43 protein-coding genes (1 of these 43 only partly in view) are annotated in these 41189 nt (G+C 63.3%); 19 read left to right on the top strand and 24 right to left on the bottom strand.

Going from position 1 to position 41189, the window contains the following annotated elements:
* Positions 1 to 100: 100 nt before the first annotated feature.
* Positions 101 to 1519 (bottom strand): aminotransferase, encoded by a 1419-nt coding sequence (locus tag LB564_RS12055; RefSeq protein WP_224537784.1) that lies wholly within the window; start codon positions 1517 to 1519, stop codon positions 101 to 103.
* Positions 1520 to 1790: 271 nt separating this feature from the next.
* Between LB564_RS12055 and LB564_RS12050 the strand changes: the two genes are divergently transcribed.
* The 3 genes from LB564_RS12050 to LB564_RS12040 are packed head-to-tail and all read left to right on the top strand — an operon-like array spanning position 1791 to position 4619.
* Positions 1791 to 2708, top strand: a complete 918-nt coding sequence (locus LB564_RS12050) for an ABC transporter permease (RefSeq protein WP_140708119.1) — start codon at positions 1791 to 1793, stop codon at positions 2706 to 2708.
* Positions 2705 to 3529, top strand: coding sequence for an ABC transporter permease (locus LB564_RS12045; RefSeq protein ID WP_140708117.1), 825 nt, complete (start codon positions 2705 to 2707; stop codon positions 3527 to 3529). Before LB564_RS12050 ends, LB564_RS12045 begins: the two co-directional genes overlap by 4 nt.
* A 16-nt stretch (positions 3530 to 3545) precedes the next feature.
* Entirely contained in the window at positions 3546 to 4619 is a 1074-nt protein-coding gene (locus LB564_RS12040; protein WP_224537830.1) for an ABC transporter ATP-binding protein, read from the top strand.
* Here LB564_RS12040 and LB564_RS12035 read toward each other — a convergent pair.
* The 5 genes from LB564_RS12035 to LB564_RS12015 form a co-directional block, all read right to left on the bottom strand.
* Complete coding sequence (locus LB564_RS12035) at positions 4583 to 5893, bottom strand: flavin monoamine oxidase family protein (protein WP_263491601.1); 1311 nt, start codon at positions 5891 to 5893, stop codon at positions 4583 to 4585. The two genes, LB564_RS12040 and LB564_RS12035, sit on opposite strands and share 37 nt — an antisense overlap.
* Positions 5890 to 6963: an extracellular solute-binding protein gene (locus LB564_RS12030; RefSeq protein ID WP_224537782.1), complete on the bottom strand. Its 1074-nt coding sequence runs from the start codon at positions 6961 to 6963 to the stop codon at positions 5890 to 5892. The genes LB564_RS12035 and LB564_RS12030 overlap by 4 nt, the downstream gene beginning before the upstream one ends.
* A gap of 113 nt (positions 6964 to 7076) precedes the next feature.
* Entirely contained in the window at positions 7077 to 8159 is a 1083-nt protein-coding gene (locus tag LB564_RS12025) for an ABC transporter substrate-binding protein (protein ID WP_224537780.1), read from the bottom strand.
* A 30-nt stretch (positions 8160 to 8189) separates the two neighbouring features.
* The gene (gene betI / locus LB564_RS12020) at positions 8190 to 8903 is read right to left on the bottom strand and encodes a transcriptional regulator BetI (protein ID WP_224537778.1); all 714 of its coding nucleotides are present in this window, start codon (positions 8901 to 8903) and stop codon (positions 8190 to 8192) included.
* A 6-nt stretch (positions 8904 to 8909) separates the two neighbouring features.
* Positions 8910 to 9710 (bottom strand): methyltransferase domain-containing protein, encoded by an 801-nt coding sequence (locus tag LB564_RS12015; protein WP_224537775.1) that lies wholly within the window; start codon positions 9708 to 9710, stop codon positions 8910 to 8912.
* A 278-nt stretch (positions 9711 to 9988) separates the two neighbouring features.
* On the opposite strand from LB564_RS12015, the gene LB564_RS12010 reads away from it, so the two are divergent.
* Genes LB564_RS12010 through LB564_RS11995 form a run of 4 tightly spaced genes read left to right on the top strand, consistent with a single transcriptional unit; the run spans position 9989 to position 14674 of the window.
* Positions 9989 to 11608 carry a phytoene desaturase family protein gene (locus LB564_RS12010; RefSeq protein ID WP_224537772.1) on the top strand — a complete coding sequence of 540 codons (1620 nt, stop codon included), beginning with the start codon at positions 9989 to 9991 and terminating at the stop codon, positions 11606 to 11608.
* The gene (locus LB564_RS12005; protein WP_224537769.1) at positions 11595 to 13160 is read left to right on the top strand and encodes a phytoene desaturase family protein; all 1566 of its coding nucleotides are present in this window, start codon (positions 11595 to 11597) and stop codon (positions 13158 to 13160) included. Before LB564_RS12010 ends, LB564_RS12005 begins: the two co-directional genes overlap by 14 nt.
* A gap of 3 nt (positions 13161 to 13163) precedes the next feature.
* A complete protein-coding gene (locus LB564_RS12000; protein ID WP_224537767.1) occupies positions 13164 to 14423 on the top strand; it encodes an aminomethyltransferase family protein in 1260 nt (419 codons plus the stop codon).
* A 2-nt stretch (positions 14424 to 14425) separates the two neighbouring features.
* Positions 14426 to 14674, top strand: coding sequence for a hypothetical protein (locus LB564_RS11995; protein WP_224537764.1), 249 nt, complete (start codon positions 14426 to 14428; stop codon positions 14672 to 14674).
* Positions 14675 to 14679: 5 nt separating this feature from the next.
* Here the strand turns inward: LB564_RS11995 and LB564_RS11990 are convergent, their stop codons facing one another.
* From LB564_RS11990 to LB564_RS11975, 4 genes are all read right to left on the bottom strand, one after another.
* Complete coding sequence (locus LB564_RS11990) at positions 14680 to 15738, bottom strand: dipeptidase (RefSeq protein ID WP_224537762.1); 1059 nt, start codon at positions 15736 to 15738, stop codon at positions 14680 to 14682.
* 97 nt (positions 15739 to 15835) lie between these two features.
* A complete protein-coding gene (locus tag LB564_RS11985; protein WP_140708095.1) occupies positions 15836 to 16135 on the bottom strand; it encodes a GNAT family N-acetyltransferase in 300 nt (99 codons plus the stop codon).
* A 2-nt stretch (positions 16136 to 16137) separates the two neighbouring features.
* On the bottom strand, positions 16138 to 16788 hold the full coding sequence (locus LB564_RS11980) for an alpha/beta hydrolase (RefSeq protein WP_224537760.1): 651 nt from the start codon (positions 16786 to 16788) through the stop codon (positions 16138 to 16140).
* A gap of 4 nt (positions 16789 to 16792) precedes the next feature.
* Positions 16793 to 17725 carry a VOC family protein gene (locus LB564_RS11975; protein WP_224537757.1) on the bottom strand — a complete coding sequence of 311 codons (933 nt, stop codon included), beginning with the start codon at positions 17723 to 17725 and terminating at the stop codon, positions 16793 to 16795.
* 226 nt (positions 17726 to 17951) lie between these two features.
* Here LB564_RS11975 and LB564_RS11970 point away from each other — a divergent pair, with 226 nt between their 5' ends.
* Complete coding sequence (locus LB564_RS11970; RefSeq protein WP_224537755.1) at positions 17952 to 19511, top strand: alkaline phosphatase family protein; 1560 nt, start codon at positions 17952 to 17954, stop codon at positions 19509 to 19511.
* Positions 19512 to 19550: 39 nt separating this feature from the next.
* Here LB564_RS11970 and LB564_RS11965 read toward each other — a convergent pair whose 3' ends face one another.
* Positions 19551 to 20879 carry a PRC-barrel domain-containing protein gene (locus LB564_RS11965; RefSeq protein WP_224537753.1) on the bottom strand — a complete coding sequence of 443 codons (1329 nt, stop codon included), beginning with the start codon at positions 20877 to 20879 and terminating at the stop codon, positions 19551 to 19553.
* 272 nt (positions 20880 to 21151) lie between these two features.
* Here LB564_RS11965 and LB564_RS11960 point away from each other — a divergent pair, with 272 nt between their 5' ends.
* Positions 21152 to 22072 (top strand): diacylglycerol/lipid kinase family protein, encoded by a 921-nt coding sequence (locus LB564_RS11960; protein ID WP_224537750.1) that lies wholly within the window; start codon positions 21152 to 21154, stop codon positions 22070 to 22072.
* 29 nt (positions 22073 to 22101) lie between these two features.
* Here the strand turns inward: LB564_RS11960 and LB564_RS11955 are convergent, their stop codons facing one another.
* Positions 22102 to 22302: a hypothetical protein gene (locus tag LB564_RS11955; protein ID WP_140708083.1), complete on the bottom strand. Its 201-nt coding sequence runs from the start codon at positions 22300 to 22302 to the stop codon at positions 22102 to 22104.
* 136 nt (positions 22303 to 22438) lie between these two features.
* Here LB564_RS11955 and LB564_RS11950 point away from each other — a divergent pair, with 136 nt between their 5' ends.
* Entirely contained in the window at positions 22439 to 23971 is a 1533-nt protein-coding gene (locus LB564_RS11950) for a sensor histidine kinase (RefSeq protein ID WP_224537748.1), read from the top strand.
* An 18-nt stretch (positions 23972 to 23989) separates the two neighbouring features.
* Here LB564_RS11950 and LB564_RS11945 read toward each other — a convergent pair whose 3' ends face one another.
* The 3 genes from LB564_RS11945 to LB564_RS11935 form a co-directional block, all read right to left on the bottom strand.
* A complete protein-coding gene (locus LB564_RS11945; RefSeq protein ID WP_224537744.1) occupies positions 23990 to 24463 on the bottom strand; it encodes a hypothetical protein in 474 nt (157 codons plus the stop codon).
* Positions 24464 to 24473: 10 nt separating this feature from the next.
* Positions 24474 to 24800, bottom strand: a complete 327-nt coding sequence (locus tag LB564_RS11940) for a YqjD family protein (RefSeq protein WP_224537741.1) — start codon at positions 24798 to 24800, stop codon at positions 24474 to 24476.
* A gap of 123 nt (positions 24801 to 24923) precedes the next feature.
* Entirely contained in the window at positions 24924 to 25685 is a 762-nt protein-coding gene (locus LB564_RS11935) for a Crp/Fnr family transcriptional regulator (RefSeq protein ID WP_140708506.1), read from the bottom strand.
* An 81-nt stretch (positions 25686 to 25766) separates the two neighbouring features.
* On the opposite strand from LB564_RS11935, the gene LB564_RS11930 reads away from it, so the two are divergent.
* Positions 25767 to 26216 (top strand): response regulator, encoded by a 450-nt coding sequence (locus LB564_RS11930; RefSeq protein WP_411910207.1) that lies wholly within the window; start codon positions 25767 to 25769, stop codon positions 26214 to 26216.
* A gap of 43 nt (positions 26217 to 26259) precedes the next feature.
* On the opposite strand, the gene LB564_RS11925 is transcribed toward LB564_RS11930, so the two are convergent.
* Positions 26260 to 26811 carry an RNA polymerase sigma factor gene (locus tag LB564_RS11925; protein ID WP_010911883.1) on the bottom strand — a complete coding sequence of 184 codons (552 nt, stop codon included), beginning with the start codon at positions 26809 to 26811 and terminating at the stop codon, positions 26260 to 26262.
* A gap of 3 nt (positions 26812 to 26814) precedes the next feature.
* Entirely contained in the window at positions 26815 to 27018 is a 204-nt protein-coding gene (locus LB564_RS11920; RefSeq protein WP_140708075.1) for a NepR family anti-sigma factor, read from the bottom strand.
* 222 nt (positions 27019 to 27240) lie between these two features.
* Here LB564_RS11920 and LB564_RS11915 point away from each other — a divergent pair, with 222 nt between their 5' ends.
* The 6 genes from LB564_RS11915 (at position 27241) to LB564_RS11890 (ending at position 30767) form a co-directional block, all read left to right on the top strand.
* Positions 27241 to 28035 (top strand): response regulator, encoded by a 795-nt coding sequence (locus tag LB564_RS11915; protein WP_140708073.1) that lies wholly within the window; start codon positions 27241 to 27243, stop codon positions 28033 to 28035.
* Between the two features lie 205 nt (positions 28036 to 28240).
* Positions 28241 to 28405, top strand: a complete 165-nt coding sequence (locus tag LB564_RS11910) for a DUF1328 domain-containing protein (RefSeq protein WP_027031438.1) — start codon at positions 28241 to 28243, stop codon at positions 28403 to 28405.
* A gap of 185 nt (positions 28406 to 28590) precedes the next feature.
* Positions 28591 to 29625 (top strand): sensor histidine kinase, encoded by a 1035-nt coding sequence (locus tag LB564_RS11905; protein WP_140708071.1) that lies wholly within the window; start codon positions 28591 to 28593, stop codon positions 29623 to 29625.
* A 130-nt stretch (positions 29626 to 29755) separates the two neighbouring features.
* On the top strand, positions 29756 to 29932 hold the full coding sequence (locus tag LB564_RS11900; RefSeq protein ID WP_181173766.1) for a hypothetical protein: 177 nt from the start codon (positions 29756 to 29758) through the stop codon (positions 29930 to 29932).
* A gap of 181 nt (positions 29933 to 30113) precedes the next feature.
* A complete protein-coding gene (locus LB564_RS11895; RefSeq protein WP_140708069.1) occupies positions 30114 to 30440 on the top strand; it encodes a hypothetical protein in 327 nt (108 codons plus the stop codon).
* An 81-nt stretch (positions 30441 to 30521) separates the two neighbouring features.
* Entirely contained in the window at positions 30522 to 30767 is a 246-nt protein-coding gene (locus LB564_RS11890) for a YMGG-like glycine zipper-containing protein (RefSeq protein WP_027037064.1), read from the top strand.
* Between the two features lie 81 nt (positions 30768 to 30848).
* On the opposite strand, the gene LB564_RS11885 is transcribed toward LB564_RS11890, so the two are convergent.
* From LB564_RS11885 to xylF, 4 genes are all read right to left on the bottom strand, one after another.
* Complete coding sequence (locus LB564_RS11885; RefSeq protein ID WP_224537736.1) at positions 30849 to 32489, bottom strand: CHASE domain-containing protein; 1641 nt, start codon at positions 32487 to 32489, stop codon at positions 30849 to 30851.
* Between the two features lie 141 nt (positions 32490 to 32630).
* The gene (locus LB564_RS11880) at positions 32631 to 33455 is read right to left on the bottom strand and encodes an ATP-binding cassette domain-containing protein (protein WP_140708065.1); all 825 of its coding nucleotides are present in this window, start codon (positions 33453 to 33455) and stop codon (positions 32631 to 32633) included.
* 10 nt (positions 33456 to 33465) lie between these two features.
* The gene (locus tag LB564_RS11875) at positions 33466 to 34818 is read right to left on the bottom strand and encodes a sugar ABC transporter permease (protein WP_224537733.1); all 1353 of its coding nucleotides are present in this window, start codon (positions 34816 to 34818) and stop codon (positions 33466 to 33468) included.
* A 144-nt stretch (positions 34819 to 34962) separates the two neighbouring features.
* Positions 34963 to 36003 carry a D-xylose ABC transporter substrate-binding protein gene (xylF, locus tag LB564_RS11870; protein WP_224537731.1) on the bottom strand — a complete coding sequence of 347 codons (1041 nt, stop codon included), beginning with the start codon at positions 36001 to 36003 and terminating at the stop codon, positions 34963 to 34965.
* A 270-nt stretch (positions 36004 to 36273) separates the two neighbouring features.
* On the opposite strand from xylF, the gene LB564_RS11865 reads away from it, so the two are divergent.
* Both LB564_RS11865 and LB564_RS11860 read left to right on the top strand, forming a co-directional pair.
* Complete coding sequence (locus tag LB564_RS11865; RefSeq protein WP_224537728.1) at positions 36274 to 37518, top strand: ROK family protein; 1245 nt, start codon at positions 36274 to 36276, stop codon at positions 37516 to 37518.
* A 177-nt stretch (positions 37519 to 37695) separates the two neighbouring features.
* Positions 37696 to 38748: a helix-turn-helix domain-containing protein gene (locus tag LB564_RS11860; protein WP_224537726.1), complete on the top strand. Its 1053-nt coding sequence runs from the start codon at positions 37696 to 37698 to the stop codon at positions 38746 to 38748.
* Between the two features lie 527 nt (positions 38749 to 39275).
* On the opposite strand, the gene phoB is transcribed toward LB564_RS11860, so the two are convergent.
* The 3 genes in view from phoB to pstB are tightly spaced (at most 25 nt apart) and all read right to left on the bottom strand, a layout consistent with a single transcriptional unit that may run on beyond the window.
* On the bottom strand, positions 39276 to 39965 hold the full coding sequence (phoB, locus tag LB564_RS11855) for a phosphate regulon transcriptional regulator PhoB (RefSeq protein ID WP_006328038.1): 690 nt from the start codon (positions 39963 to 39965) through the stop codon (positions 39276 to 39278).
* 15 nt (positions 39966 to 39980) lie between these two features.
* The gene (gene phoU, locus LB564_RS11850) at positions 39981 to 40688 is read right to left on the bottom strand and encodes a phosphate signaling complex protein PhoU (protein WP_140708057.1); all 708 of its coding nucleotides are present in this window, start codon (positions 40686 to 40688) and stop codon (positions 39981 to 39983) included.
* 25 nt (positions 40689 to 40713) lie between these two features.
* A protein-coding gene (pstB, locus tag LB564_RS11845) for a phosphate ABC transporter ATP-binding protein PstB (RefSeq protein ID WP_140708055.1) crosses the window boundary here: on the bottom strand, positions 40714 to 41189 show its 3' portion. The gene runs 328 nt beyond the window's last position; the window shows 476 of its 804 coding nt (coding positions 329-804); its start codon lies off the right edge, out of view — the gene reads right to left on this strand; the stop codon is at positions 40714 to 40716.

Below are 41189 nucleotides of genomic sequence, written 5' to 3'. Positions count from 1 at the left end.
CAAGCCGCCGAACCCAGTGGACCTCCCCAAATCAGATGGGCTTCCAATATGTATAATTTTCCCCGGACAGCCCTGCCTAGAACGGGGAGAAGGAAGCATGTCACCCCCGCCACACGCCCTCTTTCCTCAGATCGTCCATCGTCCGCGAAATACCCTCGCGCAAAATGCCGACCATGTCGTCGATCTGCTCGCGCGTGATTATGAGCGGCGGCGACATCACGCACATGTTGATCAGCGGCCGCACCAAAAGGCCAAGCTCGTGGCAGTGCGCATCGATGCGTTTGCCGACATTCTTGTCGAGCTGCAGCGGATCCTTGCTTTCGCGATCGGCGACGCATTCGACGCAGCCCATCAGCCCCACGCCGCGCACCTCGCCGACCAGCGGCAGCTCTTCCAGCGTCTTCAGCCGCGCCTGGAAATAGGGCGCCACCGCCTGCGTGTGGGCAAGCACGCTTTCTTCCAGCAGGTCGAGATTCTTCAAGGCCACCGCGCAGCCGATCGGATGCGACGTGTAGGTCAGGCCGTGGCCGAACAGTGCGTCGGGATGATTGGAACGGCGCAATTCTTCCAGCAGCCGCTCGGAAATGATGACGCCACCGAGCGGGAAATAGCCCGAGGTGACGCCCTTGGCGAAGGTGATCATGTCGGGATCGATGCCGAAAACATCACCCGACGCAAAGACGTGGCCAAGCCGGCCGAAGCCCGTCACCACCTCGTCGGAGACATAGAGGATGTCGTTGTCGCGGCAGACCTCGCGGATACGCTTGAGATAGCCGTCCGGCGGTATGACGACGCCGCCAGAGGCCTGTATGGGCTCGCCGACGAAGGCGCCTATTCTGTCGGCCCCGACACGCGCGACCGTGTCGCGGAACTGGTCGACGAGGAAATCGGTGAAGGCGGCAAGGCTCATGCCTTGCGGGCGCCGGAACGGATCGGGCGAGGCGAGCTTGACCACCAGTTCGTCGGCGCCGTCCATCCAGTCGCGGTCGCGCGGGCGGCCATTGAGCGAGGCCGACAGATAGGTCGAGCCGTGATAGGCGCCGCCACGGCTCAGGATCAGCTTCTTTTCCGGCCGGCCGCGCACATTGTTGTAGAACTGCATGAAGCGCAGCGCCGTCTCGACGGCCGAGGAGCCGCCAGTGGTGTAGAAGACATGGCTGAGGTCGCCGGGCGCATGGCCGGCGATGCGTTTGGCAAGCTCCGCCGACGGCGCGTTCATCGTGTACCAGGGCGTGTTGTAGGACAGCGCCATCGCCTGGTCGTACATCACCTTGGCGAGTTCCTCGCGGCGATGGCCGACATTGACGCACCACATGCCGGCCGGGCCATCGATGAGCCGCTTGCCGGTGCTGTCTGTGATGTAGATGCCGTCGCCCTCGCCGATCAGCGCGCGTGCCTCGGCGCCGACGGAACCGGCATAAGGCCAAGGCTGGATGAGATGCCGCTTGCCCAGTTCAATGGCATCGTCGCCTCTGGGCGCTGCCGTTTCGGTCGCCTTCAGGTCTCTCATCGCCGCCATGCTCGCCTCCACATCTCTTGACGATTTTTTCTCGGACATGAAATCAGGAGAAAATCCCAGAAATAGGGGCTTTCCGCATCAAATCTTGAATGTCCGTTCAATCAACATCGCAGAAATGGCGCTTGATTTCAATCCGCTGATGCGCGCATGATGAAAGAAAGCCGGCAAGGGGAACAACAGTCGGCGTCATCAAAATGGGATGCCGCATGGCGCAAGAGTCCAGGCCAGCAACCGAGATCACGCCCGGAGCGCTGCCCCCCGGAGTCGGGCAATGACGGCGGCCGCGGAAGGGGCGCCCCCGTTGCGCATGACGCGGGCCAGACGAAATGCCCTTCTGCAATCCGAGCCCGTACAGGGCTTTGCCCTGATCAGCCCAACCTTCCTCTACGCGCTCATCCTCCTGGTCCTGCCGATCCTGGTGGTCATCGCCCACTCCTTCTGGACGCAGCATTACCTGACCATCGACCGCACCTTCACGCTGGAAAACTACCGCGTCGCGCTGACCGAGCCGATCTACCGCGATCTCCTGTGGCGCTCGCTCTACATCTCGCTGACGGTCAGTTTCTTTACGGTCCTCCTCGCCTACCCGATCGCCTACTTCATTTCCTTCCATGGCGGCCGTCACAAGAGCCTCTGGCTGTTCCTCATCACCATCCCGTTCTGGACCAGCTATCTCCTGCGCGTCATGTCGTGGAAGGTTATCCTGGGCTATAATGGCGTCTTGAATTCCGGGCTGATGGGCCTCGGCATCATCGACGAACCGTCGACCGCCCTGCTCTACAATTCGAGCGCCGTCATCATCACGCTCACCCATGCCTGGGCGGCCTTCGCCATCCTGCCGATTTTCGTATCCCTGGAGAAGGTGGACCGCACGCTGGTCGAAGCAGCCACGGACCTTGGCGACGGCCCGTTGCGCTCGTTCCTGCGCGTGACCTTGCCGCTGTCGGCGCCAGGCATCATTTCAGCCGCGCTGATCGTCATGATCCCGACGGTCGGCGACTACGTCACGCCAAAGCTCGTCGGCGGCAAGGACGGCGTCATGATCGCCAATGCCATCCAGGCGCAGTTCGGCAAGGCCGCCAACTGGCCGCTCGGTGCGGCACTTTCCGTCACCACCATGCTGATCGTCTCACTGATGGCCGGCGCCACGGTGCTGATCATCCGCGCCTTGCAAAGGATGGCTCGATGACAGCGCGGTCTCGTTTCCTGCCCGGCGGCTGGCTGTCCGCCTATGCGTTCCTCTACATCGTCTTCCTCTATCTGCCGGTCATCTTCCTGCCGATCTTCTCGATCAACACGGCGCCCACACCGAAATTCCCGCTCACCGGCTTCACCCTGCAATGGTACGAGGACCTGCCGCGCACGCCGGCGCTGCTCGACGCTGCCTGGAACAGCCTGATCGTCGGCGTGTCGGCTTCCGTGCTCGCCACCGTACTCGGCATCCTCGCGGCCCGCTCCATCACCCGCTACCGCTATCCCGGCCGCCGTGCCATCAACGGACTGATCATGGCGCCGCTGGTGCTGCCCGAAGTGATCGTTGCCATCTCCATGCTGCTGGTGATGCTGCAGCTTGGCTTGAGCCTGTCGCTGTTCACCGTCGTGCTCGGCCATGTCCTGGTCTGCATCCCCTATTCGATGACGGTGCTGACCTCCGGCTTCGAGGGTTTCGACCGCAGCCTGGAGGAAGCCTCCGCCGATCTCGGCGAGAGCGCCTTCGGCACGTTCCGGCGTGTGACGCTGCCGATGGTGGCGCCGGCCATCATCTCCAGCCTGCTCGTCTGCTTCACCATTTCGCTGGACGAATTCATCATCGCCTTTTTCCTGACCGGCACCGAGGCGACGCTGCCGATCTACATCTGGGGCCAGTTGCGTTTTGCCTCGAAACTGCCGGGCGTGCTGGCGCTCGGCACGTTGCTCTTGGTCGCTTCTTTCCTGTTGATGACGATCGCTGAAATCCTGCGTCGCCGCGCGGCCAGACGCACCCAGAACGAGGGAGGCCTCTATGCCTGAGCAGCCGCAACGATCCATGATCGAGATCAAGAACGTCACCCGCAGCTACGGAGCGTTCAAGGCGCTGGACGACGCCTCCCTGACCATCAGGGAAGGCGAGTTCTTCTCGCTGCTTGGCCCCTCCGGCTGCGGCAAGACCACGCTCTTGCGCATGATCGCCGGGTTCGACAACCCGACCAGCGGTTCGATCGCGGTCGGCGGCCAGCCCATGGAAGGGATCCCGGCCAACCGCCGGCCGACCAACATGGTGTTCCAGAGCTACGCCATCTTCCCGCACCTCAATGTCGAACAGAACGTCGCCTATGGACTGAAGCGGCTGAAGCTGCAGGGCGGTGAGGAAAAGCGCCGGGTCGAGGAGGCGCTGGCGCAGGTCTCGCTCACCGGTCTCGGCAAGCGGCTCGCCACCGAACTCTCCGGCGGCCAGCGCCAGCGCGTGGCGCTGGCCCGCGCACTGGTGATGCAGCCCAAGGTGCTTTTGCTCGACGAACCGCTGTCGGCGCTCGACAAGAAGCTGCGCGAGCAGATGCAGGTCGAACTGCGCCGCCTGCAGCAGGCCGTCGGCATCACCTTCGTGCTCGTCACCCATGACCAGTATGAGGCGCTCGCAATGTCCGACCGCATCGCCGTGATGTTTGGCGGCAAGATCGCCCAGGTCGCCTCGCCCAAGGAAATCTACCAGCGGCCGGTCAACCGTCAGGTCGCCGATTTCCTGGGCGGCATGAATTTCGTCAAGGCTGAGATCGTCGAGGAGAGCGGCGCCTCGCTGGTCGTGGACACGCTGGGATTCGGCCGCATCAAGACCGACAAGCCGAAGGCTTTCGTGCGCAATGGCGGCGGCGCGACGCTCGGCATCCGGCCGGAGCGCCTGCGCGTGCTGTGGGATAATGCGACAGCCAAATTCGAGGTCGCCGGCAAGGTGGTCGAGCGCCACTATTTCGGCGAGATCACCCATCTAATCGTCGAAATCCCCGGCCTGGAAAAGCCGCTGTCGGTGACCGAGACCAACGATTTCGGCGCCGACGACATCCCGGTTGGCACCTCGATCCGCCTCGCCTATGATCCGGAAGCGTTGGTGGCGATGGCCGACTGAAAATCGGCGATGACCTTGCTCGCCGCGATGCGCCCGGCCGCGATGGCGCCTTCGACATATCCCGGGAATGACGGCGACAATTCCGACGATGCGAAATGCAGCGGCGGCGCGCCGGCAAGAATGGTGCGCTCGGCATCCCTGGCCGTCACATCGACGATGAGGTCGCTATAGGCACCACCGCTCCAGCGGTCATGCGTCCAGTCGCGGGCGCTGAGGTCGAGGACATCGTTTGCCGCGGGGCCGAACGCGTCCACCAGCCTTGCCGTTACTTCCGCCTCCAATGCCGCGTCGCCGAGCGCGTGCCAGCGCTGCGCCAGGGGGCCGCCAACGAAGACGATGACCGCGGCATGGTCACTGTCCTTGCTGCCATCGCAAACAAACAGTCCAGGCAGATCGCGCCACATGACCATGCCGCTCAGGCCGCGCTCGCGCCAGAATGGCTTGCCGTAGCGCACCAGCATCTTGATCACCGCGCCGCTTTCCCAGACGGTCAGCGCATTCGCCAGGGCATCAGGTAAGGCGGGCGAGAATTCGAGCTTGGCGGCCGTCGCCGGCGGCAGGGCGATCAGCACCTCCCGTGCTTCGACGGCCCCCGCCGTCGTGGCGATACGAACGCCCTGCGATCCATGCTCGATCCGCGTTGCCGCTTCGTTCAGCCGCAGCCGGTCGCCGAGCTCGCCGGCCAAATCCTCGGCCAGCGATTGCATGGTCTCGCGCAGGAAATACTGCAGCTCGAACACCTCGTTTGTGATGCGGCGATCATTGTCGATCAGGTACCAGAGCGGCACCTTGTCCGCCGCCAGGCACCACAGCCCTTCTACGAGCGACCGGAAAGCCGCCTTGGTATCGGCCGTGTCATGCTGTTGTTCCAACCAGGCCGCGACAGTCAGTCCGGCAATTGCCGGGTCGTCCGGATCGGTGCTGTTCATGCGCTCGCGGATCGCCATCGAGGCATGATAGGTACGCTCGGCTCTCGCCGGGGTCAGCAATGGATGGGTGATGAACTCGCCATCGACATAGGTCTCGACGAGCGTCTTGCCGTGTGCCCTGGCCAGCGCCATCACCTCGGGCATATCCACGCACAGGAACTGACCGCCGCTGTCGATCAATTCGCCCAGATCGTTGCGGACAGCCTCGACCCGCCCGCCGACACGATCGCGCGCTTCGAGCAGCACAAAATCGATGCCGGCCTGTTTCAGTTCGAGCGCCGCCGATAGGCCGGTAAAGCCGGCGCCGACGATGACGACGTCGGTTCTTTCGGTTTTGTCGTTCAATAGCCGGCCTTGATCTTCTCGAACTCGTCGACCATCCGCTTCTTCAGTTCCGGCGCAACCGGTTGCTGGAACAGGGTCTTGTCGAGGAATTTGTCGATGTCGTCGAAGCCACGCTCGGCCAGCACGTTGTGGTCGATCGTCGCCATGCCGGCACTGTTGCCATGGCCATAGCCGAAAGTCGTGACCATGTATTTCGAGATATCGGGCGCATTGACCGCGCTCAGGAAATCATAGGCCTGGTCGAGCTTTCCCGGCGCGTCCTTCATCAGCACGTAGCCGCAGACCCAGGTCGACATCCCCTCCTTGGTATCCCTGTTCATGGCGACGGGAACGCCTTGCCCGCTCATCGCGATCAGCGTCTGGCCCCACCCCCAGGCGAGGTCGACCTCGTTGCCGGAAAAGGCCTGATCGATGTCGCTCGAATCGGTCCAGTAGAGACGGACGTTCTTGTGCACCTGGCGCAGGAAGTCGGACGCCTCCTTGAACTGGGCGTCGGTCATCTTGGTCCAGTCCTTGAGCCCGATGACCAGGCTCGCCAACGCATAGGCGTCGTCGACATTGTCACCGATAGTGACGCGCCCCTTGAATTTCGGATCGGCCAGGATCCGCAGCGACTTCGCCTCGTCGGCCGTCACATTGTCGGTGCGATAGAGCAACGCCGTATTGCCCCAGTCGAACGGCATGAACCAAGCCTTGCCGTCCTCGGTGGTGGCGAGGTTCTTCATCGCCATGATGCCGGGATTGAGATCCTTCCAGCCGGTGATCCGGGACGTATCCAGCGGCTGCAGCATGCCCGCGTCGCGCCATTTCGACACGCTTTGCGAACAGGGATGCGCGATGTCTGCCTTGAAGCCGGCCCGCATCTTCTCGAACGCCTCGTCCTCGTCGCCGAAGAAGGCGAAGGTCGGCTCGGCGCCATGTTTGGCGGTGTAGGCGGGATGCAGCAACGGGTCTTCATAGCCGGACCAGTCGAACACGACGAGCTCGCCGCCTTCCGCGAAGGCATAGACCGCGCCGGCGCCCATCATGCAGGCTGCGGCGACGACAAGGCGGCGAAGCATGGAATTCATGACGCGAAAACTCCCTCATCGCGAAAGATGTCGGGGCGAGGTTAGGCAAATTCACGCGCTTTGGCGAGCCCATCCGCCAGCGGTGCCGGCAGATGGGCTCTTCGAACGGAGGGCTAGTACCCCGCTTTGATCTTCTCGAATTCGGCGATCATCTTGAGCTTGAGATCGGACGGCAACGGCGACTGGAACAGCGTCTTGTCGACGAATTTCTGCACGTCGTCATAGCCTTTTTCCTTCAGGATCGCCTGGTCGACGCCAGCCATGCCCTTGGCGTTGGCCTGGCCATAGCCCCAGTCCTTGACAAGCACCTTGGCGATCTCGGGATCGTTGACGGCGTTGAGATAATCGTAGGCCTTCTCGACATTGCCGGGCGCGTCCTTGAACAGCACATAGCCGCAGACCCAGGTCGAGATGCCTTCATTCGTATCCTTTACGGACTTGATCGGCACGCCGGCGGCGACCGACTGAACCGTCGCGTCGTTCCAGGCCCAGGCGAGATCGACCTCGCCCCCGGAGAGCAGCTGGACGACGTCGGTGGTGTCGGTCCAGTAGGAGCGGACATTCTTGTGCACCTCGCGCAGGAAGTCGGACGCCTGTTTGAACTGGTCGTCCGTCATCTTGGTCCAGTCCTTCAACCCGATGGCGAGCGCCGCCAGCGCGTAGGCATCGTCGACATTGTCGCCGATCGACACCCGGCCCTTGAACTTCGGATCGGCGAAGGCCTTCAGCGACTGCACATCCTTGGCGTCGATCTTCGACGAGTTGTAGGTGAGCTGCGTGTTGCCCCAGTCCCAAGGCATGAACCAGGCCTTGCCGTCATCGGTCGTGGCGAGATTTTTCATCGCCATGATACCGGGATTGAGATCCTTCCAGCCCGTGATCTTCGAGGTGTCGAGCGGCTGCAGCAGGCCGGCCTCGCGCCACTTCGTCACGCTCTGCGAACAGGGGTGGCCAAGGTCTGCCTTGAAGCCGGAGCGGACTTTCTCGAACGCCTCGTCCTCGTCGCCGAAGAAGGCGAAGGTCGGGGAATCGCCGTTCTTCTCGACATATTTCGGATGGAAGCTCGGGGCCTCATAGCCCGACCAGTCGAACACGATCAGGTCCTTGTCGGCGGCGATCGCCAGGGCGGCGGCGGAAGTCGCCAGCGTCGCGGCCAGCGCAAATGTCAGGGTCAGGCGTCGTGTGAATGTCTTCATCGCTGTTCCATCCTCTGTGGTGTTCTGTTTTTATGATCCTGTCGTGCCGGCGGCCTTCCGCGGGTAATGTTTGGGGAACGCCGCCGACAGGAATTCATTGGCCGCCTGCAAGGCGGTCTCGCGGGTGGTGTCCTCGGTTCCCATCATCAACCGCAGCCACAAGCCTTCCAGCATGGCGCTGAGCGCCAAGGCCATGACCGGCGGCTCATAGGCATAGGAGCCGCTCTGCTTCAGTGCGGCGCAGAGCTCGATGAAGATATCCTGGTAGACCACGTCGCGCGCGCTGCTCAGTGCCTGGTAGGTCGGCCGCGACTTGGCCTCGCCCCAGAAGGCGCACCAGGCGGCGAGCTTGCGCTTGTTGCAGATCGAACGATCAAAATCTGCCGCGACCAGCGCTTGCAACTGGCGGGCGGGGTCGTCCCCCGCTTTCTGCAGCGCATTGCGCCAGTGCGCTGAGTATTCATCATACATATACTGCAAGGTGGCGACGAGCAGCTTTTCCTTGCTCTCGAAGTGGAAATTGACGATGCCGCGCGACAGGCCGGCGCCGTCGGCGACATCGGCCATCGTCGTCTCGGAATAGCCGCGCTTGGCAAGCGAATCGATCGTCGCCTCGATGAGCTGAAGCTGCCTGACCTCTTTCGAGGCCTTGCGCCCGCGCTTCTCGGCGTCGACTTTGCGTGCCGGTTCGAGCAGGGCGTCCCTGGCGTCTGCCGTCTTCATGCGTGTGATGGCCTCCAGCATCGCCGGCTATCCCTTTGCATCCGGCTTCCATCCGCGAAGATGAGTGGGACGGTGCTCGCCACTGTCAAGCACCTTCTGCATGGCCTCCCAGGTCTTGATGTTCTTGTCGACATAGGCAGCGCCCACCACGGCGGTAACGGCCGGATAGAGCGGCCCTTTCAGCCTTTCCAGCTCCCCACGCGCGACCTCGCGATACCAGGGATTGCGGTCCCTGACGGTGATATCGGCAAAGCCCGCGCCACGCATCGCCTTGGCATAGCGCGCCGGTGAAGCCATGGCGAAGGACAGCCCCTCGGCCGCGACATAGGCCTTCATCTCGGGCGACGGCTCGCCGTCATGCGAGATCATCCAGTTGGAGGCTGCGAAAACACCCCCCGGCTTGAGCACGCGAAATATCTCGACGAACAGGGCGTCCTTGTCGGGCACATGCAGCAGCGCATCCTTGGAGAAGACGACATCGAACGAGCTGTCGGCGAAAGGCAGCAATCCCGGCGGCGCCTGGACGAAGCTGGCGCGCGCGCCAAGGCCACGCGCGGCGGCGCGCTGTCTGGCCGCCGCGATCACCGGCCGTTCGACATCGAAACCGGTGGCGTGCGCCGCGCCGTGATGCTCGACCAGATGCAGCGTGATGCCGCCGCAGCCGCAACCGATATCGAGGATCGTCCTGCCCTTCAGCGAAAGGCCCTCGACCACCCGGTTTACCTCCTCTGGTCCGCCTGGCGACAGATAGCCTTCGCCCCACAGCGCCTCGAGGAAGCGGATGGCGGTGTCGTCATATTCCGGTTCGGCCTCTGCCGCTTCGATCATCAGCCCTCGATCCCCAATCGACGGAATGCCCGTTCGAACGCCGGCAAAGCGTAGCGTACATGCGCGAAAACGCAACACCGTTTGTTGAACATTCATTCAGAATGGCTGGACAGAATGGCCGATGCCGTGCCAAATTCCGCGCATTCGGGAACAGATCACGCAAAAATGAACAGCGGATCGCCTAAGCGAATCCAGGAAAACCGTGAGCGGTTTTCCCGGGAAAAGCGCGCAGCGCTTTCCCTTGGGAATTGGGCGAAAGAGGGAGGACCGGGGCCAAAATGAAAGCTTGGGATGCGATCATCATCGGCGGCGGACATAACGGCCTGGTCAACGCCTGCTACCTGCAACGCGCCGGTCTCGACGTGCTGGTGGTCGAGAAGAACGACTGGGTCGGCGGCGCGGCCACCAGCCGCGAGCTGACGCCGGGCTTCCTCTACTCCAACTGCTCCTATGTCTGCTCGCTGTTCCGCCCCGAGATCATGCGCGACCTCGAACTGCCGCGCTTCGGCCTGCAGGTCATCTCCTATGAGGGCGGCGCGGTGTTCACGCGCGACGGTGACTACCTCGCCAACTACCGCGACCACGACGCGCACCGGCGCGAATTCGCGCGCTTCTCCAAAAGGGATGCCGAGGCCTATGACCGCTACGCCCGCGACGTGACGCGGCAATGCCGCTTCATCCAGCCGCTGTTGATGCGCACCGCGCCTGACCCGACCAGCCTGCGCCCGCGCGACCTCGGCGAACTCCTCTATCTCGGCAAGAAATTCGCCGGGCTGTCATCGGAGGAAATGGCGCTGACCCTGCGTTTCTGGACCATGTCGATCTCGGAATTCCTCGACGAATATTTCGAGACCGATGTGATCAAGGCGAACTTCGCTTTGTCCGGCATCATCGGCACGGCGCTCGGGCCGATGTCGCCCGGCACCGCCTATGTGCTGCTGCACCATTACATGGGCGAGGTCGATGGTTCCGTTGGCGCCTGGGGCTATGCCCGCGGCGGCATGGGAGCGGTGACCAAGGCGCTGGCGACCTCCTTCAAGGCATCGGGCGGCACGATCCGCACCGGCGCCGAGGTCGACCATGTGCTGGTGAGCCGAGGCAAGGCCAGGGGCGTGGTTCTGGCCGGCGGCGAGGAAATCTTCGGCAAGCTGGTCGTCTCCAATGCCGACGTGAAGCGCACCTTCCTGAAACTCGTCGAGGAGAAGGAACTTCCCGACATCTTCCTGCGGCGGGTGAAGAACTTCAAGATTCGCGGTTCCTCCGGCAAGGTCAACATCGCGCTCGATTCGCTGCCGGAATTCCCCGCTCTGCCGATGGATTCGCCCATTTATCGCGGCGACATGCATTTCACCGATTCCATGGAGCGCATGGAGCGCGCCTATGACGACTGGAAAGCCGGCCGCTGGTCAGCCGATCCCTTCCTCGACATGGTCATCCCGACGACGCTCGATCCGACCATGGCGCCGCCGGGCAAGCACTTCATGAGCTGCTTCGTTCAATACGCGCCGCCCAAGGTGAACGGCCGCGACTGGACCGATGCCGATCGCGACGGTTTTGCCGAGAGCGTGATCGCGCAGATCGCTGAATACTCTCCTGGGTTTCGCGACCGCATGGTTCATATGGAGGTGCGCACGCCGCGCGAAATCGAAGCCGAGGTCGGTCTCACCGAAGGCAATATCTTTCAGGGCGAACTCACCTTCGACCAGCTTCTGTTCAATCGCCCGGTGCCGGGCTACGCGCAGTATCGGTCGCCGGTTGGCGGGCTCTATATGTGCGGCTCCTCGACCCATCCCGGCGGCGGCGTCATGGGCGCGCCCGGCCGCAACGCCGCTGCCGAAATCCTGCGCGACCTCGCCAAATCCACCTCGCATATGAGCCCGGCCCATGACGTTATTTGATGGCATCGTTATCGGCGGCGGCCACAACGGGCTTGTCGCCGCCGCCACGCTGGCGAAGGCCGGCCGCAAGGTGCTGGTGCTGGAAGCCGCGGCTGAACTCGGCGGCGCGGCGCGCACCCAGGAATTCGCGCCCGGCTTTCGCGTTTCCTCGATCGCGCATGTGCTGAACCGGCTGCATCCCGATGTGATGAAGACGCTGGAGCTGGAAAAGCACGGGCTGCGGATCGCCCGTGCCGACTTCATCCCGTCGGTTGCGCTGTCGAAGGACGGCCCGGCGCTTGTCCTGCATGGTGCCTATGGCGAGGTGCTGACCGGTGCCAGTTCCGCCGAGCAATCGGCCTGGAAGGAATTGCGCGCACAGCTGTTGCGCTATGCCGGCATATTGAAACCGTTCCTAGCGCGGCGCCCACCCGATCTCGGCGGCATGTCGCTGCTGGAGACCGCTTCGCTCGGCCAGACCGCATTGGCGCTGAAGAAACTCGGCAAGGAAGACATGCGCGACTTCCTGCGCGTGCTGTTGATGAACGTCGCCGACCTGCTCGACGAACAGCTCGCCGATGACAGGCTGAAGGGCCTGCTCGCCTTTGACGCCACGCTTGGCAGCCATCTCGGCCCGCGCTCGCCGACCTCGCTGCTCGGCCTCTATTATCGTCTGGCCGGCGAGACCGGAGGCGCGGCCGGAGCGCAATGGCTGCCGCAAGGCGGCATGGGTGCGGTGGTCGCCGCGATCCGCGCCGCCGCCGACAAGGCCGGCGTCACCATCCGCACGTCGGTGCCGGTCGCAAGGATCCTTGTCCAGAACGGCCGCGCCGTCGGTGTGGCGCTCGACACTGGAGAAGAGCTGCGCGCCAGCACCATCGTCTCCGCCATCAACCCGGCAACCACCTTCCTCGACCTCGTCGGACCGCGTGAGATTGACACGGGTTTCACCCGCAAGGTCAAAAACATCCGTATGAAGGGCGATGTCGCCAAGCTTCATCTGGCGCTCGACCGGCCGCCGCGGTTCACTGGCGCCGATGCTGCCGACCACAAGGGCCGACTTGTCATCGCCCCCTCGCCCGATCATGTCGAGCGCGCCTTCAATCCGTCGAAATATGGCGAATTCTCGCCCGAGCCGGTGATGGAGGTCACGCTGCCCAGCCTTGCCGACGCCTCGCTGGCGCCCGGCGGCGCCTGCGTGTTGTCGGCCGTGGTGCAATACGCGCCCTATCAATTGAAAGAGGGCTGGGATGCCGGCAAGCCTAAATTTCTCGCGGCGATCATGGCCCAGTTGGAAGCCTACGCGCCCGGCATCGGCAAAACCGTGCGCCATGCCGAGCTTCTGACGACAGCCGATATCGAAAAGCGTTACCGCATGCCCGGCGGCCACTGGCATCACGGCGAATTGCAGGCCGATCAGATGCTGATCTCGCGCCCCGTCTCCGGTTGGTCGGGTTACGACACGCCGCTCGACGGGCTGTTCCTCGCCGGCGCCGGTTCGCATCCCGGCGGTGGTGTTTCGGGTGCGCCCGGCTTGAACGCGGCGCGGCGCATCATCGCGATGAAGGGGTAGACCATGGCCCAGGCAACCAAGAAAAAGCCCCTCGCGCCTGCGCCAGACCTTATCGCCGCCGCCCGCATAGTGGCGCAATCCCACTTTCGCACACTGCGCCTCGGCACGCCGTTCCAGCCGCGCCTCGACGCTCTGGCCAAGACCCAGGACTGGTACAATTGGGCCGGCTACCGCGCGCCGCATTCGCTGTGGGACGAGGAGCTCGAATATTTCGCCATTCGCAGTCAGGCGGCGCTGTTCGACATTTCGCCGATGATTAAATACCGGATCGAGGGGCCGGATGCCGAAGCCTTCCTCGACCGCGTCACTTTGCGCGATGTCACCAGGCTCAGGCCCGGCCGCGTCCACTACACCGCGTGGTGCGACGACGAAGGTTTTGTCCTGGACGACGGCACGCTTTTTCGCTTGTCGCCGACACGCTTCCGGCTCTGTTCGCAGGAGCGGCATCTGCCATGGCTGTTGGACAGCGCCCTTGGTTTCGAGGTGACCGTCGGGGAGGAAACCGAAGCCGTCGCCGGGCTCGCCTTGCAGGGTCCGACCTCGTTCGCCGTGCTACGCGATGCCGGCTTCGCCGGTGTCGACAAGCTAAAGATCTTTGATCTCGCCGAGTTCGAACATGATGGCGCCACCGTCACCATCTCGCGCACCGGCTTCACCGGCGATCTCGGCTACGAACTCTTCGTCCCGGCCGACAAGGCGTTGAGCCTGTGGGACCGGCTGATGACGGCGGGGGAACCGCGCGGCATCCGCGCCATCGGCTACACCGCGCTCAACCGCGCGCGCCTCGAAGCCGGGCTGATTGTCGCCAATGCCGATTTCACCACCGCCGAACACGCCATCCGCGCCGATCGCCTGCGCATGCCCGACGAGATCGGCCTCGGCTTCATGATCGATCTGCAGAAAGGCCATTTCAACGGCCGCCGCGCCATCCTCGAAGCGAGGACAAAACGCAGGCTGCGCCATGTCCTGGTCGGGCTGGAGATCGAGGGCAACATCCCGGCCGAGCACGCCATCGTCTATTACAAGAAGAGCCAGGAGGTCGGGCTGGTCAGCGCCGCAATGTGGTCGCCGATGGCCAAGCGCAACATCGCCATCGCCTCGCTGGCGCGGCCTTATGGTGATACCCTCGTGGAAGACCTCTGGGTCGAGATCTACGCCATGCGTGAATTGCAGTATCAGAAGCTGATGAAACGGGCCAAGGTGGTGGCGCGGCCCTTCATCAAGCTCGACCGCCGCACATCAAATCCACCGGCGGATTTCTGAGCATGGCCGAGGATGTGGAAGGCGAAGCCGCCGAACAGTGGGAACTGGTCAACACGCCGCTCGGCGAAAAATGGTCGGGCCGCACCCGTTATGCCGCCGCCATGTTCTTCTACAAGCGCGAAGAGATGAGCGCCGAGACGCTCGAAGTCTACCGCATCTGCGCCCGGCTCGATTGGGAGAACCCGCTGCCGATCATCCGCGACCGCGGCGTTGGCAAGGATTGGTTGAAGCGCATGGGCTACGACACCTAGCTGGCTCAGCCGATCGTGCGCTCCAGCATGCTTAGCCAGTTGCGGTAGGCGATCTTCTCGATCAGCGCCCTGCCGAAGCCACGCGCCGCCAGCGCATCGATGAGTTTCGGCAGGCCGGCGACGTCGCCGATGACGGCCGGGATCATCGCGCCGTCGAAATCCGAGCCGAGACCGACCCCATCCTCGCCCAGCGCCTGCAGCAGGGAATCGATATGGCGCACCATGATGTCGAGGCTGGTGTCGGCATTCATGCGGCCATCCTCGCGCAGGAAGCCCGTGGCGAAGTTGAGCCCGACCATGCCGCCGGACTCGCGGATCGCGCCGAGCTGCCAATCGGTGAGATTGCGCGAATGGCCGCAAATCGCATGCACGTTGGAATGGGTGGCGACCAGCGGCGCATCGCTGATTTCAGCAACATCGCGAAAGCCCTTCTCGTTGAGATGCGAGAGGTCGATCATGATCTTCAGTTCATTGCACGCCCTGACCAGCGCCTTGCCGGCATCGGTCAGGCCAGGCCCGGTGTCTGGCGAGGACGGAAAACGGAACGGCACGCCGTGGCCGAATGCATTTGGCCGGCTCCAGACGATGCCGAGCGAACGCAGGCCCGCGGCATGCAGTACGTCGAGCAGGGTGAGCTCGGGGTCGATCGCCTCGACGCCCTCGATGTGGAACACCGCGGCGACGGTGCCTCGCGCCATGGCGGCGCGGACATCACCAGCACTGCGGCAAACGGCCAGCGCCCCGGCCCGCTCCAGCCGAAACAGGATGGAGGCCATGGCGATCGTCGAGTTGAGCGCATCGGCGCGCGGCACCTCGGGCGGCAGCGGCTCGCTGTCGCTCGGCGCCAAAGGCACGGCGCTGCGCCGCGCTTTCTCCACCGGCGGCGGGAAAATGGCGAACATGCCGCCGGCAAATCCGCCGGTCTTGGCGCGCGGCAGATCGATATGGCCGCCCGATTTCCCTTCGATGAACAGCTTTTCGACGTCGGTGTTCTTGGACTGATAGAGCCTCAGCAGCGTGTCGTTATGGCCGTCGAAGACGGGGACGAGATCGGATTCGGTCATGGGGGGTCATTCGGTTGGTTCATCGGCGCGGGAGCGATATATCATACCCACTTAGGCAAGATGTGCCACCCGCGCAAATGACAAAGCCTGCCCGACCCTATTGCTTCAGCACGTCGGCCCATTCCGGATGGCGGCGGAATTGCGCGTTGGCGAACGGGCAGAGCGGGATGATCTTCTTGCCCGCCGCCCGCGCATCCTCGACGGCGCGGGTGACGAGCCGAAGCCCGGCACCCTGACCGCGAAAGGCGTCCGGCACTTCCGTGTGGTCGATGATGAGCTGATGCTCGCCGATCTTGGTGAAGGTCATTTCGGCCTCGGCGCCGCCGGGGCCGCGCAGCACGTAGCGGCCCTTGGAGCCGCGATCTTCCAGTTCGATCTCAGGCAGTTGATCGGGCATCTCTAAGCTCCTTGCACGGCACCGGCAAAGAGCCGCCGCGCCGCCTCGATTTCGTTTGGCCGCACCTCGTGCCCGCCTTCGTGCCACTCCACTGTGACATCGGCGCCATCGGCACGCAAATAGGCTTCGAGCCGCGTCGTCAGGTTCGGCGGGCAGATCGGATCGCGCCTGCCCGCCGTCACCAGGATGGGGCGGCCGGCGAGGCTTCCCTTCACCTGCGGTTCGAACGGAATGAGCGGATGCATCAGCACCGTGGCGTCGAACAGGTCGGGCGCTTCGAACACCAGCGAGGCCAGGATGTTGGCGCCGTTGGAATAGCCGAGACCGAGCACAGCCGATGGCTTTGCCGCCTCGACATGGGCCGCCCCGACATGGGCCGCTTCGACATGCGCCTTGACGAATTCAGCCATCTTGCCCGTCGCCCGCGCCAGATCGTCCATGTCGTAGACGCCTTCACCGGTGCGGCGGAAGAAACGCGCCGCCCCATGTTCGGAAACATCGCCGCGCGGCGAGACAATGGTGGCCTGGGGCGCGAGATCGCGCCCCAGCGAAACAAGCTGGCTCTCGTCGCCGCCCGTGCCATGGAAGACAAAGAGCAGCGGACCGCCCGGCGAACCGGGCAGCACCTTGTGAATGTAAGCGTCCTTGCTCATCGCCTCAGCCCTCCAGCTTCTGCAGATGCTGTTCGAGATAGGGCCGCAGGTGCTGGTGCTGCGTGGGCAGCTTCAGCGCCTCGCCCAGATGCGCGGTGTCCTCGTCCTTGTCGAAACCCGGCTCATTGGTTGCGACTTCGAACAGCACGCCGCCCGGCGTGCGGAAATAGATCGCCCAGAAATAGTCGCGGTCGATCACCGGCGTCACGCCGTAACCTGTGTCGATCAGCGCCTTGCGCACTTCGAGCTGCTTGGCGCGGTTCTCGACGGCGAAGGCGACATGATGGACCGAGCCGGCGCCGAGATCCGCAAACGGGGCAGTCGGCAGCGATTCAATGTCGACGACATCGGCGCCGTTACCATTCTTCACCGCGAGCCGTCTGACATTGCCCGACTTGGCGACCTCCTCGTAGCCCATGAATTTCAGCAGCTCCTCGGTGGCGCCGCCGTCCTTCAGCCTCAGTGAAACCGAGTGAAACCCACGGATCGCCTCGTCGGCGGGAACGGCGCCCTTCACCCATGGGGCACGGCTGTCCGCCTTGTCCTCGACGAGGGCGAAACCGTCGCCGTCCGGGCCGGCGAATCCGAGCCGCTTCTCGCCGAAGCTTTCCTCACGCGAGACACCGGTTATGTTTTCGTCAGCGAAGCGCTTTTCCCAATAGCCGAGCGTGCCTTCGGGCACGGAGTAGACCGTGGTGCCGACCTCGCCGACACCATGGCGGCCCTTGCCGATATTGGGAAATGGAAAGTAGGTCATAACCGAACCCGGCGTGCCCAACTCATCGGCGTAATAAAGGTGATAGACATCGGGCGCGTCGAAATTGACAGTCTTTTTGACCCGGCGCAAACCGAGCTTGTGCGTGAAGAAATCATTGTTCTGGCGCGCATCCCTGGCCATCGACGTGACGTGATGCAGCCCCTTGATCTGGTCGAGCATGATCCTGCTCCTTCCCTTGGTGCTTTGTGCGGCCCTTGCCGCTGTCCACGCCAATATGAGGACACGATCGGCGGCGGCAAAGGCGGCAAACACAGAATGGACTGTGCTTTAAAAGTGAACAATAAAAAGCGCCTTGTTCACCAACCAGATAACGGGCGTGGCCTTGCGCGGTTGATGGAATCGGGTTCCATGTGCACATTCGAATGGACCGGGAGGGGTAAAGCAAGTGACTGGAAAAGGCAGGCGGCCTAATGTCCTCCTCATCACCTGCGACCAGTGGCGTGGCGACTGCCTGTCGGCTGCCGGCCATCCCCAGGTGAAGACGCCCAATGCCGATGCGCTGGCCGCCGAAGGCGTGCTGTTCAAGCGCCATTACGGCGGCGCGGCGCCGTGCTCGCCGGCGCGCGCCTGCCTCTACACCGGCCTCTACCAGATGAACAACCGTGTCTGCCGCAACGGCACGCCGCTCGATGCCCGCCACGGCAATATCGCGCTGGCCGCGCGCAGCGTCGGTTACGATCCGACCTTGTTCGGCTATACCGACGTGTCGCTCGACCCGCGCCAGCTGGCGCCAGCCGATCCACGGTTGCGCAGCTACGAAGGCGTCCTGCCCGGCTTCACGGCGCGCCAATTGCTGCCCGAACATCAGAAGCAGTGGCTGTCCTGGCTGAAGCAACAGGGCATCGATGACAGCGCTGGATATCCCGACATACATCGTTCCGTGGGCGAGGCGGATGGCGCGGTGACGGAAGCGCCTCCAGTCTACTCGAAGGACCAGACGCCAACGGCCTTCTTGGCCGGCGAATTCATTCGCTGGCTGAGCGAGCAGGAGGAGGCGACGCCATGGTTTGCCCATCTTTCCTTCATCAGCCCGCATCCGCCCTTCATCGTACCCGAACCGTTCAACACCCAATACGATCCGGCCGATGGCCCCGCATTTTTCCGCGCGGAAAGCTGGCGTGCCGAGTCTCAGAGCCACCCCTACATCGCCTATGATCTTGGCCGGCAAAAACGCGCGAAGTTCCGCCCTGGCGCCACGGGCAAGGTACACGACTGGAGCGAGGATGATTTCCGCCGCATCCGGGCAATCTATTACGGCATGATCTCAGAGGTCGACGCGCAGCTCGGCCGCCTTTGGCAAGCGCTGAAAACCCAAGGCGCCTGGAACGACACCATCATCGTGCTGACCTCCGACCACGCCGAAATGATGGGCGACCACTTCATGCTGGGCAAGGGCGGTTATTTCGACGGCAGCTACCACATCCCGCTGATCATCCGCGATCCACGCCATCGCAAGGCTGCCGGCAGCACCGTCGATCGCTTCACCGAGGCAGTGGACATTTTGCCGACGCTCATCGATCTCCTCGGCGTGGCTCCCGAACCGCATCTTGACGGGTGCTCGCTGAAACCCTTCCTGAGCGGCGGAACGCCCGCCGTCTGGCGCGACGCCGCGCATTGGGAGTTCGACTTCCGCTCGATCGCGGACGGTGAGGCCGAACAGCACTTCGGCATTGCCTCGCGCCAGTGCAACCTCGCTGTCGTCCGTACAAAGAAATTCAAATACGTGCATTTCGGCGGCGGCCTGCCGCCCCTGCTTTTCGACATGGAGGCCGACCCCGGCGAGTTGAAGAACCTCGCGCGCAGTCCGGCACATCTTTCCACCCGGCTGGAATTCGCCGAAAGGCTGCTCGCCTGGCGGGCCGAGCATCTCGATCAGTCGCTGGCTCTGGCGGAACTGACGGGAAATGGCGTGGTTGGCCACGTTGGCACGGCAAATAGGCAGTAGGGATTGTGCCTACTGCCTATGCTGCCTACTGCCTAACTCTCACTTCACGATCAGACGCTGCTCGTCGCGCTTCTGCGCGTAGGAGCTCTTGTCGTAAGCCGCTTGCTTCTCGAGCTCTTCCTTGGTGAAGCTTGTATAGAGGTATTTCTTGCCGTTCTTGTCGGTCATGAACTTCAAATTGTCCATGCCGACCGCGACCTCTTTCTCCCCGATACCAAGGAAGCCGCCGACATCGATGATAACCGCGTCCGCCTTTTTATCCGGCGCCAGCACCACATCCCCGATCTCACCAACCTTGGCATCGTTGGCGCCGTAAACGGTGGTGCCTTTCAGGTCGTCGGCCCTGATCTCTCCGACCGGCATGGCGGTCAGCGTTGACTTGTCGATAGCGGCGGTCTGCGTCTGGTCGGGAGCCGTGGCGTCAGCCGGCGCAGCTGCCGTCTTGTCCGCCGGAGCCACGGCTGGAGCGGTCGTGGTGGCCGATGGCGCGGTGGCGGCCGGCTCGTTGGATGCCGTCGTGGCCGGCGCCGGATCATAGGCCTTGCGGTTGAAGTCCGGCTGCGCCTGCAGCTCTTCCTTGGTGGTCTGCGCCACCAGCCAGCGGTCGCCGTTCTTTTGCGCCCACTTCGCCTTGGCGAAATCATAGGCGACGTTCTTCTCTCCGATGCCGAGGAAGCCGCCCACGCCGATAATCAGCGACTGCGCCTTGCCTTCCTTGGTCAGCACGATGTCATTCACGTCGCCGATCTTCTGGGCGTCATCGCCGGTGCCGTTGTAGACATTTTCACCGATGATGTTTGTGGCCAGATTGCCATCAGCCTGTTTGACCGGCTCAGCGTTCGCCTCGGCAGGCTGCTGTGCGGTGTCGGTCGATGTGGCCGGCGCCTGTGCGGTGGTCGACGTGGCCGGCGCCTGGGTGTTCGTTGCTGCGGCCGGGGCCGGCGCGTAAGCCTTGCTGTCGAACTCCGGATGGGCCGTCAGTTCGTCCTTGGTGGTCTGCGCCACCAGCCAACGGTCGCCGTTCTTCTCGGCCCATTGCAGCTTGTCGTAGTCAAAGGCGACATTCTTGGTTCCAACGCCAAGGAAGCCGCCGACGCCGATGACGACGGATTTCGCCATGCCGTCCTTGTCGAAGACGACGTCGGTGACCTTGCCGATATTCTCGGCATTGTCGCCAGTGCCATTGTAGACGGTTTCGCCGATGATGTTGGTGACGATGCTGCCTTCGGCGCGCGGCACCGGCGCGGTCGCGGCGGGCTCCTGGGCGGCAGGCTGGTTCGCGGGGGCCGTCGTTGTAGCGCTCTGCGCGAAGGCGCCGGTTGCAACCATCGTCGCAAGGGCGGTCGTGGCTAAAAGGGTGCGGATCATGATAATCTCTCCTCGTGATTTCTTCGCACGCCGCAGCCGGATCGGAACCCCGGGGACGCGGCATCTCTACAGGGGTCACAACGTCGTGACCATGCCGTTGTTCCGACAAAACCGCGATGTCTGAAGGCAAAACCCACGATGCGGATTTGATCGCCTGTCGCCGCAACCTGGAGTCCGGCCCCGGCGCCGACGGAACCTTTTCCTGGTTCGCCACGTTTCAGCCTCCGGCTGGAGGTAGCCCGGTCGGTTTTAATTGAGCAGCGGAGAGGGGCATGAAATTCGCAGCGGTGCTGAACCGGGACGGCGGCACCTTGCGCACCACCGATCTCGCCGCCTTTTCGGACCGGATGCGTGAGACGCTGGAATCGGCGGGCCACTCTCTCACTATCGACATCGTTGCCGGCAAGGACGTCGTGGAAACCCTCGACAGCGCCGCGTCGCGCCACACCGTCGACGTCGTGCTCGCCGGAGGCGGTGACGGCACCATCTCGGCAGCGGCCGCCAGGCTGATGGGGAAGAAAACGGCGCTCGCAATATTGCCGGCCGGCACGATGAACCTGTTTGCGCGCGGCCTCGGCATTCCACAGTCGCTCGATGCAGCGCTGAAATCCTTCGCCGACGGCGAAATCGTCGCCGTCGATATGGCAACGGCCAATGGCCAGCCTTTCGTCCATCAGTTCTCGATCGGCATGCATGCCAAGATGGTGCAACTGCGCCAGGGCATGGAATTCGGCTCACGCCTGGGCAAGATCAGCGCTTCCGCCAAGGCAGCCTGGGCAACGATCAAGAATCCGCCGGCAATGAACGTCACGCTCGGCATCGGTGAAGCGGAGATGAGTGCCCGGATATCCGGCCTCGGCGTGACCAACAATCTCTTCGGCGAAGGCCACTTGCCCTATGCCGACAATCCGGCCGGTGGCGTGCTCGGCATTTACGTCACGGTAGCGCAGCAGCGCGCCGAGCTGGTCAAGTTCCTGTTCAACGTGGCGCGCGGCAAGTGGCGTGACAACGAACATGTCGAAATCCACCAAGCCGACAGGGCGACCCTCAAAATCCATTCCGGCGGCAGGAAGTTCCGCGCCGTCCTGGATGGCGAACTGGTCAAGCTCGATCGGGAAACGACGATCGAAATCAAACCTGGAGCGCTCAATGTGCTGGTACCGGCCAGCGTCGCCCAGGTGAAGGCTGCCTGATGCGGTGTGAAGCCACCAAGGTGCTGTCCTCAGCCGGAGGGCGCCGGACCGGTGCTCGGCGGCGTGGGCAAATGTTGCTCATCGCTATTCGGCGCCTTGATCAACACGCCGTAGATTTCGGCGACGCCCCAGGCGACGAGCACTAAGAGCAGTCCGGCGATCAGGATTCGGAACCCATGCCAGCCCCACCGCCCCTGACGCGCTTTATTTTCGGGAATGTTCCTGGCCATGGCGGGTCCTCGTCTGGTGTCGCGTCGGCTGACGCGATCGGCAAATCACGCTCGGGTAACGGTCCCTCGCAGAGATGGTTCCGGCTGCAGGGCCGGCGACGACAAGGACATCGAGGCTAAGTCATGGAAACCTGGTTTGAATAGCAGGGTGGAAACAGCAGCCGGTCTGCCGGCCGAGGTTGCGCGCGCCGTGCAGGACGTGCACCGGCTGGCCGTGCTGCACTGGCTTGAGATGCTCGATACGGCGCCCGACCCGGATTTCGACCGCATCGGCGGGTTTGCCGCCGCCGTGACGCGCGCGCCGATCGCCTTGGTCACACTCGTCGACCTCGATCGGCAATGGTTCAAATCCTGTCGTGGCATGCAAGAAGCGCAGACCCCGACAGCCACCTCTTTCTGTGCGCACGCCATCGCCGCTGGCGATGAGCCGATGGTGGTGACGGACGCAGCGGCCGACCAGCGTTTCCAAGCCAACCCGCTGGTGACCGGCAAGCATCATGTGCGCTTCTATGCCGGCGTCCCGATCATTGTCGCGGGAGCGCGGATCGGAACCCTGTGCGTCATGCACCGCAAGCCGTGTGCTCACCCGTCCCGGTCCAAGCTCGACCAGTTGAAAACGCTCGCCGGCCTAGCCGGCAGCATGTTCACCCTGAAGCACGCGACCCGCACCGGCGCTGTCGCCGAAGCCGCGCTCGCACGCGAGGAAAAGCGGCGCGCCATCGCGCTCGATGCTGCTTCGCTAGCAAGTTGGGCTTGGGACATCCGCACCGACGTCATCGACTGCGACGTCCGGTTGCCGGAATTGTTCAACCTGCCGCGCTCGACGCGGCTCCGGGCGCGCGACATTCTGACAGCCATAGATCCCCGCGACGTCTACCAGACCCAAACCAGCTTTCGTGACGCGTTGACCGGCAGTGATGACTATTTTGGCGAATACCGGGTGAAAGGCTTCCATCCACCGCGATGGGTGGCCACGCGCGGCCGTGTCATCGAGCGCGATGGCGACGGCAAGCCGACGCTGATCTTTGGCGTCAACTACGACATCTCGGAACGCAGGCTCGGCGATGACAGGCAACGGCTCCTGCTCAGGGAACTCAACCACCGCGTCAAGAACACGCTGGCAACGGTCCAGGCGTTGGCGACGCAGACCGTGCGCCATGCCCGCCAGCCGAGCGAATTCCTCGAAGCCTTCAGCGCGCGGCTTCAGGCCCTGGGCATCGCCCATGGTCTGTTATCGGATCGCGAGTGGCGCGGCATCGGCATCCGCGAACTCGTCCAGATCGAAACCAGGCCTTTTGACCCCGCCGACCAGCCGCGCTTGACGATCTCCGGCGCCGACGTCTTGCTCTCGCCCGATCAGGCCGTCGGTCTCGGGCTGATCCTGCACGAGCTGGCCAGCAACGCGCTGCAATATGGATCGCTGTCGGTTGCGTCAGGCAAGGTCGATCTCGGCTGGAAGGCGCAAGGCAGGAAAGGCGAGCGGCGCCTGGTGGTGACCTGGCGTGAAAGCGGCGGTCCCGAAGTTGCCCCGCCCGAGCGGCAAGGGTTTGGCTCGATCCTCATCCGGCGCAGTCTGGCCAAGGTCATTTCGAGCGAAGTGACCCATGAATTCCGGCCCGACGGGGTCTTCGCCGAAATATCGATGCCGCTGGAAGATCTGTCGAAGTGAGGAGGGGTAGGCCTGTCGCTACCCTTCCCCGGCATCCGGACGGTCGGTATCGGACTTCACGTTCTCGCGATAGATGGCGTAGGCGGCAAGCGCAACGGCCGGACCCAAAATGATCCCCAGCCCGCCTTTTCCCTTGAGCCCGCCCTTGAGCAATGTCGGCAGCACGGCGAGCGCGGCTGTAATGCCGATCGCTTTCATGTCGGCCTTGCGCCGCCTTGCCTCGCGGCGGACCTGCGCGCCCGACATCACGCTGTGGACCAGAACAACGAGACCCGCGATCACCAGAAAGCCTACACCGAAACCAATAGCGGCGGCCAGCGATCCATAGCGGGCCGCTGTCCAGATATAGGCGGCACCGACCAGGAAGCCGAGGCCGCAGAATGCCGCCAGCAGGGCGATCGCATAGACGATGGCTGCCGAGCGCGCGCGCCGCACGGCAGCCATTGTTTCACCCGAGGCGAAACCCGAGAGCAGGGTAGCCAGCAGTCCCATCTGCGCGGAACTAGCGACGCGCGAGCAGCGCGAACAGGAAGCCGACGCCCGCGGCTATTGCCAGCGACGTCACCGGCTTCTCGCGCACGCTTGCCACCATCTGCGCCTCGATGTCCCTGGCATTGCCGCGCAGGCTGTCGAAGGCGGCTTCACCTTGGGCGCGCAACTGCTCCACGCCTTCGGCCGCCGCGCGGCGCGCCGTGCCGTAGCCGTGTTCACCGGTCTTGGCCAGCTGTTTGGTGAGCTTGTCGATGTCGGCTTTCAACTGCCTGATGTCAGCTTCGAGATCCGGATCCGTCCGGGCTTCGTTGACGGTCTTCCCTGCAGCGGTTGCCATTGCTTAACTCCTTGTGATTGCTCGGTTTCAAACGCGCCTTACGTCTCAAGGTTCCGATGCCGGGACAAACTACCCGAAAACCGGCCGTGAACACCCGATCCGCCGCCGGCAAGAAGCACCGCCTCAGATCAGCGGCCGGCGGCCCTCGCCCAGCCCTTCCCAGCCGGCGAGCTTTTTCAAGCCTTCATTGTCGACGACGCCACAACCGCCGTCGCGCCAGACGATCAGTTGACGATCCATCAGTTTGCGGATCGTCTTGTTGGTGTGAACCAGCGACAGGCCAAGCGTATCGGCGATGTGCTGCTGCGTGATCGGGATCTGGACCGATTGCTTGCCGTTCAGCCCGACGACCTTGGCGCGGCTGGCGATGAAGGCGATGAGATAGGCGGCACGCTCGATCGCGCTGCGGCGACCGAGACTGAGCAGGTTCTCGTCCAGCATGCGCTCTTCGCGCGACGCGATCCAGGTGATGTCGTAGGCGAGGCCCGGATGGTTGCGGTAGAGCTCATGCAGGTTATCGCGTTCGAACACGCAAAGCAGCATGGGCGACAGGGCCTCGACGGAATGCTGCATTTCCCCCATGACGCTGCCTTGCAGGCCGATGAGATCGCCAGGCATGAGATAGTTGAGGATCTGCCGGCGGCCATCGTGCAACAGCTTGTATCGAAACGCCCAGCCGGACAGCACGGTATAGAGATGGGCGCTGTGACTCCCTTCCACGAGGACCGTTGCCCCCTTGTCGACCGCGAGTTCCCCCTTCTTGAACTTGCTGATGAAGGCCAGCTCCGGTTGCTCGAACTCCCGGAACACCGGCAGCGGCCGTAATGGGCATTGCTCGCAAGGATATTGGCGGCTTGAAAAAGCACGCCCGATCTGGCTTGGCATTTCGACCCCTCTGCGAAAGTCCGCCGGTTGGCGGATCCGTCCCAAGCACTTGCCCGGGATCGGCGCTTCATCGCCGGGCGCATGTCTTTTTTAAATGACAACGCACCCAATTGCGATCATGACTCCCCGCGTTTCAAGGAGCAATTGCCTGTGCCTCGATTACTTGATGGATTGCGCATTCTTGTCCTGGAGGATGAATTCCTCATAGCCATGGATGTCGAGCAACTCTGCCGCGACCACGGGGCCGGCGAGGTGGTGGTTGCCCGCGACCTGACCGAGATCGATGGCCGAGACGTCGCGACGCAATTCGACGCGGCCATTGTCGACCTGATGCTGGGCGGCGCCTCGACGCTGGAATTCGCGGCTGGGCTGCGTGAGACCGGCGTTCCGTTCGTGTTTGCGTCGGGCTATTCGGATGCGGACGAGATCAAGGCATCCTTCCCCGGGGTGAGGCTGGTGACCAAGCCCTATTCAGGCGAAGACCTCGTCGAGGCCGTGGCGTTGGCCTACGGTCGCGGCGCCCCCGGCTGAGACCGCGGCCCACGTCCGGATCGCCCTTACGCGGCCCGAATTTTCAATGCGCCGCCGTCCCCGTGACCTGAGCCGAGATCGCATCCGGACCATACTCGTCCTCGCCCGAGATTTTCAGGATTTCCTGCAGGCGTGTGCGGGCCCTGCTGACGCGGCTCTTGATGGTTCCGACGGCGCAGCCGCAGATTTCGGCGGCCTCTTCATAGGAGAAGCCCGACGCGCCGATCAGGATGATGGCTTCGCGCTGATCCTCGGGCAATTGTTCGAGGGCGCCGCGAAAATCCTTGAGGTCGAGCTGGCCGTGCTGGGCCGGATGCACCGCGAGCCGGGCCGTCATGATGCCGTCGCTGTCCTGCACCTCACGGCCGCGCTTGCGCATCTGCGAATAGAACTCGTTACGCAGGATGGTGAAAAGCCATGCCTTGAGATTGGTGCCGGGCTGAAAGCTCTCATGCTTGTCCCAGGCCTTGACCAGCGTTTCCTGGACGAGGTCGTCGGCCTTGTCGGCGTTCTGCGTCAGCGACACGGCAAAGGCCCGCAAGCTCGGGATTGCCCCAAGCAGATCGGTCTTGAAGCCTTGGGAGACCGCAGCCATCTCTCAGTCCTTCTTCTGCGCGGGTTCGGCCTGTTCCAGCTGACTGAGCAACTGGGCGAAGCGATCCGGCACATTGTCGGAGACCAGCTCGTCGTAATATTGTTTGAGTTTGCGCCCGATTTCGGAGTTCGGCCCCAGCGGGTCGCCGACGCCGTTCCGGCGCCTGCCCGTGGCGCCAGCCAAAATATCTTTCGTCATTTCCTTCATTTTGCCCTTATAGTTCCAGACACCAAGCCGCTCTATCCAACTCAACACAAGGCAAGCGGCACCCTCGTCTGGTTGCCCATCCCGACCTTCAACGCAGTTCCCGTCTATTCGTTCCATAACGGGCGGAACTTTTTCGGAAAACCTGCGTTGTATTGGCGGGGCATGCGACAAGCTTGACCTTGCAATCCGTGCAATCACGTCATCTGAGGGAGACGTCTCATCATGAGTTTATCCGCCACCATCGCACCGCACCTTCCGTTCCTGCGCCGCTTCTCGCGTGCCGTCTCGGGATCGCAAGAGAGCGGCGACGCGCTGGTCGCCGCGATGCTCGAAGCCATCATCGCCGACGTCGACATCTTCCCCGAGGCCTCGAGCGACCGGATCGCTCTGTACAAGGTTTTCGCCAAGCTCTTCACCTCGGTTGCCATCCGCGTTCCGCAGGAACAGACACAATCGGCTTGGGAACAGCGCGCCGCGGCCAACCTCAATGCGATCGCGCCGCTCCCCCGCCAGGCCTTCCTGCTGGTTGCCGTCGAAGGCTTCAGCGAGGACGAGGCGGCCGAGATCCTGGACGTCGGCGACCAGCAGTTCTCCGAACTACTGGCCCAGGCGAGCAGCGAGATTTCCCGCCAGGTGGCGACCGACGTGCTGATCATCGAGGATGAGCCGCTGATTGCCATGGACATAGAGGAGATGGTCGAGAGCCTCGGCCACCGCGTGGTTGGAACAGCGCGCACCCACGCCGAAGCGGTGACCATGTTCGGCAAGACGCGGCCGAAGATGGTGCTGGCCGACATCCAGCTTGCCGACGGCAGTTCGGGCATCGAGGCGGTCAACGAGATCCTGTCGTCGACCTCGGTACCAGTGATCTTTATCACGGCCTTTCCCGAGCGCCTCCTGACGGGCGAGCGTCCCGAGCCGGCCTTCCTGGTCACCAAACCGTTCAATCCTGACATGGTCAAGGCGCTGATCAGCCAGGCGCTGTTCTTTGACCGCCAGGCGAAAGCCGCTGCATAGTTTCGTCGCTTTCCAGCCCAAACTCACTCCATCAAAGGCTGTCCGATGCGATGCATCGACGCCTTTCTGGCGTCGGGAACCGTCATCCCCTAATTATGAGGCCGCTCCGCCACCAACGGTTTGCAAGCCTCGTCTTTTTGGGCAAATGGTGGAACAAACCGCATCGACCGACGTTTTCATCGCACAGTTCGGAAGGAGAAGAACCATGCTTTACTGGGCGCTCGTATTTCTTGTCGTGGCGATCATAGCCGGCGCCCTCGGTTTTGGCGGCATCGCCGGCACGTCCGCAGGGATAGCGCAGATTTTGTTCTTCATCTTTCTCGCTTTTCTGGTCATTTCGCTTCTGGCCGGCCTGTTCAAACGAGCGTGAGCGAGTGATCCATCGAGCGAACACTGGAAGCCGCACCCCTCAAACGGTTTCCAGCCACCGCCGGGCGGTGTCCTTCAATGGATACCGTCCGGCGGACCGCTTTAGGGAGTGGTATTCGGGGGGACTTCATTGGGAACCCATTCGACAGTGAGCCGTTCAGCCTGAATTGGTGGACGGATTGACCGATGCGCTCCAGGACTTCAGATAGAACGGAAGCCGCACGGGACGATGAAGTCATCGCCATGCACCCTGCCGAAAGCGGCATGCAGCTTGGCCGGGCCCTTCTCCACGCACTGCACAATGCCGGTATTTCCGTCCTTTATCAGGATCGCGAGATGAAGACCGTATGGGCCCGCAACATGCGCGCGCCCTGGGCTTCCGACGATGCCGACGTCAACGGCATCCTGCCCATGGCGCAGGCCGACCGCATCGGCGCCGCCAAGCGCGACGTGATCACGACCGGTGATCCGCAACGCCTTGAAATCAGCGTCCCGGTCGAGAATGGCGTACGCTGGTTTCAGATCTGGGTCGACGCCGACCGCGGCGACGATGGCGATGTACAAGGTGTCGTCACCACGATGGTCGAGACGACCGAGCAGAAGCGGCGCGAACAGACATTGACGACGCTGCTGCGGGAAGTCAGCCACCGCTCGAAAAACCTGCTGGCGATCATCCAGAGCATCGCGGCCCAGACGGGTCGCTATTCCGATGACATTGGCGACTTCCAGACGCGGTTTCGCGGCCGGTTGCAGTCGTTGGCCTCTTCCCAGGATCTGGTGACGTCCTCCAACTGGCGAGGAGCAGCCCTTCAAGAACTGGTGGCGAGCCAGGTCGGCCGTTACGGGGCGAATCCGTCGCACAGCCTCCGCTTCCGTGGCGCCAATCCCTACCTCAATCCCAACGCCGTGCTGCATATCGGTCTGGCAATCCATGAGCTCGCCGTCAACTCCGTCAGCTACGGCGCCCTGTCCCGGCCGGGGGGCTTCGTCGAAGTCACCGCCGACCTCAATGCCACCACCACCGGGGAGGTGGCCCTGTCGCTGACATGGGCTGAAGCGATAGGAGCCAACGGCGATGGTGGCGGCCAAAAGCGATTCGGCAGCGTCGCGCTGGAGCGCGTGGTGCCAGCATCCCTGAACGGGACCGCGAACCTCGATATCGGCGATGGCCACCTCGAATACCGCCTTGTCGTTCCGCACAGCAATTTCGAAACGCCCTGAGCGCCAGCAACGACTCTTAACCGGCTGTTCACCATAAGGGCGGATGCTGTTTTTCCCAGAGACCGCCGGAACTGGCCCTGCCTTCGGACATTGTGCGGCAGGACTTGCAGCGGGCTACGGGAGGAATGTCTTGACGGTTGCCGACATCAACAGACTGGAACAGGCCGCCCGTGTTTCCATGGGAGAATTTCTCGACGCCGAAGCCTCCGTGGAACCACCGCCCGAGGCAGGCCAAGGGTTGATGAGGGGCATCATCCCAGCAATCGCCGCGATCATGGTTCTGGTCATCCTCTGGCAATTGATTTGATCTAGCTCCCGACCCTCTTCGCCTTTGAGAGTATCGTTGGGATGCGCCGTTGGCATGCCCGGTCGGCAGGCCTTGGCGTGTCCGGATCTGTTTCACCAGGCTGCTGTGCGTGTAGCCCCGTTGGAATGGCAGGAACTTTTTGGCGATGTTGTCCGTTATTGCGGCCAGAGGAACATTCGTCATGGAACACATAGCCGCGTTGTTACTGGTCATCGGCTGCTCGAACACGATGGCCGAATGTCGGGAATTGCAGGTCCCTGTCAGTGTTTTTGAGACTGCTGACGCGTGCACCGCCGAACGCCCCTTCGCAATGGGCGACGTTCAGGGGCAGGCGGAGCATGTCATTGCCAAATGCCTCGCGGTCGATCCCGCCTTGGAGGACGACTACGATCAGATTGTCTGGAAGGTGCGGCCAGATGGTAGTCTTGACGCTTCGTTGGCCATATCCAACCTCGTCATGGCGTCGAACACGATCCGCCCAGAAAAAGACTACCTTAGCCAACAATAAATTGCAGCAGCAAAGGCCGTGGTTTCGTGCTAAATGGCGGTTGGAGCTTACCAAAGTGTGGACACAAGTGAGGAGTGACTTATGCGGAAAATACTTATTGCCATGGTTGCGGTGGTTGCTGTCAGCGGCTGTACCTCGACCGAGAAGGACGTCGTCGGCGGCGGCTTGATCGGCGCGGGCGTGGGTGGATTGGTCGGCGGCGGCAAGGGCGCGCTGATCGGCGCTGCCGTCGGTGCCGGGTCGGGCCTGCTGGTCCGCAACCTGCGCAACGGCTACTGCCAGTATCGCGATCATCGCGGCCGGATCTACACGGCCCGCTGCAACTGATTCGCGATAGCGGAATACAGATCCGGGGGCCGCTTTCCGGCCTCCGGATTTCCTGGCTTTCCATCTGCCGATAAGCAGGCATCAGCCGATCAACGGAATTCTGATCTCCACCTTCAGGCCGTCGGCCTCGTAATCGCGCTTGATCGTGCCGCGCAATTCGCGCGTGACGTTGAGGTCGATCAGCTTGGTGCCGAATCCGGTCACGGGCGGTGCCTCGACTTTGTTTTTCCCGGCTTCCCGCCAGTTAAGCGCCAGGGTTCGCTCGCGCCCTCGCCCTTCCAGCGACCAGTCCACCTTGAGCGCCCAGTCCCCCTTGGATGAATTGGCGGAATTACCGGCCTCGCCATATTTCAGCGCATTGGTGGCCAGTTCGTGAAAGGTCAGGCCAAGCGCCTGCGTCGTGGTTTCGTCGAGCAGCACTTCCGGACCAGACAGGAGCCCTTCCGGCAGCTCCTTGCCGAACACCTGGCCAAGCTCGATGCGCAACAGGTCGGCAAGGTCGGCTTTCTGCCAGCGCGAGCGCGTCAGCATGTCCTGCGACGCGGCCATCGCCTGCAACCTGGCCGAGAAGGAAGCGGAGAACTCGTTGACGTCGGTCGCCCGCGAAGCCGTCTGCCGGGCGATCGCCAGCACCCTGGTGATCGAATTCTTGATGCGGTGCTTCATCTCCTGCAGCATCAGATCCTTTTCGAGCAGGCTCTTTTCCGTCGTCTCGTGCAAAGCCGATACCGCGTCATAGGCACGCTCCTGATAGCGCGCCACCAGCGCGATGGCGCCGGCAAGCAGCAGGCCGAACAGCCCCAGCATCACCGGGATGGCGCGCGAAGACGGTTGCGAGAAGGCACTGGTCGGCCTGAACAATACGGTCCAGGGCCGTCCCGCCACGGTGATCTTGCGGGTGACCAGCAGCGGGTCTCCCAGGGATGACACCGGTGGCGTCTCCGAGCGGAACAGCAGATTGTCGCCGCTCACCGCACCGTCGTAGATCTCGGTGTTGACCGGCAGCAGCGGCGCACGGCTGAGCGCGATCTGGAACAGGTCCCGAGCCCGGAAGGCCGCGTAGAGAAAGCCGGCGGTCGAGGACCGTGATGCGTTGATGACCTCCGGCGCCGTTTCGACATTGAGCCGCACGAAGACCAGGAACCCGGTGAAGGTTTGCGCGGCCCCCGTGCCCTGGCCGAGTTGCACCAGCCCGCTTGCGTGCTGCTGGTCGTCGGCCATCGCCTTTTCGATCGCCGCGCGCCGCACCGGCTCACTGAACATGTCGTAGCCGATGCTGGCCTGGTTTGACGGATCGAGCGGCTCGAAAAGCGCGATCGGCGCGCGCGAGGGCTGGGTGGTATCGGGATAGACCGGGTGGCTGGCGCCGAAATCGTGGAGGATATCGCGTTCGACCGCCGCCTCGTCGCCGGTCTTGACCAGTCGCAGGAACCCGATGCCGCGCAGGCCGGCGAAATTGCTGTCGACATCCAGCGCCTTGAAAAAGGCCTTGAACTCGTTCTGGGAAATATCGCCGTTGCGCGCGTCGAACAGGGCCTGCGTCGAGCGCAGCAGCGACAGATGCAGGTCGATACGGCTCTCGATCCGGTTGAGGGCGTCATCGGCTGCCCCCTCGAACTTGATGCGAGCGGCCTCCTGCGTCGCGAAATAAGCGAATCCCGCCATGGTCATGCTGATCAATGCGACGGCGATGAACGCGACGATTGGAAAAAGCTTCTTCAACGGATGATGCGGTCCATGAGCAAAACAGGACCTTTATGGGCAAGTCGACGGGCCAACACAATGGTCAGGCCAAGCCATCGTGATCACTGGCATATCACGTGAACGGGCGCCCGGGCGGCCCCGCCGGCCAGCGCTCGCGGCTCAGGCGGCGATCTTCAGAGCACCCGGCCCGGGTATGGCACCTGGAGGACATTTGCCCAGGATGATCATGCCCAGCACCTCGTCCTGGGTGACGTCAGTGGTGCGGGCCGTGCCCACGACCTGCCCGTTCTTCATCACGCAGACGCGGTCGGCCAGTTCGAACACGTCATGGATGTCGTGGCTGATCAGGAAGATGCCGATGCCGTCGGATTTGAGCTGCCTGACAAGTTCGCCGACCTGCGCCGTTTCCTGGGGCCCGAGCGCCGCCGTCGGCTCGTCCATGATCAGGATGCGGGCGTTGAACAGGATGGCGCGTGCGATCGCCACCGACTGCCGCTGACCGCCCGACAGCTTGATCACAGGCTCCTTGAAGCGCTGGAAGCGCGGATTGAGCCGGCCCATCACCTTGCGCGCCTCGGCCTCCATGGCAACGTCGTCGAGCGTGCCCCAGGCGGTCATCAGCTCGCGGCCGAGGAACAGATTGGCGGCCGCATCGACATTGTCGGCCAGCGCCAACGTCTGGTAGATCGTCTCGATGCCGTATTTCTTGGCGTCGCGCGGGTTGGAGATCGCCGCCTCCTCGCCATTGACGAAGATCTGGCCGGCGTCGCGCTTGTAGGCGCCGGACAGGATCTTGATCAGCGTCGACTTGCCGGCGCCGTTATGGCCGAGCAGCGCCACGACCTCGCCGGGAAAAAGATCGATCGAGGCGTCGTCGACGGCGCGGATGCCGCCGAAGGCGATCGAGATGTTGCGCATGTCGATCAGCGGCGTGCCCGTGGGGGCGGTTGTGGGGGCGGTTGCGGGAGCGGTTTTGTCAGCCATGATCGTACCCCTAAACCCGCTTGCGATAGACGGTGTCGAGCCACACCGCGATGACCAGCACGGCGCCGACGACGATGCTTTGCAGCGGCGAGTCGACGCCGAGCAGCACCATGCCCGACTGCAGCGACTGCATCAGCAATGCGCCGAGCATGGCGCCGATGATCGTCCCCGAGCCGCCGGCGAGCGAGGTGCCGCCGATGACGGCGGCGGCAATGACGAGCAGCTCATCCAATGTTCCAAGCACATTGGTGGAGGAGTTCTGCCGGGCCGACGAAATGGCGGCCGCGATCGTGGCCAGCACGCCCATGATCATGAACACCTTCATGGTGATCCAGCGTGTGTTGATGCCCGCGAGATTGGCCGCTTCCGGATTGCCGCCGATGGCAAAGACATAACGGCCAAAACGGGTGCGGTTGGTGATGAAGGTCATGACCAGGCCGACGGCGACCGCCATCAGCACCGGGATCGCAATGCCGTGGGCGATGAACAGCCCGCCCTCGGGCACGGTGATGTTGTTGGCGGCCGCGTAGCGGTTCACGATGCCGATCGGCCACGGATAGGAGTTGGCCAGCCAGACCGCGCCCATGATGACGGCGCAGGTGACGGCGCCCATCAGCGTCTCGGCCCAGATCGGCCGCAGCGGGAAGCGGAAGCGCTTGCGCTGCACCCGCCCGCTGAACAATGCGAACACGACGGCCAGGCAGGCGACGATGCCCACGACCCAGCTCCAGGTTGCGCCGATCGATCCGGCCGGTCCGCCGCCCATCAGCTGGAAGGTGGCGTCCAGCGGCGCCACCGTCTGGCCCGACGTGACCCACCAGGCGGCCCCGCGCCAGACCAGCAGGCCACCCAGCGTGACGATGAAGGCCGGCACTTCGAGATAGGCGATGACGAAACCCTGGAAGGCGCCGATCAGAAGGCCGAGCGCCAGGCCGATGACCAGGGCCAGGACCCATATCCATGGATTGCCGAGCTCGAGCCCGACGAACCGAACCAGGAAATGCACCTGCGCAAAGCCCATGACCATGCCGATCAGCCCTTCGGCGGAACCGACGGACAGGTCGATGTTGCGCATGACGATGACCAGCACCATGCCGCAGGCCATGATGGCGACCGCGGACGTCTGCACCGACAGGTTCCACAGATTGCGCGGCGTGAGAAAGGTGCGGCTGTCGAAATCGAGCGGATTAACGCCCAGACGCAGGCTCGAAATCACATGCAGCGCGACCCAGATCAGCAGCAGGGCGCCGATCATGCCGAGCATGCGGGTGTCGATCTCGGTCGCCTTCAGGAACCGGGCGACAGCGCCGAGTTCCGAGGCGCGCGCGGTGTCGGCCTGCGGGTTGGACGTCGTGTCGGTCATGATTTTCTCCCACCGGCTGGCCGTCTGACGCGGATGCCGAACCCAGCCTAGAAGCTATCCGCGTGATGCGGAAACACAAATCTTTTTGAGAAAACGCCGCGGCTTTGGGGGCCGCGGCGCCTTCATTTCTTCAAGCGGTCAAACTCAGTTGCAGGCCGGGACGCTGCCGGCTGCGACACCCGCGCAGACTTCGTCCTTCTTGATCCAGCCGGCGTCGATGACGAGGTTGAGATTGTCCTTGGTGATGGCGACCGGGGTCAGGAACAGCGACTTGACGGTGTTGCCGCCAGGCGTCGTGAAGTCCTTCACGCCCGCGATGTCGGTCATCTTCTTGCCGTCGGCGAGCTGCGAGGCGATCTCGGCGGCGTTCTTGCCGAGTTCACGCGCGTCCTTCCACACCGACACGGTCTGGGTGCCGAGCGCGATGCGGTTGAGCGCGGCGTGGTCGCCGTCCTGACCGGAGACCGGCACGGTGCCGGCGAGCCCCTGCGCCGTCAGCGCGGCGACGACGCCGCCGGCGGTGCCGTCATTGGCCGCGACCACCGCGTCGACCTTGTTGTCGTTGGCGGTGAGGAACTGTTCCATGTTCTTCTGGGCGTTGGCGGGCAGCCAGCCGTCCGTATAGGCTTCGCCGACATTCTTGATCTTGCCGGAATCGATGGCTTCCTTCAGCACTTCCATCGAGCCCGAGAACAGGAAATCGGCATTCGGGTCGGCACCCGAGCCCTTGATGAAGACGTAGTTGCCTTCAGGCTTCACCTTGAACACTTCGCGGGCCTGCATGCGGCCGACTTCCTTGTTGTCGAAGGTCAGGTAGAAGACGTCCTTGTTCTCGATCAGGCGGTCATAACCGACGACCGGAATGCCCTCGTCGAGCGCCTTCTGCACCGCCGGGCCGATCGCCGAGGCATCCTGCGCCAGGATGATCAGCGAATTGGCGCCCTGCGAAATCAGGCTCTCGACGTCGGTCAGCTGCTTGCCGGGGTTGGACTGCGCATCGGCGGAAATGTACTTGTCGCCCGCGGCCTCGATCGCCTTCTTCATGGCGGCCTCGTCGGTCTTCCAGCGCTCTTCCTGGAAATTGGACCACGAAACGCCGATGACCTTGTCCTTCGCCTGCGCGACCGAAGCCAGCGTCAGCGACATGGCGACACCCGCCAGGATGGCGGCTGTGAATCTCTTCATGATATCCTCCCTGCGCCGCGTATGGCGCGACCAAACCGACCCGAGGGCCGGCACAAAGGCTCTATTTTTTCGAGCCTCGAAAAAACACTGGTCCATCGCCGGAACACTGTCAACATCGATTCTGATGGATTTTGAGGTGCCGAGACCCTTTTTTCGAGTCTCGGAATAAATAATGACAGCTCCAGATGCATCTGCCAGTATTCTACCCCGTTGCCGGCGATGTTCGAGGGGGCGTCAAGAGCCGCGGCAACGGGGGAGGATGTGGGAAGCATGTCGGTCGGAATCCGCCACGACGATCTGCGCCGGCGCAACCGCGCAATGGTGATAGGAGCCGTGCGCCGGGGCGGTCAGCCCTCGCGCACCGAGATCGCCGCCACCACCGGCCTCAGCCACTCGACCATATCGGCGATATCAGCCGACCTGATCGGCGAGGGTATCCTGACCGAAGGCAAGCCGAACGAGGCCGGCTCACTCAAACGCGGCCGGCCGCAGGTTGGCCTCGGCCTCAACCCCGAGGCCGCGGCTGTGATGACCGTGGTGCTGTCGCTGAATTTCCTCTCCGTCGCCGTCATCGATTATGCCGGCCAGGTGATATCAGAGGAACAGCGCCGGCTGGACACGCTGACCTTGTCGCGTGAAGCTCTGATCGGCGAATGCACGGCAATCGTGCGGCGCCGCCTCGAGGACCCCGATCTCGATGTCAGCAGTGTTGCCCGCATCGCGCTGGCGATCCAGGGCATCACCGACACCGAGGCGCGTGCCATGCTGTGGTCGCCGATCACGCCGCGGACGGACATTGCCTTCGCCGACATACTCGAAGCCGAGTTCGGCATCCCAGCCACCATGGAGAACGACTGCAACATGATGGCGGTGGCGCTGCGCTGGCGCGACCCCCAACGCTATCGCGACGACTTCATCGCCATCCTGCTCTCGCACGGCATCGGCATGGGCCTGGTGCTGAAGGGCGAACTGTTCACCGGCACCCATTCGTCCGGAGGCGAGTTCGGCCACATGATCCATCGCCCGGGCGGCGCGCTCTGCCGCTGCGGCCGGCGCGGCTGCGTCGAGGCCTATGCCGGCAACTATGCCATCCTGCGCAACGCCAGGCAGCTTGGCGAGGACACCGAACCGGTCGCCGATGTCAGTGACGCGCAGATGCGGACACTCGCCGCGGCCGCACGGGAAAGCGACGGACCGGAGCGCGAAGCCTACCGCAAGGCCGGTGAAGCGTTGGGATATGGTCTGGGCAGCCTGTTCGCGCTGATCGATCCCGCACCCGTCGCCATGGTTGGCGTCAGCGCCGCCGCCTTCGACCTGATCGAGCCGGCCTTGCGCGAGGCCATCGCCCAGACCGCCGGCGGCCAGCATTCGGGATCGATTTCCTTCGATACCGAGCCGAACGAACTGCCGCTCATCCGCGAAGGCTGCGCCATGCGCGCCTTGACCTTCGTCGACCAGGAGATTTTCGCGCCGGGCGTGCAGGCGAAAAGCAGCGCTGGGAAGAGCGTCGCCTGAAACCCGCGCGAACGCCTTGGACTCCCGGAAAAGCATGGCCGGACGCCATGACTGCGCGTCTCAACTGCTTGACCGAGCGTCCCAAGCCATTGACGGCTTCGATGATAGTGACACCCATGCCGTGCGATCGGTGTGACGCCGACGCTAGGGGCAGTGGAAAGTTCGACACCGGTTCAGATGCGCAAACCCGACAGCACGCTCGACATGGCAACGGCACGGCGAGTTGAATGGCCTTTTCCGCCAGGGGAGGAATGTTTCGCCGCGTGGAAGAATGCGCTTTCTCTGCTGGTCGACTGTTCCATACCCGAGAGCGCCGACCCCGCGCTTTTCGATTTCCATGGCTGCAGCTGGCAACTTCCAGGCGCCTTTCTGCACGCCAATGGCGGTTCGGCGATGGCGATGTCGCGGACACAACAGGTCATCGACGACCGGCCCACCCAGCACATGGTGCTGTACATGGTTTTGGAAGGACAGGTCACGAGCAGCTACGACGGGTTGATCCAGGAGCATGTCCCCGGCGACATCGTCGTCGTCGACTATTCGTCGCCCTACGAGAGTCGGACCTCGGGCTATGAAGGGGTCGCGCTGACCTTGGACAAGGCCAGTGTGCCGGCCGGGCTGCAGAACAATGTTCACGGCCTTGTGCTGACGGCGAGCGAGGACGCCGGTGCGATGCTCGGAACCCAGATCATGGCTCTCGTGAAGCATATTGACGGCCTCTCCATCCACCAGAGCCAGGTAACGGTCGATGGCATTCTGCGCTTTGCCGCCGCCGCCTTTGGCGCCCCCACAACGCGGCACCGGCGCGACAAGCGTTTCCTTTTCCAGCGTGCGTCGTCGACCGCACGACAGAAACTGTCCGATCCCGACTTCGGCCCCAGTGAGTTGGCGGCGGTGCTGGGCGTTTCCCGATCGAATCTGTTCCGCCTGTTCGAGCCGCATGGTGGCGTGCAACGCTGGATGCTCGCGGAACGGCTAAGGGTGTGCTTGCAGAGCATTCTGCGATCGACATCGGATCACAAGATAGCCGCCATCGCCCGTAATCACGGGTTTCGCAGCGAGTCGCACTTCAGCCGCGCTTTCCAGAAGCGATACCAGATCAGTCCGAGTTCCGTCCGTGCTCTCAACCATGATTCAACGCGGATGGCGGCCTATGAGACCTTGCTGAAACAAGGCAACGGCAACGGCGGAGCGATCGTCGAGGGCTGGCTTGCCTCCCTCCGCGCCTGAGTCCGTCGAGCCGGATCCGTCGACACATTGATCGTGCGTCTCATCTTCGTGACCGAACGTCCCAAAATGCTCGTCAGTCTCGCGCGGGACCGTGACAGCACGACCGACTTCGCGGACAGGTATCTTTGGGGCTGATCTGAAGCGTTCCGACCCTCCACGGAGGCACGAATGCGCAGCGGAGCGAAAAAGGGGGCACGAACATGTCAGGCGAAGCGATCGAGATGCGGCAGGTCGGTCAAGCGGAGAACCCCACTCACCGGCAACCATCCTATCTGGAGCAGGCACTGGGCAGGGTCAGTCAGCTTATCGGATCAGCCGGCTCACGATCACGTCATGGGTCGGAGCCGGACGGTCTGGAAGCATTCGACATGCTCGGCGGCTGGAAGGGCTCGGACGCGAGCAGGCGCGACATCAGGTAGCGCCGCGGATTGTCCCTGGGACGCGCACGCATCATCTCTGCTGGTATTCGCGGGCGTATTGATGTTTGCCGTTATCATCTTTCGCACGCGCGCTGGCTGAGCGCGGCTTTAATCCTCGCGGATCGCGTAGCCCGCGCCGCGGATGGTGCGGATGACGTCGGGCATGCGGCCATTGTTGACCGCCTTGCGCAGCCGGCCGACATGCACGTCCACCGTGCGCTCGTCGATATAGATCGTCTCGCCCCAGACATTGTCGAGCAGCTGGCTGCGCGAGAACACCCGGCCGGGATGGCGCATCATGAATTCCAGCAGCCGGAACTCGGTCGGTCCGAGCCGGATTTCGCTCTTCTTGCGATAAACCCGGTGCGATTCACGGTCGAGCACGATGTCGCCGACCTTGAGCACGCTGGACAGCACTTCCGGCTTGGCGCGGCGCAGCAGCGCCTTGATGCGGGCCATGAATTCCGGCGTCGAGAACGGCTTGACCAGATAATCGTCGGCACCCGTCGACAGGCCGCGCACGCGATCGCTTTCCTCGCCGCGCGCCGTCAGCATGATGATCGGCAACCGCTCGGTCTCGGGCCGCATTCGCAGGCGCCGACAGAGTTCGATCCCGGACACTGCCGGCACCATCCAGTCGAGCACCAGGAGATCGGGGACGTTTTCCTGCAGCCGGATTTCGGCTTCATCGCCGCGCGTCACCACTTCGACCTGGTAACCTTCCGATTCCAGATTGTAGCGGAGGAGCACGCCAAGCGGCTCCTCGTCCTCGACCACCATGATGCGCGGCGCGATCATCGGCCTGTCACCCTGTTATACCGCCGGCGCCGACATCGCGGTCTCGTCCTGCTTAGGGCGATTGGCGGGCAGCTGCGTGCCGGTCAGCACATAGTATGCATTTTCAGCGATGTTGGTCACGTGGTCGCCGATGCGCTCGAGATTCTTGGCGCAGAACAACAGATGCGTGCAGGCGGTGATGTTGCGCGGATCTTCCATCATGTACGTCAGCAGTTCGCGGAATACCGAGGTGTATTTGACGTCGATGCGCTCGTCGTCATTCCTGAGTTTGGCCAGTGCCGACGCATCGCCGGCCGCATATTCCTCGACCACGCCATGCACCTGGATCAGCACCAGTTGCGCCATGGCGTCGATGGAATGCGAAAGGTCGCGCGGCGTGGCGCTGAGACCGACAGTGCCGACGCGCTTGGCGATGTTCTTGGCAAGGTCGCCGATGCGTTCAAGGTCGCCGGCCATGCGGATCGAACCGACGACATGACGCAGATCGTCGGCCATCGGCTGCCGCTTGGCGATCAGCGTTATGGCGCGGTCATCGAGTTCGCGCTGGCGCGCATCCATGATGGCATCGTCGGAGACGACGCGCTGGGCAAGAGCGTTGTCGGAGTTCAGCAGCGCCTTGGTGGCGCCGCCGACCATCGAGCCGGCGAGGTCGCCCATGTCGCTGATCAGCCTGCTGATCTGTCCGAGATCTTCGTCGAAGGCTGCAACCGTGTGTTCGGCCATGATCCTGGTCCTCGTATGCGTGCGATCAGCCGAAGCGGCCGGTGATGTAGTCCTGGGTGCGCTTCTCGCGGGGCGACGTGAAGATCTTCTCGGTTTTGTCGAACTCGATCAGCTCGCCCAGATACATGAACGCCGTCTGCTTCGACACGCGCGCCGCCTGCTGCATGTTGTGGGTGACGATGACGATCGTGTAGTCGGCTTGCAATTCGTCGATCAGCTCCTCGATCTTGGCGGTCGACAGCGGATCGAGCGCCGAGGCCGGCTCGTCGAGCAGAATGACTTCCGGCTTCACTGCCACGGTGCGGGCGATGCAAAGCCGCTGCTGCTGGCCACCGGAAAGGCTGAGGCCGCTGGCGTTGAGCTTGTCCTTGACCTCGGTCCACAATGCCGCACGCTTCAGCGCCTGCTCGACACGGCCATCCATCTCGGCCTTGCTGATCTTCTCATAGAGCCTGACGCCGAAAGCGATGTTCTCATAGATCGACATCGGGAATGGTGTCG

Source organism: Mesorhizobium sp. ES1-6, from assembly GCF_020164775.1.
Classification (GTDB): Bacteria; Pseudomonadota; Alphaproteobacteria; order Rhizobiales; family Rhizobiaceae; genus Mesorhizobium.
The sequence above is the reverse complement of the archived record's forward strand: the minus strand, read 5'-3'. Positions and strand labels throughout refer to the sequence as shown.

What these genes read in the sequence shown, in the direction of transcription:
- LB564_RS11975 (WP_224537757.1), bottom strand. Translation starts at nt 17,725, where the DNA reads ATGCTCGACCAGATCAAGGGGCTGCATCACGTCACGTCGATGGCCAGG.
- LB564_RS12030 (WP_224537782.1), bottom strand. Translation starts at nt 6,963, where the DNA reads ATGAATTCCATGCTTCGCCGCCTTGTCGTCGCCGCAGCCTGCATGATG.
- LB564_RS12050 (WP_140708119.1), top strand. Translation starts at nt 1,791, where the DNA reads ATGACGGCGGCCGCGGAAGGGGCGCCCCCGTTGCGCATGACGCGGGCC.
- LB564_RS12040 (WP_224537830.1), top strand. Translation starts at nt 3,546, where the DNA reads ATGATCGAGATCAAGAACGTCACCCGCAGCTACGGAGCGTTCAAGGCG.
- LB564_RS12000 (WP_224537767.1), top strand. Translation starts at nt 13,164, where the DNA reads ATGGCCCAGGCAACCAAGAAAAAGCCCCTCGCGCCTGCGCCAGACCTT.
- phoB (WP_006328038.1), bottom strand. Translation starts at nt 39,965, where the DNA reads ATGATCGCGCCGCGCATCATGGTGGTCGAGGACGAGGAGCCGCTTGGC.
- LB564_RS11940 (WP_224537741.1), bottom strand. Translation starts at nt 24,800, where the DNA reads ATGGCAACCGCTGCAGGGAAGACCGTCAACGAAGCCCGGACGGATCCG.
- LB564_RS11935 (WP_140708506.1), bottom strand. Translation starts at nt 25,685, where the DNA reads ATGCCAAGCCAGATCGGGCGTGCTTTTTCAAGCCGCCAATATCCTTGC.
- phoU (WP_140708057.1), bottom strand. Translation starts at nt 40,688, where the DNA reads ATGGCCGAACACACGGTTGCAGCCTTCGACGAAGATCTCGGACAGATC.
- xylF (WP_224537731.1), bottom strand. Translation starts at nt 36,003, where the DNA reads ATGAAGAGATTCACAGCCGCCATCCTGGCGGGTGTCGCCATGTCGCTG.
- LB564_RS11880 (WP_140708065.1), bottom strand. Translation starts at nt 33,455, where the DNA reads ATGGCTGACAAAACCGCTCCCGCAACCGCCCCCACAACCGCCCCCACG.
- LB564_RS12055 (WP_224537784.1), bottom strand. Translation starts at nt 1,519, where the DNA reads ATGGCGGCGATGAGAGACCTGAAGGCGACCGAAACGGCAGCGCCCAGA.
- LB564_RS12045 (WP_140708117.1), top strand. Translation starts at nt 2,705, where the DNA reads ATGACAGCGCGGTCTCGTTTCCTGCCCGGCGGCTGGCTGTCCGCCTAT.
- LB564_RS11960 (WP_224537750.1), top strand. Translation starts at nt 21,152, where the DNA reads ATGAAATTCGCAGCGGTGCTGAACCGGGACGGCGGCACCTTGCGCACC.
- LB564_RS11915 (WP_140708073.1), top strand. Translation starts at nt 27,241, where the DNA reads ATGAGTTTATCCGCCACCATCGCACCGCACCTTCCGTTCCTGCGCCGC.
- LB564_RS11995 (WP_224537764.1), top strand. Translation starts at nt 14,426, where the DNA reads ATGGCCGAGGATGTGGAAGGCGAAGCCGCCGAACAGTGGGAACTGGTC.
- LB564_RS11980 (WP_224537760.1), bottom strand. Translation starts at nt 16,788, where the DNA reads ATGAGCAAGGACGCTTACATTCACAAGGTGCTGCCCGGTTCGCCGGGC.
- LB564_RS12025 (WP_224537780.1), bottom strand. Translation starts at nt 8,159, where the DNA reads ATGAAGACATTCACACGACGCCTGACCCTGACATTTGCGCTGGCCGCG.
- LB564_RS11945 (WP_224537744.1), bottom strand. Translation starts at nt 24,463, where the DNA reads ATGGGACTGCTGGCTACCCTGCTCTCGGGTTTCGCCTCGGGTGAAACA.
- betI (WP_224537778.1), bottom strand. Translation starts at nt 8,903, where the DNA reads ATGCTGGAGGCCATCACACGCATGAAGACGGCAGACGCCAGGGACGCC.
- LB564_RS11930 (WP_411910207.1), top strand. Translation starts at nt 25,767, where the DNA reads ATGTCTTTTTTAAATGACAACGCACCCAATTGCGATCATGACTCCCCG.
- LB564_RS11990 (WP_224537762.1), bottom strand. Translation starts at nt 15,738, where the DNA reads ATGACCGAATCCGATCTCGTCCCCGTCTTCGACGGCCATAACGACACG.
- LB564_RS11905 (WP_140708071.1), top strand. Translation starts at nt 28,591, where the DNA reads ATGCGCTCCAGGACTTCAGATAGAACGGAAGCCGCACGGGACGATGAA.
- LB564_RS11890 (WP_027037064.1), top strand. Translation starts at nt 30,522, where the DNA reads ATGCGGAAAATACTTATTGCCATGGTTGCGGTGGTTGCTGTCAGCGGC.
- LB564_RS11955 (WP_140708083.1), bottom strand. Translation starts at nt 22,302, where the DNA reads ATGGCCAGGAACATTCCCGAAAATAAAGCGCGTCAGGGGCGGTGGGGC.
- LB564_RS11910 (WP_027031438.1), top strand. Translation starts at nt 28,241, where the DNA reads ATGCTTTACTGGGCGCTCGTATTTCTTGTCGTGGCGATCATAGCCGGC.
- LB564_RS12015 (WP_224537775.1), bottom strand. Translation starts at nt 9,710, where the DNA reads ATGATCGAAGCGGCAGAGGCCGAACCGGAATATGACGACACCGCCATC.
- LB564_RS11860 (WP_224537726.1), top strand. Translation starts at nt 37,696, where the DNA reads ATGCGCAAACCCGACAGCACGCTCGACATGGCAACGGCACGGCGAGTT.
- LB564_RS11985 (WP_140708095.1), bottom strand. Translation starts at nt 16,135, where the DNA reads ATGCCCGATCAACTGCCTGAGATCGAACTGGAAGATCGCGGCTCCAAG.
- LB564_RS12010 (WP_224537772.1), top strand. Translation starts at nt 9,989, where the DNA reads ATGAAAGCTTGGGATGCGATCATCATCGGCGGCGGACATAACGGCCTG.
- LB564_RS11965 (WP_224537753.1), bottom strand. Translation starts at nt 20,879, where the DNA reads ATGATCCGCACCCTTTTAGCCACGACCGCCCTTGCGACGATGGTTGCA.
- LB564_RS12005 (WP_224537769.1), top strand. Translation starts at nt 11,595, where the DNA reads ATGACGTTATTTGATGGCATCGTTATCGGCGGCGGCCACAACGGGCTT.
- LB564_RS11875 (WP_224537733.1), bottom strand. Translation starts at nt 34,818, where the DNA reads ATGACCGACACGACGTCCAACCCGCAGGCCGACACCGCGCGCGCCTCG.
- LB564_RS11925 (WP_010911883.1), bottom strand. Translation starts at nt 26,811, where the DNA reads ATGGCTGCGGTCTCCCAAGGCTTCAAGACCGATCTGCTTGGGGCAATC.
- LB564_RS11865 (WP_224537728.1), top strand. Translation starts at nt 36,274, where the DNA reads ATGTCGGTCGGAATCCGCCACGACGATCTGCGCCGGCGCAACCGCGCA.
- LB564_RS11895 (WP_140708069.1), top strand. Translation starts at nt 30,114, where the DNA reads ATGGAACACATAGCCGCGTTGTTACTGGTCATCGGCTGCTCGAACACG.
- LB564_RS11920 (WP_140708075.1), bottom strand. Translation starts at nt 27,018, where the DNA reads ATGAAGGAAATGACGAAAGATATTTTGGCTGGCGCCACGGGCAGGCGC.